Raw genomic sequence first — 49,353 nt, forward strand, 5'->3', positions numbered from 1 at the left:
ATAGTTGATGATATTATAGATACAGCTGGAACTATTACAAATGCTGCAAATGCCCTAATAGCAAAAGGAGCAAAAAAAGTTTATATTACTGCAAGTCATGGTGTATTTTCGGGAAAAGCAATAGAAAATATCTCTAATTCCAAAGTTGAGAAATGTGTTGTAACAGATACTATTCCTCAAGAAAAGAATTTAGGTGGTAAAATTGAAGTTGTTTCAGTAGCCCAATATTTTGCGAAAGCTATTGATAGAATAAATAACAATAGACCTGTGAGTATGCTTTTTGATGGAAGATAATATATATTTAATAGTAGGTCTTGGAAATCCTGGTAAAAATTACGTAGAAACTAGACATAATGTGGGATATGGGGTTATTGATATTTTAGCGGAAAAATATAGTATCAATATGAAAAAAGAAAAGTTTAAATCTTTCTGTGGTCAGATAAATATGTTTGGCAAAAAATGTGTTTTTTTAAAACCACTTACTTATATGAATTTGTCAGGCGAAGCAGTTATAGATGCAGTAAATTATTTTAAAATAAAACCTGAAAATATTATAGTTGTATTAGATGATATAGATATTCCTTTTGGAACTGTTAGAATTAAGAAAAAAGGAAGTGCAGGTACACATAATGGGTTAAGGTCAATTATTTATCATTTAGAAACAGAAAATTTTCCTAGAGTTAGGATAAGTGTTGGAAAATGTCCTGATTATATGGATTTAAAAGATTTTGTTTTAAGTAGATTTTCATCATCTGAAGAGAAAATTTTGAAAAAAGAATTAGAAATTGCTACAGATGCCGTTGAAGAGATAATAAAAAGTGATGTTGACAAAACAATGTGTAAATATAATGGAATGTGTATAGAGGAATAATATTCCTCTATATTTTTTATAAACGAGGAGTTAATTATGAATTTTTTAATTGATTTTTTAAAAAATAATGAATCATATTTGGATATGATTTCAGGTTTAAAATCAAATAATGTTCCAATTTATTGTAATGGACTTATCAAAGAGAGTTTATTTCATTTAATATATTCTATTTTTAATGATTTGCCCGATAAAAATTTAGTTTTACTTGTTGAAAATGAAAATAGAGCTAATGAACTTTGTGATGAATTAAAAAATTTAGTTGGGGATAAGGTAGCTGTTTATCCTAATTTTGAAATAAGATTTCACAATATTAATAGCTTAGAGACTAATTTAGAAAATTTAAGAATAGGAATAATGAACAGACTTCTTTCTAAAGAGAAATTCATAATAATAACTACTGCAAGTGCTTTATCAAAAAAAATCAGCACACCAAAATTTTTTAAATCACATTATATCTACATTGATGAAAATTCTGAAATAAATCTAAACGAATTAACTGAAAATCTAATAAAGATGCATTATGATAGAGTAGATTTTGTTGAAGCAAAAGGACAATTTTCAATAAGAGGATCTATTTTTGATATATTTCCAGTAAATTTTGAAAATCCAATAAGGATAGAATTATTCGGAGATGATGTTGACTCCATCCGTATATTTGACATTAATAGTCAAAGATCTGTTGAAAAGTTGAATAAGGTGGAAATAATACCTGCAAAAGAAATGGTATTATCAAAAGCTGATGTTGAAAATATTTTAAATGGTCTGAATAAAGATATTGAAAAATTACAAAAGTTAAAATTATTTGGAAAAGATATTGAAAAAGCAACAGAAAAGTTTTATCAAATTTATAATGATTTGAAGGTGAATTATCATATTTCAAATATGGATTTAATTTCACCATATATAAGAAAAGGTAGCTATTCAACTCTTTTAGATTATTTAGATAAAGATTCAATAATATGTACAGAAGATATTTTAAAAATTTATGATAAAAATTTGGAAATAGAAAATTTATTTCATGAAAATGTAGTATTTTCTATTGAAAATGCAGAGATTTTAGATTCGCATAAAGATATTTTAATTCCTTTTGAACAAATTTTAAGAAGAATTAAAGAGTTTAGTATAGTTAACTTTACACAGCTTTTAAAAAGGACAAAAATAATTAATGCAAAAAGTATTGTAAATCTAAAAACTATTGAATCTGAAATGTTCAACAGAAAATTTGACATGTTGTTTCAGGGGTTAAAATGTAAATTACAAAGAGGATATAAAATTGTTATCTTTGCAGGTTCATTAGAAAAGGCTAATAATTTAAAAGAAATATTATTTGATGAAAATATAAATTCTAATATAATTGAAGGATTAAAATTTGAATTAAAAAGTTCCATTTTAGGAATTTCTACCCTAAATTTAGAATCAGGTTTTGAGTATCCAATTCAAAAAGTTCTTTTTTTAACTCATAAAGAAATATATGGAACTGTAAAAAAGACTTCTAAAAAAACAAAGAAGAAAAGTAAAGAAAATTTACTTGATTATACAGATTTAAATGTTGGAGATTTCGTAGTTCATGAAAATCATGGAATTGGTGAATATAGAGGCATTGAACAAATAGAAATAGAAGGCGTTGTAAAAGATCATATTTTAATATTATATAAAGGAAATGATAAATTATATATTCCAACTGATCAAATGAATTTAATTCAAAAATATATTGGTAAAGATGGATATAGACCAAAATTAAATAAATTAGGTTCTAGTGATTGGGTAAAAACAAAAAATCGTGCTAAAAAAGCTCTAGAAGAGATAGCTATAGACTTAGTTCAACTCTATGCGAAGAGAGATAAAATAAGAGGCTTTGCATTTTCAGAGGATACAACATGGCAAAAGGAATTTGAGGATAGTTTTATTTACGAAGAAACTTATTCACAGCTTAGAGCAATCAATGAAATAAAGAGAGATATGGAGCAATTTAAACCAATGGATAGATTGCTTTGTGGAGATGTCGGTTATGGTAAAACTGAAGTAGCTTTAAGAGCAGCTTTTAAGGCTATGATGGATGATAAGCAAGTTGCATTTTTAGTTCCGACAACCATACTTGCTCAACAGCATTTTAACACAGCTAATGATAGAATAGGGGAGTTTCCTGTTGAAATTGAAATGCTTAGCAGATTTAGAAGTCCTACAAAACAAAAAGAAATTCTGAAAAATGTAAAAAATGGTAAAGTAAATTTACTTATAGGTACGAATAAACTATTATCAAATAAGTTAGAGTTTAAAGATTTAGGACTTTTAATAATAGATGAAGAACAAAGATTTGGAGTTAAACATAAAGAGGCCTTAAAAAAAATAAAAGAAAATATTGATGTATTATCTTTATCTGCAACACCTATTCCTAGAACAATGCAAATGAGTTTAGTTGGAATTAGAGATATGAGTGTTTTAGATGATCCACCTGAAGAAAGAGTTACTATTGCTACTTTTGTTTTAGAATATAATGATTCTGTAATTCGAGAAGCTATATATAAGGAGTTAGATAGAGGTGGACAAGTTTATTTTGTATATAATAGAATTCAAGATATGGAAAAAATGTATGTTGAATTGTCAAAACTTGTTCCTGATGCTAGAATTGCAATGGCTCATAGTAAATTGTCTAACAAAGAGTTAGAGAATATAATGTATGATTTTCAAGAGGGAGAATATGATATACTATTATGTACTACAATTATTGAAACGGGAATGGATATAAAAAATTGCAATACTATGATTATATACGATGCGGATAAGATGGGATTATCACAGTTATATCAATTAAAGGGACGAATAGGACGATCTACAAGAAGAGCTTATGCATACTTTACTTATGAAAAAGATAAAGTACTTACTGAAATTTCAGAGAAGAGACTTATGGCAATAAGAGATTTTTCGGAGTTTGGATCTGGTTTTAAAATAGCAATGAGAGATTTAGAACTTAGAGGAGCTGGAAATATCTTAGGAGAGTGTCAATCTGGACATATAGAAACTATCGGATATGAAATGTATGTTAGAATGTTAGAAGAAAGCATAAAAACCGTTAAAGGAGAAAATCTTAATATTAAAAGTCAAACTACTATTGAACTTTCAGTTGATGCATATATTCCTTCAAATTATATAGGAGACAGTAATCAGAAGATTGATATGTATAGAAAAATTGCAGGAATAACATCAAGAGAAGATTTTAATGAAATTTATGAAGAATTGACTGATAGATTTGGAGATGTTCCAAAAATGGTATTAAATGTTATGAATGTTTCATATTTGAAAACTATTTCTACAGAGTTGAATTTTTTAAAAATAATAGAGAGAGAAAAATCTGTTGTATTTAAGTTTGAACAGGCAAATAGAGATATTTTAAAGCTAATCGGCGGTTTATCTGATAATTTATTTAGAAAAATTGAATTTAATTTAAATAAAAACGCCGAGTTAATATTCAATTATGATAAGAATAAACTATCAGAAAGTATTGAATTAGTTGATAATTTACTCTCTTTAAAGAAGAAAAATTGAAAAAAGCTTTGACATTCCTAAAAAAATGATGTATAATATCAAAAGATTACAATGTTAGTCGAAAAGGAGAGAAGTATGAAAAGTAAATTTATAAAATTTGTAAGTGGAATTGCATTATCGGCTATGATTTTAACCGCATGTGCAACTGCTCCAAAAAATGCTATGGTGAAAATTGGGGAAAAGTATATAACTGAAGATCAAATACAAAAAGAATATGATAGAGTAATTGCATCTTACTCTGATGATCAAAAAGCAAAATATGATGAATCAACTGAAGAAGGTAAAAAAGCTTCTTTAACTTTGAAACAAAATATATTAGAAATGTTCACTAATATTGAGGTTGTAAAACAAAAATTTGCTAAATTAGAAAAAGAATACAAAGATGAAGGAAAATCAGAAGAAGAAATATCTAAGGTTACTGTAACTAAAGAAGATGTAGAAGAGGGTTTGAAAAAAGTAAAAGATCAAGTGGGTGACAAATATGATGAACAACTTGAAAAGGCCAAACTTACAGAAGAAGAATTAAAATATAAAATAGAGGATAATTTATATTCACAAAAATTTCAAGCTTGGTTTACAGAAAATTATGCTCCAACTGATGAAGACATTATGAAAAAATACAAAGGAAGTGAATATGAGGGACCACAAATTAATGCAAGTCATATTCTAGTTGAAAAAGAAGAAGATGCAAAAAATGTAAAAAGTCGTTTAGATAATGGAGAAAAATTTGAAGACGTAGCAACTGAAGTTTCAAAAGATCCATCAGTTAAAAAAAATAAAGGAGTTTTAGGAACTTTCACTAAAGGGGTTATGGTTAAAGAATTTTATGATGCTGCTTCCAAGTTAAAAGCTGGTGAAATTAGTGAACCAGTAAAGACAAAATTTGGATATCATATTATAAAAGTGAATGAAATTGTTGAAAATTATGAAGAATTTTCAGAGGAAAGCAAAAAAAATATAAATGAAAAATTGAAAAAATCAATACTATCTGAAAACTTTAAAAATGAATTTGAAAAAATTAAAAAAGAAGTTGGATGTTTACCAATTAAAAATTTTAAATAAATTGGTTGAATTGCTTGATATTTTTTAAAAATTGATATATAATAATATTGCACAATGGTTAAGTGACCATTTTATAGGCAATTATTAAATATAATAGTGTATTTAGGAGGAAATTTTAATGAACAAATCTGAATTATTGGCTAGCATGGCCGAAAAAGGAAAAATCACAAAAGTAGATGCTGAAAGAGCATTAAATGCGTTTATTCAAACTGTTGAAGAAACACTTGTTAAAGGGGAAAAAGTTCAATTAGTTGGATTTGGAACTTTCGAAGCTAGAGAAAGAAAAGCAAGAGATGGTAGAAATCCAAGAAACCCTAAAGAAGTTATCAAAATACCAGCATCAAAAGCTCCAGTATTCAAAGCTGGAAAATCATTAAAAGAAATAGTAAATAAATAATTTTGATTACTAATAAAAAGAATCAGACTGCGTGTCTGATTTTTTTTTATAAAAAATATACTTTATGTGTTGAAAAATATAATATATTATGTTATAATATCTTGGTAAATAATCACATATTCTGATTGAACAAGTGTTGCCCAAGTGGTTCTTGTCAAGTTGAGGAATATGGGTGACTTAAAAACAGGAGGTAAGAAAATGTCACAAGTAATTTTAATGAAAAATTTATTAGAAGCAGGAGTACATTTTGGTCATCAAACTAGAAGATGGAATCCAAAAATGTCAAGATTTATTTTTACAGAAAGAAATGGAATCTATATTATTGATTTACAAAAAACTGTAAAACAAATTGAACAAGCGTATGATTTTGTAAGAGAAATTGTTGCTGATGGTGGTAGAGTTCTTTTTGTAGGAACAAAAAAACAAGCTCAAGAAGCTGTTGAAACAGAAGCAAAAAGAAGTGGACAATTCTATGTTAGTCATAGATGGTTAGGTGGAATGTTAACTAACTATAAGACTATAAGAAAAAGAATTGAAAGATTAAAGAAATTAGAACTTATGGAAGAAGATGGAACTTTCCAAAGATTACCTAAGAAAGAAGTAATTAAATTAAGAAGAGAAGCTGAAAAATTAGAAAAATTCTTAGGTGGAATTAAAGAAATGGACAAACTTCCAAATGTTCTTTTCGTAATAGATCCAAAGAATGAAAAAATTGCTGTAAATGAAGCAAAAATATTAGGTATTCCGGTTATTGGTGTCGTTGACACTAACTGTGATCCTGATGAAGTTGATATTGCTATTCCAGGAAACGATGACGCTATTAGAGCTGTAAAATTATTAACAGGTACTATTGCAAATGCTATTGTTGAAGCTAAGCAAGGAGAACAAGTTGAAACAGAAGAAGCTATAGTAGAAGAAGTAGTAGTAGAAGCAGAAGAAGTTTCTGAAGAAGTAGCAGAATAATTAGTAAGTAGAATTTTTTGGGGTAAGGATTCAAATTTTTAATATTTATCCTTACCTTATTTTTTATAGATTATATAAGTTATAGGAGGGTTTTATGGAAATTACTGCAAAATTGGTAAAAGATTTAAGAGAAGCTACTGGTGCCGGAATGATGGAATGTAAAAAGGCATTACAGGAAGTTAGTGGAGATATGGAAAAAGCTATTGAATTTTTGAGAGAAAAAGGATTAGCTAAAGCTGCTAAAAAAGCTAATAAGGTTGCAGCTGAAGGTTTAATTACTTTAGTAATTGATGAAAATAATACAAAAGCAGCTCTTACTGAAGTAAATTCACAAACAGATTTCGTTGCTAAAAATGAAAATTTTGTTGCATTAACTAAAAAAGTAACTGAACATGTATTCAATAATGAATTAAAGAATATTGAAGAATTAAATTCTTCAACTATAGATGGAACAAATTTTGAAGAATATTTAAAATTACAAATTTCTTCAATTGGAGAAAACATTGTTGTTAGAAGATTGTCATTTGCTAAGGCATGTTGCGAAAATAGTATAGTTTGTGGATATGTTCACTTTAATAAAAAAGTTGGTGTTATTCTTAAAGCAAAATGTGATAGTGAAGCTACAAAGAAAGTTGCAAAAGATTTATTACAAAATATTTGTATGCATATTTCAGCAATGAAACCACAATATTTAAGTTATAAAGATTTAGATGCTGATTTTGTTGAAAAAGAATATTTAGCTCTTAAAGGTTCAATTGAAAAAGAAAATGAAGAGTTAGTTAGACTTGGAAAACAATTAAAGAGAATTCCAAAATATGCTTCAATGTCTCAAATAACTGATGAAGTTTTAAAAGCTGAAGAGGAACTATTAAAAGAAGAATTGAAGAAACAAGGTAAACCTGAAAAAATTTGGGATAAAATTTTACCTGGACAAATTGAAAGATTTATTCAAGACAATACATTAATTGATCAACAATATGCTTTATTCAGTCAACAATATGTATTAGATGATAGCAAAACAGTTTTAGAAGCTGTAAATGATAAAGCAAAAGAATTAGGCGGAAATATTGAAATTGTAGAATACACTAGATTTGAAGTAGGTGAAGGTTTAGAAAAAAAAGAAGAAAACTTTGCTGAAGAAGTTGCAAAACAAATGGGATTATAAAAATATTTTTAAGATGGCGGTATATCATTATCGCTGTCTTTTTTGTTGTGTAAAAATAAGATTCCGATGCAAAGCATTATGAAAGGGAGCTTCATTATGAAAGGGAGCTTTTTTATATTTTTTGTTAGTGAAAGAAAATAATAACAATGTTAAAAGTAAACTTGTATAGCAAAAAAAGGTTGAGAAATTGTTATTCTCAACCTTAATGTATAAACATTTTGTTATTATAGATTTTATCTATAAAATGAACCTTGTTGCCATCCACCTTTTAGATATATTGCATGAGCAATCATAGTTACTAATACATTTGAAATCGCCATTGCAAGCCATATACCAGTTGCTCCATATCCTGTAAAATTCTTGAAAAAAAGTATTAATGGAAGTCTTATTATCCAAAGTCTTATCATATCTATTGCCATTGAATATTTACTGTTTCCAGAACCTTGGAAAAGACCTTGATATACAAAAAACATATTCAGCATTACTAGAGTTATTAATGTATAGAACATATAACTATTTGCTTGTAACATAAGTACTGAATCTTTTGGTGCACTTATAAAGAAAGATAAGATTTCATATCTGAATATAAAACTTATAAATGCAATTAAAATTGACATAATAATTATAATAATGGATGCTTTTTTAAATGTTTCTTTAACTCTCTTTATATTATTATTTCCTATATTTTGTCCAATTATTGAAGTTATGGCAGAACCTACTCCACCAGGTGGAATGTTTAAGAGTCCACCTATCCTGTTTACCATACCATAAGCAGCAACAGTTTCAGTTCCATAACTTTGAATAAATGAGTTCATTATTATGAATCCTATTGCAGTTCCAACTTGCCCTATTACTGATGGTAAAGTAATTCTGTAAATTCTTTTTAAGATATGTTTTTCCCATTTAATATATATTAAACTATTTAGGTTTAATTTAATTATATCTTTATTTATTTTTAAATGAATAAATCCAACAATGCACATTATTCCTTGAGTTAATACAGTTGCAAGAGCGGCACCTTTAACTCCAAGACCAAGTCCTGAAATTGATGTAAATGGTATTACATCAAAGATAAAAACTGGATTTAGAATCATATTTAATATAACGCAAATTGTACTTATCATTGTGGGAATTGTGTTCTTGCCCTGAGCAGATAATATTGATGAATATATGTAGTAGAGAAATATAAATGGAATTCCAAGATAGCTATATTTTAAATAAATTATACTATATTTTGCTAAATCTCCAGTTGCACCCATCATTTTTACTATCAAATCAGCACTAAAATATCCTAATAACATAAATATTATTGAAAATAGCAAAGAAATATTTATTAAAGTATCAGCATACTTTTGTGCGTGTAAGAAATCTTTTCGTCCTAATAATTGAGAAATTAAAGATATTGCTGCAATTGATAGACCAATACCAATAGAATTAAATAGAAAAATAACAGGCCAAGTAAAACTTGTTGATGCAAACTCTGCTGTTCCTAATTTTCCAAGCCAAAACGCATCTGCAAGAGAGTATAATTGTTGAATAAAATTATTTAGAATAATTGGAATTGATATTATTGCAATAATTTTGTAAATATTACCATTTAAAATCATTTCACTTCGTTCTTTTTTCATACAATACCTCCCATAAAATTTATACCTTTATTATATTCCACAATTATAGTGGAATAAAACAGGTTTAGATAAAATTTTTTTAAAAATTAATAAGGAGAGTTAACAATTTAAAGATTTATTTTTAAATTATTTAGTTTGTATAAGTATTTTTGAAAATATTTATCATAAATTATAGAAATTTATTATAATTAAATATAAATTGGAGGCTTTATTAAAAATGATTCAGGACAAATTATTCTAAATGGAGAAGATATAAGTTTATTTAATCCAGAAGATAGGAATGTTTCAACAGTTTTTCAGTCTTATGGACTTTTTAGTAATAAAAATGTTTTAGAAAATGTAGCTTATGGGTTAAAATTTAGAAATGTAAAAAAGCAAGATAGAATAAAACAATCTATTGAAATGGTAAAAAATGTTGGGCTTGAAGGGTATGAAAACAAAAAAATTCATGAATTATCTGGTGGGCAAAGGCAAAGAGTAGCTCTTGCAAGAAGCCTAGTTATAAGTCCAAGACTTATTTTGCTTGATGAACCTTTTTCGAATTTAGATAAAAATTTAAGAGTTACAATGAGAAACGAAATTAAAAAGCTTGTAAAATATTTTAAAATGACAACTATACTTGTAGCCCATGATCAAGAGGATGCCTTTACAATGGCTGATAAAGTCATCTTAATGAATGATGGAAAAATCATTCAAAATTCAACAGTTACTGAATTGTATGATGCTCTAAATAGTGAATTTTCTCTTTCTTTTATTGGAAATTCAAATAAATTGGATGATGATAATTTTATTAGGCCTGAAAAAATAAAAATAGTTGATTATGAAACTAAGGAGCATGCTGAAATTGTTTCAAAACAATTTAGAGGTGTGTTTATAGAATATCAACTAAAATTAAAGAAAAATAATCAAAAAACTTTAAAAATGATAGAATTAAATACAGGTAAAGAGAAAAATATTGGCGAGGATGTTTTTATTAAATATCAATTACGAAAACTGTCAAATTAATTGAAAGATTTTTATTGAAAAATATTTTATATAATTAAATTTGAAAAATGAAAAAAAATATAGTATAATTTAGCATATGATAATTTAATACGAATATTATTAAATTGCCTTTTATTTTATTACAAGAGGGAATGTGAAATTTTTGAATAATTCTTTATTAAAAAAGTTAAGAGATTATGATGAAACAAAAACTGCTTTTCATATGCCGGGACATATGAGAAATAAAGAAACTTTTAAAACTTTAAGTGAATTTATCGGATTGGATATTACTGAAATTGATGGTTTTGATGATTTACATCATCCTGAGGAAATTTTAAAGGAGTCAATGGATATTTCAAAGAAACTCTGGAATACCGAAGGTTCTTTTTATCTTGTAAATGGATCAACTTCGGGAATTTTTTCTGCAGTTTACAGTTTGACAAAACCTAAAGATAAAATTTTGATTGCAAGAAATTGTCATAAATCGATTTATCATTCAATAGAAGTCTTTGACTTGAACTTTGAATATGTTTATCCTAAATATGATGAAAGTTTAGGAATTTTTTTGAGTATTGATGCAAATGACATTGAGAAAATTTTACGGAAAAATTCTGATATTAAAGTTGTTTTGATAACAAGTCCGACTTATGAGGGTGTTGTTTCTGATATAGAAAAAATTGCCAATACAGTTCATAAGCATGATGCGAAATTGATTGTTGATGAAGCACATGGGGCCAGTTTTGGACTTAGTAATTATTTTCCAAAGTCCTCTATTCAACTCGGTGCTGATATTACGATTCAGAGTTTACATAAAACGTTAATGTCCCTTACTCAAACAGCTATTTTACATATTTCAGACAAAAATTTGTATTCAAAAATAAGAAAATCACTTGAAATTTTTCAAACTTCAAGTCCATCTTATATTTTAATGTCATCTATGGATTACTGTATTAGAAGCATAGAACAAAATGGGGAAAATTTATTCAATAATTGGAGAGAAAATTTAAAGTATTTCTATGAAAAATGTAAAAATTTGGAAAATCTTAGAGTTTTATCAAATATAATATTAGATGATATTTTTGAATTGGATAATTCTAAGATAACTATTTTAACTAATAAAACTGATATTTCGGGATATGAATTAATGAATATTTTAAGAAGTGAGTATGATATTGAACTGGAGATGGCATCCTTTAAATATGTAATAGCGTATACAGGTATTGGAATTTCAATAAAATCTTTGGATAAATTAATTTATGCACTTTTTGATATAGATAAAAAATTAAATCTCGGAGTTTGTAAAAATTTTATATTTAATAAATTGTTGTTAAAACGAAAGCTAAGTATCAAAGACGCAGTTATGTCTAATCTTACTGAAGTTTTTTTAAAAAATTCAATTTCAAAGATTTCAGGGGAATATGTATGGGCATATCCTCCGGGAATACCTATTTTAACACCTGGAGAGATTATAACTGAAGAAGTCTTAAATTTATTTCAAAAATACAGAGAAGAAAATATAGATTTAAGATTTTCAAAATCAAAATGTAATGATAAAATTAATATCATAAATAAAAAATAAAGGAGAGAAATCATGTCAAGAATAAGAACATTAAAGACAAGAAACTTACATAATTCAATAGTTGAGGGTGGATGTGGAGAATGTCAAACATCTTGTCAAAGTGCATCTAAAACATCATCAGGAGTTGCAAATCAACCTTGTGAATCAGTTAGTAGAATAAGAACATTAAAGACAAGAAACTTACATAATTCAATAATTGAAGGTGGATGTGGAGAATGTCAAACATCTTGTCAAAGTGCATCTAAAACATCATCAGGAGTTGCAAATCAACCTTGCGAAAGATGTAGATAATATGATACATCAGTATAAATTAAACGGATATAACATTGTACTTGATGTTTATAGTGGAGCAATTCATGTAGTTGATGAAGTTGCTTATGATATTATAGAACTTTATGAAAATCATTCTAAAGAAGAGATAATAGAGATTATTTGTGATAGATATAAAAATATTATAGAGAAAGATGTTAGGGAATGTCTTGAAGATGTTGAATATTTAAAAGATAATAAGCAATTATTTACTGAGGATATTTTCAAAGGAATTAAACCTAAATTAAAATCAAATTCTGTCGTAAAAGCACTTTGCTTACATATTGCTCATACTTGTAACTTAGCATGTGAATATTGTTTTGCAAAACAGGGAACATATCACGGGAAAGATGCAATTATGACTTTTGAAGTCGGTAAAAAAGCGATAGATTTTTTAATTGAACACAGTGGAGCGAGAAAGAATTTAGAGGTGGATTTTTTCGGAGGAGAACCACTTGTTAATTGGAGAGTTGTAAAAGAAATTGTAAATTATGCAAGAAGTATAGAAAAAGAACATAATAAAAACTTTAGATTTACTCTTACTACAAATGGAGTTCTTTTAAATGATGAGGTAATTGATTTTGTAAATAAAGAAATGCATAATGTGGTTTTATCTCTTGACGGAAGAAAAGAAACTAATGATAGATTTAGAGTTAATATAAAAAGTGAAGGAAGTTATAATACAATAGTTCCTAAATTTCAAAAACTTGTTGAAAAAAGAGGGGATAAGGACTATTACATAAGAGGAACATTTACGCATCATAATACAGACTTCACTAATGATATTTTTCATATGGCTGATTTAGGTTTTACAGAATTGAGTATGGAGCCAGTTGTTGCGGATTTGAGTTCACCTTCTGCCCTAACAGAAGAAGATTTACCTATTTTATTTGAACAATATGAAATTTTGGCAAAAGAAATGTTAAAAAGAGAAAAAGAGGGGAATCAATTTTCTTTTTATAATTACACTATAAATCTTGAAACAAGCCCTTGTATTCATAAAAGAATTGCAGGTTGTGGTTCTGGTACAGAGTATATGTCTGTAACTCCGACAGGAGATTTATATCCTTGCCATCAATTTGTAAATGATAAAGAAATGTGTTTAGGGAATGTTTTTGATGGAATAAAAAGAGAAGATATAAGGGATACATTTGGGTCTTGTAATATATATTCAAGAGAAGATTGTCAAGATTGTTGGGCAAAACTTTATTGTGCAGGAGGTTGTCCTGCCAATGCATATCATACGCATAAAGACATCACAAAAATATATGAATATGGTTGTAAACTCTTTAGAAAAAGAATGGAATGTGCAATAATGATGGATGCTGCAAGAAGTGAAGAATAAACTTATTTTAAATTTAAGATTGGAAATAAAATTTTTCAATCTTTTTTATGTTGAATTTTAATTTAGATTATATTATAATTAGTATGTGAATTATAAAAATTAGAAAGATGTGATTTTATGGGATTGGATAAATTAGTTTTTTTAATATCAACTATTAGAATAACAGATATTATAGATATATTTCTAGTCAGTTTTATGTTTTATAAGTTATTTGCTTTAATAAGGGGAACAAGAGCAACTCAACTTATAAAGGGAATACTATTTATTTTTATTGCTTCAAAACTTAGTGAATTTTTTAAACTTTATACTATAAGTTGGATTTTAAATAATGCTGTTACAGTAGGGTTTATTGCTATTTTAATTGTATTTCAACCTGAACTTAGAAGAATTTTGGAACATATTGGAAATAATAAATTTTTAAAACCAGTTAATTTTGAAGGATCAAGAAGTAATGTAAATATTATTGAAGAAATTGTTAAGGCAAGTTTTTCTTTAGCAGATAAAAAAATTGGTGCATTGATGGTTTTGGAAAGAAAGACGGGGCTTAGAGATATTATTGAAACAGGTATTTCTTTAAATTCTGAAGTTTCTTATGAATTACTTATGAATATTTTTATTCCTAATACTCCTTTACATGACGGAGCTGTGGTTATAAGTAATAATCATATTATTGCAGCATCTTGTTTTTTACCATTAACGGATGATAAACAAATTTCTATGGAGCTAGGAACAAGACACAGAGCTGGTATTGGTATTTCTGAAAAATCTGACGCCATAGTAATTGTTGTTAGTGAAGAAACGGGATATGTGTCTATTTGTGAAAAATCAAAAATAAATAGAAATGTTTCAAAAGGGTACTTATTAAATTATTTGGTTGAAAATTTTGTTGTCGAAGAAAAAAATACTAATACTTTGAAAGAAATTTTTCAAAATTTATTTGAAAACAAAGAAGCTTCAGATGATGTCGTAAATAAGGAAGAACTTAAAGAAGAAGTAAAGAAGGAAATAATTGAAGATATAAAAGAAGAAGTTAGTGAAATTGTTGAAAATCAAGGTGATAAAATTGTTAAAAAAGATTAATATAAAGAGTATAATTGAATTTATAAAAAAAGATTTTAAATTAAAATTGATTTCAATTTGTGTAGGAATTGTTATGTGGTTTCTAGTTATAGGAGGAGTTAATCCTGTTGTTACTAGACAGTTTCATGATGTTCCCGTAAGTTTTAAAAATCAATCAGTCTTAGAATCTAGAAAATTAATAAGAGTTAGCCCTGAAAATCCAACCGTAACAGTTACTATTACCGGTAAAAGAAGTGATGTTTATTCTGTAAATAAGAGTGATATTGTTGCAGAGGTTAATTTGCAAAATGGAATAACATCTGGAGCTCATAGATTATCTATTAATTATAAAGTTCCATTTAATGTTCAGTTTAAATCAGCTTCAGAAAATGATTTACTTGTAACTTTGGATGAAGAAGTAACTAAGACTTTTAAAGTGGAAGTTGATACTGTTGGACAGATAAAAAATAAAAATCAAGTAGTAGCAAAAAAAGAGCCTGCAGATTCAGAAGTTGTAGTTAAAGGTCCTGTGAGTTATGTAAATAAAGTAAAGAAAGTTCTTTGTGTAGTTGATGTAACTAATAAAGATAGCGATGAAGTGGTACAATCAAAAATAGTTCCAGTTGATGAACTTAATCAAGAAGTAAAAAAGGTTAATCTTAGTAAAACAGACACCAATGTTTCTATCGGATTTAAGAATTTCAAAGAAGTTCAAATAAAATTAGTTGAGATTAACTCGCCACCTAGTGATGTTAGGATTTTAAAGAAAAATATAGTTCCTAATATAGTTTCTATAGTTGGTAATTTAACGAGTTTAGAACAAATTTCTCAAATAAGCACCAAGCCTTTTGACTTATCTCAAATAAAGGAATCTGGTTCGTTTAATTTAAACTTAGAATTACCTTCCGATGTTACTCTTGTAAATAATGATCTTAAAGTCGTTATTAATATTGATGTTGATAAAAAAATTGAAAAAGTATGGGAAATAGATGCTTCAACTATTGAAATAGAGAACGATTCAGGAAGGGATATTATATTAAAAGGGCTTCAAGATCGGATAAAAGTTACTGTAAGAGGTTTCGAGTCTGACTTAGCTAAGCTAAGCGCAGAGGATATAAAACTTTATGTTTCAGTAAAAAAAGAAGATGTTGGCAAAAATGTTCAAATAAAAGCTAAAAATATTGAAAATATTGAAATTGTAAAAATTTCAAATGATATTGTTAAAGCTATTGGAAAATAAATTTTAATTAAGCAATGGTAAACCCATTGCTTTTTTATAGATAAGTAATGAGGTTATGTATGGATCTGTTAAAAGGATTAAATAATAAACAATTAGAGGCTGTAGAGCATTTTGGATCTCCATTGTTGGTTCTTGCGGGAGCAGGAAGTGGAAAGACAAAGGTATTGACTACTAAAATAGCTTATGCAGTTTTAGAAAAAAATGTAAGTGAGTATGAAATTTTAGCTATTACTTTTACAAATAAAGCAGGAAAGGAAATGAAAGAGAGAATAGAAAATATCTTTAAAAGAGATATTTCTAGTATGTGGATAGGGACCTTTCACTCAATTTGCTCTAAAATTTTAAGATTTAATATAGAAAAAATAGGATATTCAAATAATTTTACTATTTATGATAGAGATGATCAAAAGTTAGTTTTAAAAGAGATTTTTAAACAAAATCCTACTTGGGAAAGTGTACTTGGAGAGTTTAAAAATGCAGTTATAGGAATTATAAGTGATGCTAAAGGGAAAAATGTTAAATCTAACGAATTTTCAAAATATTTTTCCTTTGGAAGTAATACTGATGTAGTAGAAAAAATATATAAAAAATATGAGGAAATCTTAATTAAAAATAATGCTTTAGATTTTGACGACCTTATCTTTAAAACTATTGAACTTTTTAAAAAATGCCCTGAAGTTTTAGATTATTATGCTGAAAAATTTAAGTATATTTATGTTGATGAATATCAAGACACTAATGATGCCCAATATGAGATTATAAAACTTTTAGCATCTAAATATAAAAATGTATGTGCCGTTGGAGATATCGACCAATCAATTTATGGGTGGAGAGGTGCAAATATTTCAAATATTTTGAATTTCGAAAATGACTTTCCCAATTCAAAAATAATTTTACTTGAAGAAAATTATCGTTCAACACAAAAGATTTTAGATTGTGCTAATGAACTTATAAAAAATAATGTAAATAGAAAAGAAAAAAATCTCTGGACAAAAAAAGAGGGCGGAGATGAAATAATTTATAAAAGCTATCAAAATGAAAATTATGAGGCTATAGAAGTTGCACAAAATATTTCAAATTTGATTTTTGAAGGTTATAATTTATCAGATATCGCAGTTTTATATCGTGCAAATTTTCAATCATTTGCAATTGAAAATGCACTAAGAAAAAATTCTATTGCGTATAGAATGGTCGGTGGTCTAAAGTTTTACGATAGAAAAGAAATTAAAGACATTTTGGCATATTTAAAATTAATTGCAAATCCGAAGGATGATAATGCTTTTAGAAGGATAATAAATTATCCTAAGCGTTCAATTGGAAATGTAAGTTTGCAAAAACTAGAGGAATATTGCAATTTAGAAAATATTAGTCTTTTTGATGGACTTTTTAGAAATGAATTTTTGGATTCAGTGAGTAAAAAATTAAGAACTGAATTTGAAAATTTTAGAGATATGACTTTTGGTTTTATTACTTGTGTTGAAGATACAGAAATTGAAATTTTAGTTAAAGAGCTTTTAGAATCAATTAAATTTGTAGATTATTTAAGAGAAAATGAAAAGAAGGACTTTGAAAAGAAAGCTGAAAATATAAATTTATTTTTAGAAGAAATTTCTAATAATTATAAAAATGTGAAATTATTAGATTATCTTGAAACTAATAGTCTTTTATCAGATATAGATAAGACTGAAGACTCAGATGATACAGTTACTTTAACTACTATTCATTCAGCTAAGGGGCTTGAATATAAAGTTGTATTTATTATAGGAATGAATGAGGGAATATTCCCAAGTGAAAGGTCAATTAAAGAGAGAGATGATGGGCTTGAAGAGGAAAGACGACTTTTCTATGTAGCTATTACTAGAGCAAAAGAAAAACTTTTTATTTCATCAACAAAGAGTATGACTATGTATGGAAAATTAAATCTTTATAGAGTTTCAAGTTTTGTAGATGAAATAATTAATTATGTTGACGATAAAAGCATTAATCTTGAATTTAATTTTGATGAAGAAAGAGTTACTACTTCGAAAATTAGAAATGATGCTTATACAGATTATTCCAGAACTTATGTTTCAAATGCAGATTTAGGTAGAACAAAATTAGATAAACCACTAAATCATTATCAAAAGCCAACTAAGACTTCTTCTAAAGATGTTTATAAAGTTGGAGAAAAGATTATACATGAAAAATATGGTATAGGAACTGTAATTAAATGTGAAAAAGCAGGAACAAAGGTTATGCTTATGGTTGCATTTGATGGAGAAGGAATTAAATTATTTGATATAAAAAAAGACAAGCGTATAAAGAGGGCTTAATAATGGATAAAATGAAAGAAATTACAGAAAAATTAAATCTTTGGGCTTATCAGTATTATACATTAGACGAACCTATTGTAAGTGATGCTGAGTATGATAAACTCTATGATGAACTGTTAAGATTGGAAAAAGAAACAGGAGTAATTTTACCAAATTCTCCAACTCAAAGAGTAGGTGGAGAAGTTTTAGAAAAATTTGAAAAACATACACATTTAAAAGAGCTTTACAGTTTACAAAAGGCACAAAGTTTTGAAGAACTTGAAGATTTTCATAATAGATGCAAAAAACTTTTGAATGAATACAATTCTATAAATAGAACCAAAAAGACTTTGGAATATTATGTTGAGTATAAATTTGACGGATTAACAATAAATTTAACTTATGATAATGGAATTTTAATTTCTGCATCGACAAGAGGAAACGGAGTATATGGTGAAGAAGTTTTTGAACAAGTAAAGACAATAAAGAGTATTCCACTTAAAATTGATTATAAAGGTTTAATTGAAATACAGGGAGAGGCTATTATGCCACTTTCCGCTCTTGTAAAATATAATGAGACTGCTGAGTTACCTTTAAAAAATGCTAGGAATGCTGCTGCTGGTGCAATTAGAAATCTTGATCCTAAAAAAACTGCCAGTAGAAATTTAGATGCTTTTATTTACAATGTTGGTTTTAAGTCTGATGAACAATTCAAAACTCAAGAACAAATGATTTCATTTTTAAAAGAAAATAAATTCAAAGTAAATGGATATGAAAAAAAATGTCTTAATATAAATGAAATTAAAGATAAAATAAAAGAAATAGAGATTTTAAGAAAAAAAGTTGATTATTTGACAGATGGTGTTGTAATTAAAGTTAACGATTTTGAACTTAGGGAATTTTTTGGATATACTAATAAATTTCCTAGATTTGCAATAGCATACAAATTTGAAGCAGAGGAATATAGTACAATTTTAAAAGAAGTTGTGTGGAATGTGGGAAGAACAGGGAAAGTTACTCCAACTGCAATTTTAGAACCTGTTGAAATAGGAGATGTAACTGTTCAAAGAGCAACATTAAATAATTATGATGATATTTTAAGAAAAAAAGTAAAAATTAATTCAAGAGTTTTGATAAGACGTTCAAACGATGTTATTCCTGAAATTCTTGGAATAATGGACGAAGATAGTGAAAATGAGATAGAAATTAAAATGCCTACACACTGTCCTTATTGTAATAGTGAATTAATTAGAGATGGAGTACATTTCTTTTGTACAAATACGCTAGCCTGTACACCACAATTAACTTCTTCACTTGTTCATTTTTCAAGTAAGAATGCAATGAATATTGAAGGACTTAGTGAAAAAACAATTGAATCATTGTTTGACAAATTAGGAGTTGATAAAGTTTATAAAATATACGACTTAAAATATGATGAACTTATCACTCTAGAAAAATTTAAAGATAAAAAGGTTAATAATTTACTAAACTCAATAAAAGAGAGTAAAAAGGTAAATTTAGAGAACTTTATTTATGCACTTGGAATTAAAAATGTCGGAATTAAAACCGCAAAAGATTTAGCTAAAAAATATAAAAATTTAGATAATTTAAGAAATGCAACTGTTGAAGAACTACTACAAATTAATGATGTTGGAGATATTGTAGCTAATTCCATTTTTGAATTTTTTAATGATGAATACAGTAAAGATGCCTTAGATAAATTACTTGAAAAAGGAATAGAAGTAGTTCCTTATGAAGAAATTTCAAAAAGTGAATTTACAGATAAGAAAATAGTAATAACAGGAACTTTTGAGAAGTATAAAAGAAAAGATTTAGAAGATATTTTTTCACAAAATGGACTTATAGTTCAATCTGCAGTAGCTAAATCTACCTACTTTTTAGTGGTAGGAGAAAAGGCTGGTTCAAAATTAAAAAAAGCACAAGAGCTTGGAATTGAAATTATTACTGAAGAAAATCTTGAAAGTTTTTTACAAAGTATTAGTCTAAAATGATATATATTTTAATTTACCTCTATATTGATTGCAAAAAAATATTTAATATGATCTACCTAAGTACTTGCAAAGGCGAGTATTCTATGATATAATACTAATGTTAAATTTGAGTTTGTAAAAGGAGGTATGAAAATGTCAAAAAGATGTGCAATTTGTGATAAAACAAAATTATTTGGAAATAAAGTAACTTTTTCACATAGAAAGAGCAGTAGATCATGGGGAGCAAATATTAGAAAAGTTAGAGTTGTTGTTGACGGTTCTGTAAAGAGAATTAATGTTTGTACTACATGTTTAAAGAGTGGTTTTGTTGAAAGACCTTCATTTACTTCAGCTGAATAATTATAAATATGATTTTTGGGAAGATTTTTATCTTCCTATTTTTTTGCTATTTTATTTAAAAAATTTTACAATTTTACATAAGAAATTTTATTTAATAATATAAAACATATTTCTACAATTTAATGATATTATTTTAAATGTAAAAATTCAAAAATTAAATCACAAAAAAATTTGACTAAATGCAAAAAATATTTTATACTTATATGAGTTAAATTATTAAGTTCAAGGTAGTGATTTTATAAAAATAGCAGTTATTGGTGCAGGTGCATCAGGTATTATGAGTGCGATATTTTCCAAAAATGAAAACAGTGAGGTTTTTTTGTTTGATGGAAATGAAAAAATTGGAAAGAAAATTTATATCTCCGGCAAAGGAAGATGTAATATTACAAACTCAAAAGAAATTTACGAATTTTTTGATGAAATAAATAGAAATAAAAATTTTTTATATAGTAGTTTATATTCTTTTACTAATGAAGATATTTTAACTTTTTTTAATGATAATGGACTGAAAACTAAAGTTGAACGTGGGGGAAGAGTTTTTCCGTTTTCTGATAAATCAAGTGATGTTATAAAAGTTTTGGAAAAAGTATTAAATAATAAAGGCATAAAAATTATTTTAAATATTGAAATTGAAGATGTAAAACTTATTGGAGAAAAATTTCAACTAATATGCAATAAAGATTATGGACTTTTTGATAAAGTTATATTTGCTACTGGGGGTAAATCATATCCTTTTACAGGTTCTAGGGGAAGGGGACATGAAATTTTAAAGAAGTTGGGTCATACAATAACAGATTTAAAAGCTGGACTTGTTGGAATTGATGTAAAAGAAAATATTAGGAAATATTCAGGAGTAAGTTTAAAATTTGTAGATTTTAATATATATGGTAAAGATAAAAAGCTTTTACATTCTGAGTTTGGAGAAATGATTTTTACTCATACAGGTTTTAGTGGACCAATAGTTTTAAAATCAAGCAAGTATTTTGATAATTCAAAAGATTTTGTTATTTCAATTGATTTAAAACCTAAACTTGATCAGCATATATTGGATCTTAGATTACTAAGAGAATTTGATCAAAATAAGAATAAAAATTTAAAAAATGTTCTTTCGAATGTTTTAATAGGTTCTATGGTTGAACTTGTACTCGAAAAATCTGGAGTTAATGGAGAAATTCCAGTTAATCAGATTAATAAAGAAGATAGAAAAAAGCTTGTAGAAACTATAAAAAATTTAAAATTTAATTTTAAGAGCTTAAGACCATTAAGTGAGGCAATTATTACTATTGGGGGCGTTTCAGTTAAGGAGATTAATTCTTCTACTATGGAAAGTAAGCTTATAAAAAATTTATATATTGTAGGGGAACTATTAGATGTAGATGCAAATACAGGTGGATATAATCTAACTATTGCATTTTCTACTGGACATTTAGCTGGAGTTTCCTGTATAGAAGGAGAGTAATTATGGATTATATTATAGCAATAGATGGACCTTCAGGAGTTGGTAAGAGTACCATTGCAAAAAAACTTTCTAAAATTTTAAATATTAATTATATAGATACAGGAGCAATGTATAGAGCAATTGCATTTAAACTTATTTCTAATGGTATTCCTTTAGATAACCATGATAAAATAAAGGAAATTCTTGAAAATACTGATTTTACTTATAAATCTAATTATCTTTATATGGATGGTATAAAATTAGGAAAGGAAATTAGGACTGATGAGATTTCAAAAGGGGCATCATTAGTTTCAAGTTATGATTATGTTAGAAAAAACTTAGTTTCAATTCAAAGAAAAATTGGAATGGAAGCCAGTTGTGTACTAGATGGTAGAGATGTTGGAACTGTTATTTTTCCAAAGGCAGATTTTAAATTTTATTTAACTGCTTCTTCTAAAGAAAGGGCAAAAAGAAGATTTTTGCAAAGTGAGAGAAAAAAAGGTCTTAATTTGGAACAAGTAAGAGAAAGTATTGAAAAAAGAGATTTCGACGATATGAATAGAGAAGTATCTCCTTTAAAAAAAGCAAAAGATGCAATTGAAATAGATTCTACTGATAAGACTCTTAAAGAAACTATTTTAGAGTTTTTATCCTATATTAGAGGAGATAATAATGTATAAGTTTTTACTTGGGATAGTTTCTATTCTTATTAAAATTATATATAGGGTTAGAGTAAATGGAATTGAAAATTTTAAAGATGATGAGCCTATTATTATAAGTGCTAATCATATTCATATTTTTGATCCAGTAATTCTTGCTACATTAACTAAAAAACAAATATTTTTTCTTGCAAAAAAAGAACTTTTTGATAAAAAGATTTCGGCAAAATTCTTTTCAAAACTAGGTGTTATACCTATAGATAGAGAAAATACTGATTTAAAAGCAATAAAGTCTTGCTTTAGAGTTATTAGATCAGGAAATATACTTGGAATTTTCCCTGAAGGAACTAGAGTTAAAACTATCGACATCAACAATATGAAAAAAGGTGTAGCTTTAATTGCCTTAAAAAATAAAGTCAATATTTTGCCAATTCATATTGAAGGTACTTATAAAATCTTTTCTAAAATAACTGTTGATATATACCCTATGATTGAAATTAGTGATTTTGAAAATATGGAGGATTCGGAGGCTATTGATAAATTGACAGAAGAATTATTTAATAAAATTTATCAAGGAAAGTATGGAGATTTATATAGCAAATAATGCAGGTTTTTGTTTTGGAGTAAAGCGAGCTGTAAAATTAGCCGATAAAACTTTAAATGAAAATCATAATAATGAAAATGTGTATTCTTATGGAGAATTAATTCACAATCCACAAGTTGTTGAAAAATTTGATAAAAAAGGACTTAAAATAATAGATAAGTTTGAAGAAGAGACAAAAGGAACTATTGTTTTACGTTCTCATGGAATACATCCTAGTATAAAGAAAAAAATGGAGGAATATGGACATAAGTATATTGACTGTACTTGTCCAGTTTTATTAAATATATATAGAAAAATTGAAAAAAAAGTTGAAAATGGATATGAGATTATAATTATCGGAGATAAAAATCATCCAGAAATTAAAGCTATGGTTGGTTATTGTGGTGATAAAGTTTGTGTAATAAATACAAAAGAAGAAGCCGAAACGATAAAAAATAAAAAAAATTTATATATTATTTCACAAACAACCAATTTAGTAGAGAAATTTTTTCAATTTTCTGATATAATAAAGGATAGGAATGAAAATGTTATAATTGAAAATACAATTTGTGATGCAACTTCAAAAAGACAAAATTCTTGCGAAGAAATTTCTAAGAAGGTGGATTGTATGATAGTTATTGGGGGATACAGTAGCTCAAATACAAATAAGCTTTATGATGTCGCCAAAAAGCATTGTAAAAATGTATATAGAATTGAAACATTTTTAGATTTGCCATTGAAAGATATGGTAAAATATAAGAAAATAGGATTAACCGCCGGTGCTTCAACTCCGGATTGGTTAATAGAGGAGGTAGTTGAAGGTATGGAAATTTTAAGCAAGGATGAATTTATGGAACAAATAGAAGGGAGTATTAAGAAAATTTATCCAAGAGACATAGTGAAAGGAACTATAATTTATGTCACTGAAACTGAAGTTATGGTAAACATTGGTTATAGAAGTGATGGGATTATAAAACTTGATGAGTTATCTTCTGACGTTACTAAAAAACCTAAAGATTTATTTCATGAAGGACAAGAAATTGACGTTTATGTAATTAAACTTGATGATGGAGAAGGTAATGTTGTTTTATCAACTAGAAGAGTAGAATCATTAAAAGATTGGCAAAATCTTGTTGAAAAATTCAATAATAAAGAGTTGGTAGAAGCAGAAGTAGTAAAAGAAGTTAAAGGGGGCCTATTAGCTACTGTTGATGGAATTAATGCTTTTATTCCCGCAAGTCATATTACAACTAGCTTCGTAAAAGATTTTACACCATATATTGGTCAAAAATTAGAATGTGCAATAATAAATATTGATGAAAGAAAGAAGAAAGTTGTTCTTTCAAGAAGAGAAGTAGAAGAAAAAGAATTAAATGAAAAATTAGATTTAGCTTGGAGCAAATTAGCTGTTGGTGATATTTTAACAGGAACAATTAGAAAGTTAACTGACTTTGGAGCATTTGTAAATTTAGGAGATGTTGATGGTTTAATTCATGTTTCAGATATTTCTTGGAATAGAATTAAAAAACCTTCTGATATTTTAAATGTCGGAGATAAAGTAGAAGTTGTTATTTTAAAACTTAACAGAGAAAGAAATAGAATTTCTTTAGGTTTAAAACAATTGACAAAAAAACCATTTGAATTATTCTTGGAAAATAATTCAGTTGGAGATGTAGTTACAGGTACTGTAATTAATCTTGTTGATTTTGGTGCATTTGTTAAGTTAAAAGAAAATGTTGAAGGCTTAGTTCACATTTCTCAAATTTCTTATGACCACATTGAAAAGGCTTCAGATGTATTAAACATTGGTGATGAAGTAGAAGTAAAAATTATAAATATTGATGAAGAAAATCAAAAAATTTCTTTATCAATAAAAGAACTTCTTGAAAAACCAGTTGAAGAAACAGTTGAAGAAGAAAAAGAAGTAGTTGTAGAAGAAGAAAAAGAAGAAAAATTTGAAAATCAAGAATTGGACAATTCAATCGGTGCGTTACTTGATATAGAATTATAATTTTAAATTTTTTATATAGCTGTCGAAAAAATCGACAGCTATTATTTTGCTCGCATTGAAATAAATTTCATTAAGGTATATAATTTAGTTGGAGTGATTTTTTATGAATATAAAATTTTTTAATAAAAGTTCTGATGAACGACGAAATATGATTCTTAGTGAAAAAGTATTAAAGACTATAGTTATTTTAACTATACCTATTTTTATGATGGGTTTGGTGCAATCTTTAATTCCTATTACAGATGGATTATTTTTAAATAATAAAGCGGGTTATATTATAGCGGGAGCTATTGGATTTTCTCAATCTGTTATAAACATTTTAAATGCATTTTCACAGGGGCTAAGTGTAGCCGCTTCAGCAATGATTGGACAATTATATGGTAAGGGAGATATAGAAAAAACTAAACAGGCTTCAGTACAAATTTTGGTTTTATCTTTTACAATAGGATTGATTTTGTCACCACTTTGTATAGTATTATCCTATGTAATTTCAAGAGGAGTAAATGAAGAATTATCAGTACATGTTTTTCAGTATCTTGGACTATATTCTTTTGTTTTACCTTTCTTATTTATGGCAGCTATTTTTAATTCTATTAAAAATGGAACGGGTCATCCGGAAGCTCCATTTTTTCGGATGATTATTTTGTTAGTTTTTAAAGTTATTTTTAATACAATATTTTTGTCAATACTAAATTTAGGTGTTTTTGGTGCAGTATCTGCTTCCTTTATGTCTTACTTTTTAATTGGAATTTGGATGTATTATGATTTGTTTATAAAAAAATCTGATATGCAACTTTCTTTAAAAAACTTTAAATTTGACTTTGAGTTTATTAAAAAGACGATGAATTTAGCAATTCCTAGCATATTATCATATATTTTAGTATATATCGGATTCTTTTTAATTAATAAAGAAGTAGTGAAATATGGATCTATTGCACTTAATGCTTCTACCATTGCTTCTAATATAAATTCAATTTATTTCATTTTGCCAACAAGTGTTGGAACTACAGTTACAACAATGATTAGTATGAATATAGGAAACGGAAATGTAAAAAATGCAAAAAAAATATTTTATTATGGAATTTTATTTTCTTTGATGATAGTTTTTGCTATTATTATAATTTTTACTCCTTTAAATCCTTATATTGTAGAGTTATTCCAAAAGAATCCTGAAATTACTACTATAACTAATAAAGCTTTAACAATTTATATGTATTCTGTAATTGGATTTGGAATTTTTACAGTTGAACAAGGAGTATTTATTGGTTTGGGAAGAACGAAAATGCCTTTACTTACTGGAATAATGAGAATTTGGCTACTTAGATATATTTTTATAGTATTTACAGAAAAATATTTGGGTGTATATTCAATATTCTGGGGTAATTTATTTTCAAACTGTATGGCTGCATTTATATTTTTCTTTTTTGTTATGAAAGTAAAATGGGAATCGGCAATTAAAGATTTATAAAAATCTTGATTTTTTTCTTAAAATTTGATATAGTAATCTATATACTTATGTATAAATTAGGAGGTTTTTTTATGGAATTTAATAATAAATTAGGTAAAGTTTCTATTAATCCTGTTGTGATTAAAACAATTGTAGCTAATGTGTTAAGAGAAAGTTATGGAGTTAGTGGATTGGCTAATGTTTCTCCTAAAGATGGAATTTATCAACTTTTGGGTTGGGATAATTCTGGTAAAGGTGTTCATGTAGTACTTAAAGAAAATAATATTTTTATAGATTTACATATTGTTACTCAATACGGAATAAAGATATCAACAGTCTGTGAAAATATAATAGAAAATGTAAAATATAATGTTGAAAACTTGACAGGATTAACTGTAAAAAAAGTTAATGTTAATGTGCATGGAATAAAATTAGAAGGTAATTAGGAGGAAGTTATGATAAATAGTGAACAGTTGCAAATGGCATTTGTAAGAGCTCGTAATTATCTTGAAACAAATAAAGAGATAGTTAATAGCTTAAATGTGTTTCCAGTTCCTGATGGAGATACAGGTACTAATATGTCTTTGACTATTAAATCAGCAATAAAGAATTTAGAAAATTCAAAAATTAATACTTGTGCAGATGTTACTAAAGCTATTAGCGATGGTGCATTGATGGGAGCAAGAGGAAACTCAGGAGTAATCTTATCTCAAATTTTAAGGGGATTCTATTTAGGAAGTAAAGAAAGTGTAACTCTTGATGTTGAAACTATTAAAGAATGTTTTGTAAATGCTTATAAGGTTGCTTATAAATCAGTTATAAAACCCACTGAAGGAACAATTTTAACAGTTATAAGAGAAATGGGTGAGTTTGCAGAAGCCAACTACACTCATTATAATGATGAAATAGAATTTTGCAAAGAAATTTTAAAGGAAGGTTTTAGAAGTTTGGAAAAAACTCCTGAAATTTTACCTATTTTAAAAGAAGCAGAAGTAGTGGACGCAGGCGGTCGTGGATTGATGTATCTTCTTGAAGGTGCATTAGGAGATGAAATAGTAGAAATTAAAAATAATTACGAATTTAACAGACCTGCAAGAATTGAACACTTAGCTGCACAACAAGATGAAGATATTAAATTTGGATATTGTACTGAATTTATGGTTACAAGTGATTCAGAAGAATATGGAATATTAAGAGATAAGCTTTCAAGTATTGGAGATTCTTTAATTGTAGTTAAGGGCGATAATATTATAAAAGTTCATGTTCATACCAATCATCCAGGACAAGCAATTGAATGGGCATTAGAATTTGGACCTTTACATGACTTAAAAATTGATAATATGAGAAGACAACATAATCATTTACATCATACAGACAAAGAAGTTGCAGATGCTAAGCATTCTGAAGAAGTTAAAGAACATAAAAAATATGGTTTTATTTCTATTTCGACAGGAGATGGTATTGATGAAATCTTTAAGAGTATGGGGGTAGACGAAATTATTACTGGGGGACAAACAATGAATCCTTCAACTGAAGATATATTAAAAGCAGTTGAAAAGATTAATGCTGATGATATTTTTGTTTTCCCTAATAATAGTAATATTATACTTGTTTCAGAACAAGCAGCAAAAATTTCAAAGAAAAGACTTCATGTTATAAAAACAAAACAAATCCCACAAGCATTTAGTTCATTATTTAATTTTGATGAATCTCTATCAGTTGATGAAAATATTGAACTTATGACTGAAGCTATTTCCAACATTAAAGTTGGTCAAATAACTTATGCTCTGAGAGATACCGAAATTGAAGGAGTAAAAATCAAAAAAGATGACTTTATGGGCTTAAATGAAGGTAAGATAACTGTTTCTAAAAAGAAAATAGAAGATACATTTAAAGAACTTATTGATCAGCTTGTTGATGAAGATTCATCTATAGTAAGTCTTTACTATGGAGAAGATGTAAAAGAAAAAGATGCTGAAAAATTAGTAAAATTAATTGAGAAAAAATATAAAGATATTGAAGTTGAATTGGTATATGGTGGTCAACCATTATATTACTATTTGATTTCAGTTGAGTAGAAAAAGTCCGAAAGGACTTTTTTTGTAAGGATAATTATGGAATTAAAAGATATTAAGGGAATTGGAGAAAAGAAAATTGCTCTTTTAAATAAACTTGGAATTTTTACAGTTAATAATTTATTAGAGTATTTTCCATATTCTTATATTGATACAACAAAATTTAAAAAAATTTCTGAAATAACTGAAGAAGGAAGTTATTCATATAGATTAAAAATTATTTCTTTAATGGAAAATAGAAAAAAAAGAAATATTAGAGTTACAAAATTTTTAGCAATGGATGAGGAAATGAATTATTGCACAATTGTATATTTTAATAATATCTTTATTTCAAAAAATTTAAAGATTAATAATGTATATGAAATGTATGGAAGGGCAAAATTACTTGGAAAAAATGTTGAAATTCAGTCTCCTACAATGCAAAATAAAGCTAATATTATTGGAAGTATAATTCCACAATATCATTTGTGTAAAGGAATTTCTAATCTAGACTTAGTTAAGATTATTCAAAATTTATTAAAAAAGAATTCATATTTTGAAGAAAAACTACCTAGTAATATTCTAAATGAATTAAACTTAGAAAGCTATGACAATGCAATTAGAAACATACATTTTCCAAAAGATAACGAAAGTTTTATTAGAGCTAAAAGAAGACTTGCATTTGACGAGATTTTTTATTTTCAACTCTCTATGAAAAAATTAAAGAGAAATAATGATGATGCTATTAGATTTGAGATAAAAGATGAAACGTATGATTTTATAAAATCTTTGAGTTTCAAATTGACAAATTCACAAAATAAAGTATTGGAAGATATTTTTAGAGATATGTCTAATGATAAACAAATGAATAGACTAATTCAAGGAGATGTGGGTTGTGGTAAAACAATAATCTCTTTTATTGCTATGTTTAATGTTATAAAAAATGGATTTCAATCAGTTTTAATGGCTCCTACTGAAATTTTAGCTAGACAGCATTATGAAAATGCTAAAAATCTTTTTTCAGATTATAATATAAAAGTTGAGTTATTAGTTGGAAGTTTAAAAGAATCCGAAAAGAAAGCTATTAGAGAAAAGCTAGAAAACGGAGAAATTGATATTGTAATTGGAACACATGCGGTTTTTCAGGAAAAAGTTGTTTACAAAAATTTGGGCTTTGTTATTACAGATGAACAGCATAGATTTGGAGTTAAACAAAGACTTTTACTTTCTAAAAAATCTAAAAATCCAGATATATTAGTAATGAGTGCAACTCCAATACCTAGGACTGTCGGTCTTGTTATGTTCTGTGATTTGGATATTTCTACTATTGACGAATTGCCTAGCGGTAGAGGAAAGGTGAATACTTATTTTGTAGATGAAAATTATGAAGAAAGATATATGAATTTTATAAAAAAATATATATCAGAAGGACGTCAAGCCTATATTGTTTGTCCACTTGTTGATGAAAGCGATACATTGGAATTACAGTCAGTTATAAATTTATATGAACGTCTAAAAGAAAGATATTTTCAAGACGTTGAAATTGAGTTTATACATGGAAAGATAAAACCTGTTGACAAAGACAAGATAATGAAAAATTTTGAAAACGGAAAAATAAAAGTTTTAGTTGCAACTACTGTAATAGAAGTTGGTATTAATGTTCCTAATTCAAATATAATGGTAATTTATAATGCAGAAAGATTTGGTCTTAGTCAATTACATCAACTAAGAGGAAGAATAGGAAGAGGAAATTATGAAAGTTTTTGTATTTTAGTTAGTAATAACAAAAGTACAAATGTAAAAAAGAGAATGAATATAATGTGTTCATCAAATGATGGTTTTTATATTTCTGAACAAGATTTTTTACTTAGAGGATATGGTGATATTCTAGGATATCGACAATCAGGAGAAGCCAGATTTAAAATTTTAAATATCCAAAAAGATTATGAGCTTTTAAAATCTGCAATAAAATATGTTGATGAGCTTTTGAGTGAGGATTTTAATTTTGAAAAAGAAGAAAATCAAGTTTTAAAAAGAAATGTTGATGAGTTTATCCAAAATTTAAGTAATAACATTATTATGAATTAGATTTTAAAGTTACTTAATAGTGTAATCAAAATTGCAATTAGTGTTAAATGATGTTATTGATGATAGAGAGGGATTTTTTTGATTAGAAAAATATATAAAATTATTAATTTTAATTATTTTACTCATATAGTAATTTTTACTGTTTGTCTATTAACTTCTATTTGTCAACTTCTTGTTTATGTTTATACTAAAAAAATAGTTGATAAATTTATAGAATTAAATGGTATTTATTACTTTGGCGTTAAAATATTTATGTGCTTATTGTTTGCTTTTTTGGTTATGAATACCTTAAAAAAATTTTTGTTTTCAGTTATTGCTATAAAGCTGGAATATAAAATTTTGAGTAAATATATTTTAAATATAAAAAATTTAAAAGAAGAAGAATTAAATAATTCCATTGTTATTATGGATAGAATTTCAAAATTTACGGATTTTCTAGATAATAATTTAAATAGTCTTATTTATACACCTTTTTCATTTATATTTACTTTTTTAGGAATTTTTTTGATTGATAGAATGACTGCTATAATAATTATACCAGTTGTTATAACTACAGTATTTATCGACTTTTTGCTAACAGATAAACTGATATATTCTTCACAAAAGTATTATAGAGAATATAGTGAATGTATAAATTTTCAAAAAGAGATGTTAGAAAAAATAGAAAATATAAAAATTAATAGTCTTGAAGATTATGTTGATAGTTTACATAGAAAAAAACAAGAAATATTATTGAAATCTAAAAATTATCTCACATTTAGAGAACAAATTTCCTATATTCCTGCACTATTAAACGAATATTTACCAACTATTATATTAATTTTTATAGCAATTTTAAGAGTAAATTATTCTCCTATGAGCTATGGACAGTTTTTTGCACTACTTAGTATGGTTGTTGGTATATCATTACCTTTTACGAAATTTTTAAGAACAATCACTAATTTGAAATCAATAAGTGTTTTGTTGGATGATATTGTAAAAATAATAGATTCAAAAGATTGTCATATCGTTAAGAATAATTTTAAAAGTTTAAGCTTTACTGATAGTACAGTAATTAATGTTAAAAATTTGGATTTTAATTATGGAGATAAAATTATTTTTAGGAATGTAAATTTTAGTGTAAAGAATGGAGAAAAAATTTCTATAATTGGAGAAACTGGCTCAGGAAAGTCTACTTTGATAAAAATTATTTTAGGATTATATGACTTAAATGAAAAAACAAAAATAAATGTTTTTGGATTTGATGTTAATAATGAAAAAAGAGAAATTTGGGAAAATATTGGATATGTTGATAATAATACATATTTGTTTGATGATAGTATAAATTATAATATTACTTTAAAAAATGATTTAACCAATTCTGAATTAAAAAATTTAGAAAATATAGCTTTAATGCTTGATATAAATTATTTACTAGATAAAGAAATAGATGTAAAACAATTTGGAACTAATTTATCTGGAGGAGAAAAACTGAAAATTTGTATAGCCAGAGCATTATTTAGAAATCCAAGTATTTTGATTTTAGATGAACCTACATCTGCACTTGATGATTACAGTGAGGATTTATTTTGTGATTTGATAAAAAACATTAATGTTACAACTATATTGGTTACACATAGAAAAAAACTTATGGATATGAGTGATAGAATACTTAAAATTTCAGATAATAAAGTTTTTGAAATAAATAAGGAGAGTGAAATTGATGTTTAAAAAAATTAATTTAGTAAAAAATAGTTTTAATTTACTTTCTGGAATTTCATTTCTATTCAATGCATTTCAAAGTGTTTTTGCAGATTTTCTTTTTGGAATATTATATTTTTTAATTTTTGAAAAATTGTATTATAGTAAAATACATTATCCTTTATTAATGTTATTAACATTTTTAGTTTTTTTATATTTTGTGTTTTTAATCCCTTTTTGGGGATATCATATGGAAAAAGGTGTTAATATATATACTAAAAATTTAACTAATTTAGTTTTTAAAACAATTCTTAATAGAGATAATGCTGTACATTCATCTGAAAACATTACTTTAATTCAACATGATGTAATAAATGATTCAAAGATATTAGGTTGGGATTTTGTAGTGCTTTTTCAATCGATTCTATCAGGTATTATATCAACTATTGTTATTTTTAATGCTTCATACAAAATGTTACTATTCCTTTACATTTTAGGTTTAATTGCAATAATATTAAATTTATTTTTTATAAAAATGATAAAAAAATTATATTTGTGTATAAGAAAAAATATTGAGCTTAAAATAAAATATGTATCTGATTATGTTAATAATTTAATAATAATAAATATTTTTGGATTAAGTGAATCAGTAGAAAGTGATATTTTAAAAGTATTGGAGGAAGTTTATAAACAAAAAATAAAAATAAAATTTTACGAGACTATAACTTTTTTTATAGACAATATAGTATATAAAATTGGATTTAAATTAATAATAATTATATATGGAATGTATCTTGTTTCAATAGGAGATATAAATTTTGGATATTTATTGCTATGTTTTTCTATGGTTGAAGGGATAATTTTCTTTTTGAGTTATACAGGTGAATATATATCTATTATTCAAAAAATATTTATAAGTATTTCTAAAGTTAACACTTTTTTATATTCTAAAAAAAATTCTGAAATGTCGAAATTTGTTTTAAAGCCCGTATCTAGGATAGAATTTAAGGATGTATTTTTTAAATTTTTAGACAGTAAAGAGTATTTAATAAATGGATTAAATTTAGAATTTGACTTTTCAAATAACTATATAATTTGTGGTAAAAACGGTATTGGTAAAAGTACAATCTTTAAATTGATATTTGGTATTTTAAAACCTGATAAAGGGAGCATTAATTTTAATTATTGTAAATTAGAAAATAGTGGAAATCCTGTTTATGTATCTCAAGAACCTTTGATTTTTTCAGGTACTGTAAGAGAAAATATATTACTTGATAAAAGAAATGTTAGTGATGACAAAATATATAAAGCTTTAGAAACAGTTTGTTTAGATAATTGGGTAGATTCTTTGTATGATGGACTTGACTTTTATATTGATGAAAAAGTAAGTGTTTTATCTAAAGGAGAAAAGATGAGATTAACAATAGCTAGGGCGTTAATAACTAACCCCCAAATACTTTTTTTAGATGAACCTGATGCAAATTTAGATGTTGAAACAATAAAATTAATTATAAACAATATAAAAAAATTATATAAATGTAAATTTATGATTATTTCACATCTAACAAAGTATAATATTTATGATGAAGAATTTAAAATAATTGAGTTGTAAAAAGAAATGTTGACAAGTTTATTAATAATATTATTATGAATTAAAGAAAAGAGATAGAGTTGATTTTTATCTCTTTTTTTAGTTTAATTTAAAAATAATAGTATAAACTTTTATTATCTGATATTATTTATAAAAATCAAATTAAAATAATATCATTATATTAAATTTAGTTACAAAAAGATTGAAAAAATAATAAAAAAATGATACACTTATTGTATAAAATTAAAGGAGAAAGACTATCTTATGGATTTAGATTTTAAAAGAGTAGTTATTAAGCTTAGTGGAGAAGCTTTGTCTGGTGGAATTGGACATGGACTCCATGATGAAACAATTGAAAAAATTTGTAAATCAGTAAAAGATGTATATGATTTAGGTATTCAAGTTTGTATTGTAGTTGGTGGTGGAAATTTTTGGAGAGGTCGTTCAAGTGAAAAAATAGAACGTTCAACTTCTGATCATATGGGTATGCTTGCAACTATAATAAATTCTTTAAGATTACAAGCTACACTTGAAAATATGGGAGTACCTACAAGAGTTCAGACAGCAATTAATGTTCATGAAGTTGCTGAACCTTTCATAAAAAGAAAAGCTGAACGTCATCTTGAAAAAGGGAGGATTGTTATTTTCGGTGCAGGAACAGGTATGCCATATTTTTCAACTGATACTACTGCAGCTTTAAGGGCAGCGGAAATGCAAGCAGATGTAATTTTACTTGGTAAAACAGGAACTGATGGCATATATGATAAAGATCCAAATAAATTTAAAGATGCAAAGAAATTTGAAGAGTTAACATATATAGAAATTTTAAATAGAGGATTAGGTATAATGGATGCTACTGCTACTTCTCTTTGTATGGATAATGATATTCCACTTGTTGTATTCGGAATTGACAATCCAGAAAATTTAGTTTCAGTAGTAAAGGGCGAAAAGGTAGGAACAATAGTAAGGGGGAAATAAAATGCATAAAGAAATAATTAATGAATTAGAAAGAAAAATGTCAAAATCAATAGAGTCTTATGAAACAGAATTAACAACAATAAGAGCTGGTAGAGCAAATCCTACAATATTGGATCAATTTACTGTTGATTATTATGGTACAGAAACACCAATTAAACAAGTTGCATCTATTTCTGTTCCAGAAGCAAGATTATTGGTAATTCAACCTTGGGATGCTTCTTTGATAACTCCTATAGAAAAAGTTATTTTAGCATCAAATTTAGGTATAACTCCATCTAATGATGGAAAAGTTATAAGATTACCTTTCCCAGCTTTAACTGAAGATAGAAGAAAAGAATTAGTTAAGGTTGTAAAAGGATATGGAGAAAACGCCAAAATTGCTATTAGAAATTTGAGACGTGATGGACTTGATAAATTGAAAAAACTAGAAAAAGATAAGGAAATCAGCGAAGATGAATTAAGACAAGCTGAAGAAGAAGTTCAAAAAGTTACAGATAAATTTATTAAAAAAGTTGAAGATATTACAAAATTAAAAGAAAAAGAGTTAATGGAAATTTAATGAAAGATATAGATTTTACAAATATACCAAAACACATCGGTATTATTATGGATGGCAATGGAAGATGGGCAAATAATAGATTTTTGCCCAGAATTGCTGGACATAAAGAGGGAATGAATAGAGTAGTTGATATTGTTGAAGAGTGTTGTAAAATAGGGGTTAAAACTCTAACTTTGTATGCTTTTTCGACTGAAAATTGGAAAAGACCTAAAGATGAAGTTAAAGGTCTTATGAATATTTTGGTTATTTATATAAATTCTCAATTAAAAAGAATTTTAGAAAATAATATTATTTTTAGAGTTATTGGAGATTATAGTAGATTACCAAGTTCAATAGTTAAGTTACTAGACAATAGTATAGATAAGTCAAAAAACAATACAGGAATGGTTTTGAATATCGCATTAAATTATGGCGGTAGGGCAGAAATTATTTCTTCTATAAAAGACTTATTTGATGATGTTTCAAAAGGTAAATTTTCAATAGACAATTTGAATGAAGAAAGTTTTAAGAATTATTTATATACAAAAGAAAATTCTGACGTTGATTTAATGATAAGAACTGGAAATGAAAAGAGAATAAGTAATTTTTTAATTTATCAGTTAGCTTATTCTGAGTTTTATTTTACAGATACTTTGTGGCCTGAATTTTATGCTAATGATTTGTATGAGGCTATATATGATTTTCAAAATAGAAATAGAAGATTTGGGGGAATTTAATGACTAGCTTTATCAATAGAACTATAAGTGGAGTATTGATGTTAATAATATCTTTTATATGTATATGGCTTAAAGGATATGCACTTATGGGTTACACTATGACTATTACAGTTTTATGCTTAATTGAATTATTTAGGACATTTAAGTTAAATGATTTATTTATAATTTCTTTTAGTATATTGTTTTCTATAGCAATGGTGTACTCTATAGGTATTTCAAATAAAAGTTTAGTATTAACTTGTTTTTCATTGTATTTTCTTGTTGTTTCTATTTATTATTTATTTTTTAATAAAATTAATATTGAAAACTTAGGAAAATTGTTGTTCTCTTTTATATATATTTCAGTTCCTATGGGAGTTTTCTTAAGACTTGGAGAAAATAATCTTCTTTGGGCTGTATTTTTAACTTCTTGGGGAACTGATACATCTGCTTATCTGTTTGGAATAATTTTTGGAAGGCGAAAGTTATATCCTAGTATAAGTCCAAAAAAGACGGTAGAAGGTTCTTTAGGTGGGATTTTTGGGTCTCTTATACTGTTAAATGTATTTAATTTTTTTGTTTTAAAATTTGATATTGTTTTTATAATTGTTTCAGGAATAATTCTTTCTATTGTTGCTCAATTAGGAGACTTATTTGCATCGAAAATAAAAAGAGAAATAGGAATAAAAGATTTTAGTAATATTATCAAAGGACATGGTGGATTTTTAGATAGATTTGACAGTATAGTGTTTGTGACGCCTTTGGTTTATATTATTTTTTGTATATTTGGAGGTAGTATTTAATGATTATAAAAATAATAGTAGCACTTTTAGTATTTATGGTTGTAGTTGTAGTTCATGAATTTGGACATTTTATTTTTGCGAAAAGAGCAAAGATAAAAGTTAATGAGTTTTCTGTTGGAATGGGGCCAAAAATTATTGGCAAACAAAAAGGTGATACATTATATTCAATCAGAGCCTTACCATTAGGTGGTTTTTGTGCTATGGAGGGTGAAGATGAAAACGAAGAAGAACAGGATTTAGATTTTTCAGAAAGAGGACACTTTAATGGTGCAACAATAGGCGGAAGAATTTTAACTATATTTGCTGGACCTTTGTTCAACTTTATATTGGCATTTGTTATTCTTTTCTCGCTGTTTGCAATTAGAGGACATCAAACAACAACTGTAGAGAGTGTCAAAAAAAATTCTGTTGCTCTTAAATGTGGGATACAACCGGGAGATAAAATTATAGGTATTGGAGATTATGAAATAAAATCTTGGAAGGATATTCATACAAGCCTCTCAAAATTAGATAAGCAAGAAACTGGTGTTAAAGTAATAAGAGGAAATAAAGAAATAGATATTTTAGTAAAATTTGAAAATTCTGGTGAAAAAGTTTTAGGTGTTACATCAAAATTAGAAAGAAGTTTGCTAATGTCAGTGAAAGAAAGTTTAAATACATTTTTTTATTTTATAAGTTCTATGTTTGATATTTTAAGACAATTATTTACTGGAAAAGTTGGAGTAGGACAGCTATCTGGACCTATAGGAGTAGTTGGAGCAATAAGTAGTGCTGCTAGTAATGGTATATACTCATTATTATACATTACTGCTTTTCTAAGTGTGAATTTAGGATTTATAAACTTGTTACCAATACCTGCTTTGGATGGTGGAAGATTAGTTTTCTTGTTTATAGAATTAATTTTAGGTAGACCAGTTTCAAGGTCTAAAGAAGGTTTAATTCATACAATAGGATTTATATTTTTAATGGGTCTTATTTTATTTGTATCATTTAAAGATGTAATAAGACTAGGAATTTTTGGAGCAAATTAATGGAAAGAAAAATAACTAAGAAAATTTATGTGGGGAACATGCCTATTGGAGGTGGTTCTCCTATTTCTATACAATCAATGACAAATACAATAACAAAGGATGTTGATTCAACTGTAAAGCAAATTAATCAATTTGCAACAGAAGGTTGCGACATTAGTCGTTCAGCGGTTAATGATTTAGACGACGCTTTAGCTATTAAGAAGATAAAATCCTTAACGTCAATACCTTTTATTGCAGATATTCAATATGATTATAAACTTGCAATAATGGCAGCTGAAAATGGAGCTGATTGTTTAAGAATTAATCCTGGAAATATTGGTGGAAAAAAGAAAGTTAAAGAAGTTGTAGAATGTTGCAAATATCATAATATTCCAATAAGAGTTGGAGTTAATTCTGGATCTGTAAATCAAAAATTTATTGATAAGTTTCATGGAGTTAATAAAGAGTCTATAGTTTATAGTGCCTTAGATCAGGTTGAGTTTTTAGAATCACTAAATTTTGGCCAAATTAAAATATCAATAAAATCAAGTAATGTTCCTATTTGTGTTGAATCTTATGAACTTTTAAGTAGTTTATGTAATTATCCACTACATTTAGGAATTACAGAAGCTGGTCCAAATTTTAGAGGAACTATAAAATCTTCAGTAGGACTTGGTATTATTTTGGCAAAAGGAATCGGTGATACTATTAGAGTGTCTTTGACTGGAGATCCAGTTGAAGAAGTTAGAGTCGGAAAAGAAATTTTACGTTCATTAGGACTTTTAAAAGATGGAATTGACTTAATCTCATGTCCTACTTGTTCAAGGACAAAAATTGATTTAATTAATATTGTAGAACAGGCAGAAAAGGAATTAAAACATATTAAGAAAAACTTTAAAATTGCAATAATGGGTTGTCCTGTAAATGGTCCTGGAGAAGCAAAAGAAGCAGATTTAGGAATTGCAGGTGGAAATGGAAAAGGGTTAATTTTCAAAAAAGGACAAATTATTAAAAAAGTAGATGAAAAAGACTTACTTAAAGAATTGATTAATGAAATTAATAAATTGGAGGAATAGTATGTATAGGAGTTTAAAAAGTTTTTATTTTTCACAACGAAAAAATTACAGCTTATCAGAAGATTTTATTATTGATGAGTTTGTTTTTGGTGATGAAAAAATAGATTTTAGATTACTTACAAACTCCGATGAAGTTGGAATAGAAGAACTTGTAGTTTTAGATAAAGAACTACATGAGTTATTTAATGGTAGAGAAGTGGCTATCTCAGTTCAGAGTTTTTCAAAATCAGAATGTCCATATGATTATTACTATTATATAAACTATGATGAATTTGTAAATGAAGTACAAAAATTATTGGAAAATCATGGTTTTACTCTTACAAATAATGATAGAATAAATTTTTTAGAGGATTATATAGAAATATATATATCCGACTCTATTTGTAGATTTAAACTAATTTCGAATTCATTTTTAAATGATTTAAAATCATTTATTTCAGAAAAATACAATAAAGATATTGAAATATTAATGCTAAATAGTTTATTTACAAGAGAAGAAAAAAGTTCTGAAAAATTGGAAAACAAATTAGAAAATAAAAGAAAAGAAATTCAAAAAGAAAAAGATAATAAAACTGAAAAAGTTAAAGTAATTAAAGAAAATGATGAATCAAAAGAAAAATTTAAAATTGGTAAAAAAATTTCAGATAAAGAACCAATTTTAGAAATTTCTGATTTGGATCAAAATAGTGGTTTTTGTAAAATTCAGGGAAGAGTTTATTCTTTAGATATTAGAGAGTTAAAAAGTGGCAAAAAATTAGCTTTATTTGATATTGAAGATGAAACTTCTGCAATGAGTTGTAAATTGTTTTTAGATGATAAAAAACTACAAATTTTTTCTGATAAAATAAATTCTAAATCAATCTCAAACGGAATTTATGTAACAGCAGTAGGTAGAGTTGAATATGATCAATATGCAAAGGGAATTTCTATGATGATTGATGGAATGGAAGAAGCACCACGACATATATTTGTGGATAATGCTCCTGAAAAAAGAGTTGAATTACATTTGAATTCACAGATGAGTGCTCTTGATGGATGTGTAAATTTGGAAGTATTAAAGTCAAGATTACAAGAAATTGGACATACTGCTGTCGGAGTTACTGATATCGGAGTTGTTCAAGCGTATCCACAAATGATGGATTTGTTCAGTAATGGAGATATAAAGGCCTTATATGGTTTAGAATTAAATTTGTTAGAAGATAATCCAAGAATTTTATATAATTATAAAGATGGAGTAAATTTTGATACTTTTGTAGTTTTTGATATTGAAACAACTGGTCTTTCGCATTTAAAAAACAATATTACAGAAATAGGAGCAGTTCGTGTTGAAAATGGGAAAGTTGTTGAGTATTTTAATGAGTTAGTAAATCCAGAGCAAGAAATAACTCAAGAAATAACTGAAATAACTGGTATTACCAATGAAATGGTAGTAGATAAGCCTTTGATAGCCGAAATTATGCCAAAATTTTTAGAATTTTCTAAAAATGCAGTTTTTGTTGCACACAATGCAGAATTTGATATTTCATTTATAAAAACTAATTGTAAAAGATTAAATCTTGAATTTGATCCCACTTTTATAGATACAATGGGGTTTGCTAGAGCTGTATTACCAAATTTAAAAAATCATAAACTTAATACATTATGTAAGGAATTAGGGGTAAAATTATTAAATCATCATAGGGCAAGTTTTGATGCTGAAGCCTGCTCAGGAATTCTTTTAGAACTTATAAAAATGATAGAAAAAGATGGAAAAGTATTTGATGAAAATATAAATAATATTGAAACAAAATGGCCTATCGCAAAAAATATTTCATATAATTCAATAATATATGTAAAAAAAATGGAAGCCTTAAGCGGATTTTATAAGATGGTTTCAGAAGGACTGATGAAGTATTTTAGAAGAGTCGCAGGTTTTCCAAAATCAAGATTGAAGGAATATAGAGATGGTCTTTTAATAGGTTCAGGAAATTGGGATGGAGAACTTTTCAGAGCATTCATAGAAGAAAAAAGTGAAGAAGAAATATTAGAAATTGCCAAATTCTATGATTTCTTTGAAATTCAACCAATTTCTAATTTAAAACATCTGTTTTTTAGAGGAAAAGTTTTAAGCATAGATGATTTAAAAGAAATAAATAATAAGATTTATGAGCTCGGAAAGAAATTAGATAAATTAGTAGTTGCAACTGGAAATGTTAAATATCTTGATAAAAATGACTATATTTTTAGAAATGTAATCTTATATGGTCAAGGAAAGAAAAATCTTGAAAAAGAAGGTTCTTTTTATTATAGAACTACGAATGAAATGCTAGGTGAATTCTCATATTTAGGGGAAGATGAAGCATATGAGGTTGTAGTAAAAAATACTAATATTTTTAAAGATACGCTTGATGACATTTTGCCAATTCCTAATGGGACATTTCCACCTTTTATTGAAGGCGCTGATGAAGAATTAAGAAAAATATGTTATGATAAAGCCAAATCTATTTATGGCGAAAATTTACCTAAAATAGTTGAAGATAGACTTGAAAGAGAATTAGGATCAATCATTAAAAATGGTTATGCGGTTTTATATATAATTGCTCAAAAATTGGTTTGGCGTTCTAATGATGATGGATATTTAGTAGGTTCAAGGGGGTCGGTAGGGTCTTCTTTTGCAGCTACTATGGCTGGGATAACAGAAGTTAATCCACTAATTCCACATTATATTTGTCCTAAATGTAAACATTCAGAATTCCATGATCAATATAGTGGACAATCTGGAGTGGATATGCCAGATAAAGAATGTCCAGAATGTAAAATAAATATGATGAAGGAAGGTCATGATATTCCATTTGAAGTATTCTTAGGTTTTGATGGAGATAAAGAACCTGATATTGACTTAAATTTTGCAGGAGAATATCAATCAACTTGTCATAAGTATACAGAAGAATTATTTGGATCAGATAAAGTATATAGAGCTGGGACTATTGGGACTGTTTCTGACAAGACAGCATTTGGTTATGTAAAAAAATATGTTGAAGAAAATGAACTCTCACTTACAGCAGGCAACATTAGAAGATATGTTAGAAAGATAGTTGGAGTAAAAAGAACTAGCGGTCAACATCCGGGTGGAGTAATGATAGTACCACATAATAAAGAAATTTATGATTTTACACCTATACAATATCCTGCAGATGATTCAACTTCTGAAACAAAAACAACACATTTTAGTTATAAATCAATAAGTGGGAGAATTTTAAAACTAGATTTACTTGGCCATGATGTTCCTACTATTATTAAACATTTAGGAGATTTAACAGGGGTAGATCCTTTAAATATTCCTATGGACGACAAAGACACTTTGAATATATTTTATTCAACAGATAGTTTGAAATTTATTGATGATAAATACAAAGATGGAGTTGGAACTTTAGGAATACCTGAATACGGTACGAATTTTGTAAGACAGATGTTACTTGATACGAGACCAAAAACTCTAACTGAACTCATTAGAATATCAGGACTATCACATGGAACTGATGTATGGTTAGGTAATGCACAAGAACTTATTAAAAAAGGAATACCTTTAAATGAAACAATTTGTACTAGAGATGATATAATGACATTTCTAATTTTTAAAGGCCTTGAAAATAAACGTTCATTTAAAATAATGGAAACAGTAAGAAAAGGGAAAAGTCTTGATGAAGAAACTGAAACATATATGAGAAATAATGGGATACCAGAATGGTATATTGACTCTTGTAAAAAGATTAAATATCTATTCCCTAAAGCTCATGCGGTGGCTTATGTAATGATGAGTTATAGAATTGCATATTTTAAGGTTCATTATCCTGAAGCTTTTTATGCCACATATTTTACAACAAAAATAGACAACTATCCTGGTAATTTAATATTTAAAGGGCTATCTGCAATACAGTCTAAAATGAAAGAAATAAACGAATTAGGAAAATCTGCATCTCAAAAAGAGCAAGATGTATATGACATCCTTGAAGTTGCAGAAGAAATGTACCTTAGGGGAATTGTTGCAAGTAAAGTAGATTTGGAAAAATCAGATTCTTCAAGGTTTTTAATTGATGGTAAAGGTAAAATTTTACCACCATTTAGAGCTTTAGATTTTGTAAGTGATGTCAATTCAACTTCTATATATGAAGAGGTTAGAAAATTACCATTTATATCTATTGAAGATTTTCAAGAAAGAACAAAAATAAATAAAAATGCATTAGAATCCTTAAAAGAGCATGGAGTTTTAAGTAAATTACAACAAACAAATCAAGTAAGTTTATTTGACTTTATGTAAAGAATAACTGAGATTTTATTATCTCAGTTATTCTTAGATATACAATACAAAGTTAACCCAATTATTTAAACATAGGGCTTGTAAAAATTATATGTTTGTAGTATAATATTACTGTTATTTTTGAGGAGGTGAATGAGATGGCAAATATTAAATCAGCACTTAAGAGAATTGATGTTACTAAAAAACAAACTCTTAAAAATAAAAGTAGAAAATCTGAAATAAAGACTTATATTAAAAAATTTGAATTAGCAATAGAAGAAAACAATTTGGAATTAGCTAATGAGTTGTTAAGAAAGATTGATAAAAGACTTAAACAAGCTACTGCACACAGTGTTTTTCATAAAAATGCTGCTTCTAGAAAAGTAAGTAAATTAAGTAAAAAATTACATGATGCTTCAACACAAGCGTAAATATAGCGTGTATGGATCCAACACACTATATTTGCTCCGTGTGGAGCTTTTTTTTTACATTTATTTATTGATATGATATAATATCAAAAAGACCTTAAAATCTATTTTTTGGATTATAAAGTTGTATTATAAGGAGAGTTATAAATTTGAAAATTTTACATTTAATTAGTCAATATCCTTCAAAAACAGGTAGTGGAGTCTATTTGTCAGAAGTATATAAAAACTTCAAAGCTATGAATTTTACTCAAAAGGTTTTATGTGCTATGAATAAAGATGATATTGTGGAAGTTAATTTTGATGATTATGAAATTATCAAATTTAAAAGTGAAGAATTGCCATTTCCAGTAGTCGGGATGAGTGATGTAATGCCTTATGAATCCTTTTTATTTTCAAACTTAGTTGGTGAAAACTTAGAAAGATATATAAATGTTTTTATAAATAAAATAACAAATATCATTGAAAACTTTAAACCAGATATTATTTTTACAAATCATCTCTATATAATGACATCTATTGTTGCAAGTCTTGATTTAAAATGTAAAGTTTTTGCGTTTTGTCATGGAACGGATTTAAGACAACTTTATAAAAATGACATACATAAAAAGTTTATTTGTGACAATATTCCCACACTTAATGGAATTTTTTGCTTGTCAGAAAAGCAAAAAGAAGAAATTATTAATGTATTTAATTATAATAAAGATAAAGTTTATGTTATTGGTGGGGGATATGATTTAGATTTTTATTATACAGATTATAATAAAACTTATTCTAAAGATGCTAAAATAAGACTAATATATGCAGGAAAATTTAGTAGAGCTAAAGGAATTATATATTTACTTAAAGCTTTTGAAAAAATAAAGGATAAATATAATGTAGAATTGATTTTAGCTGGAAGTGGAACAGGAATAGAATATGAGGAGATTATTTCTTATTCTGGAAAGCTTTCTGATAAAGTTAAATTATATGGATATATGAATATGAGGGAAATAGGGGATTTGTTTAGATCCTGTGATATTTTTGTGATGCCTTCGTTTTATGAAGGTCTTTCACTAGTAACAATTGAAGCTATGGCTTGTGGATTAAAGGTTGTTATGAACGAACTAGAAAATTTTATCAATTTTGTTGGCGAAGATATTACAAAATCTAAAAATATTGAATTTGTAAAAATGCCAGTTTTATATGATACTGATAAAGTAATGGAAACGGAGGTAAATTATTATATTTTAAGACTTAGTATGGCTTTGGAGAATCAAATAAATAATTTGTATAATAATAATTATGAACAAGATTTTCCGTCTAAAATGATTCAATTCAGTTGGAAAAATATCTGTGATAACATAAAAAATACAGTTATATAGAAAATATTTATTGATATTATATATTAATAAGAAAAAATTATTTTACTTTATTTAAAATATATGGTATCATTTTGTTGATTATATTTTTGGAGGTAAATTAATGAAAAAATTATCAAAACTATTGCTTTTATCATTAGTTACAGCAACAACTTTAGTAGGTTGTGGTTCTAAATCTGACAATAAGGCAAATGATAAACAAACTGAAAAGAAAGATGAAAAGAAATCATCAGATTTAATGAAAGGTGAAACTCTATTAGAAGAACAAAAGAAAGGTGCTACAGTTATAGATGTTAGAGTTGCAGAACAATATAATGAAGGACATATTAAAGATGCGATAAATATTCCATTGGAAACTATTGAAAAAGATATTGAGTCTAAAGTAACAAAAAAAGATGCAAAAATTATTTTATATTGCAATACTGGAAATAGAAGTGGACAAGCATTAGAAAAATTAAAAAAATTAGGTTATACTAATGTTAGCAATGCACAAGGTGTTAAACAATATAAATATGAACTTGTAAAATAATTTTTAAGGCGATGAAAATTCATCGCTTTTATTGTGAAATAACAGTGTTTTAGGATTCTTATTAAAATCCAATTATTATTTGTTAGGGGTTTCATTTCTTTTTACTTCATAAATTTTACCATTAAAAATATAGAAAATAAATTTCAAATGTGATACAATATAACTTGAGGTGAAGTTATGGCAAAACAAATTTCTGTTATAATTGTTGCTGCTGGTTCTTCAAGTAGAATGGGATTAAGTACTAATAAAATTTTTTTAGACTTATGTGGAATTTCTGTAATTGAAAGAACTATTAGTGCTTTTACTGATATATCTGAAATATTTGAGATTATTTTGGTTACTAAGAAAGAGTTTTTTGAGGACTTTAATAATATAATTAAAAAATATACATTAAAGATAAAATTAGTTGAAGGAGGCTCTTCAAGAGAGGAGTCTACTTTTAATGGACTTTTAAAAGTATCTGATGAGGCAAATTTTGTAATTTGTCATGATGGCGCTAGGCCACTTGTTAGTAAACAAAATATTTTAAATGTAATAAATGAATTAGATAGTTATAAAGCTGTTATTACAGGAGTTAAAACTAAAGATACAATGAAGTTTATATCTTCTGATTTTGAAGTTGTCTCAACTCCCGATAGACGTTCACTGTACAATATTCAAACGCCTCAGGCTTTTGAAAAAGAAGTTATTATAGATGGATACAAAAGATATTTTGAAGAATGTGGTTTTGTTACTGATGATTCTTCTGTTGTAGAAAAGTTGAATGTTAGAGTAAAACTTGTTGAGGGAGAATACTCAAATATAAAAATTACAACTATAGAAGATATATATTATGCAAGATTATTATTAGAAAGAGGCATTTAATATGAGAATAGGAATTGGTTTTGATGTTCATGAATTAGTAGTTGGTAGAGATTTAATAATTGGTGGAGTTAAAATAGATCATGAAAAAGGTCTTTTAGGGCATAGTGATGCAGATGTTTTAGTTCATGCTATAAATGATGCAATTATTGGAGCTTTATGTTTAGGAGATATTGGAAAGTTATTCCCTGATAATGATCCAAAATATAAAGATATTAGTTCTTTGATTATGACTAAAGAAGTTGTCAGGCTTATGAAAGAAAAAGGATATAAAATTGGAAATGTAGATAGTGTAATATCTGCACAAAGGCCTAAATTATCGGGTTATATTATTGAAATGAGAAAAAATATTGCAAATGTTTTAGAAACTGATATAGAAAATATAAGTATAAAAGCCACTACAACAGAACATTTAGGTTTTGAAGGAAGAGAAGAAGGTATTTCTTCTCAAGCGGTAGTATTACTTGAGAAAATATAAGGAGGGAAAGATGAAGAAAGTTTTATTTACATCTGAATCTGTAACTGAAGGTCATCCAGACAAAATATGCGATCAGGTTTCTGATGCAATTTTAGATGAAATTTTAAAAGTTGATCCTGTTGCGAGAGTAGCTTGTGAAACTTTAACAACAACAGGAATTGTAATGGTTGTTGGTGAAATTACAACTTTTCAATATGTTGATATACAGAGTATAGTTAGAAATGTTTTAAAAGAAATTGGATATACTAGAGCTAAGTTTGGTTTTGACGCTTCAACTTGTTCAGTTATAACAAGTATAAATGAGCAGTCAAGAGATATAGCATTGGGTGTTGATAGTGCATTAGAATATAAAAATGGTAATGAAGATAAGTATAATTCTGTTGGAGCAGGAGATCAAGGTATGATGTTTGGTTATGCTTGTACAGAAACAGATGAATTTATGCCGTTGCCAATTACTCTAGCTCATAAATTATCAAAAAGACTATCTTATGTAAGAAAAAATGATATATTAGGATATTTACGACCTGATGGTAAAAGTCAGGTTACTGTTGAGTATATAGATGGAGTTCCGTCAAGAATAGAGGCAATAGTTGTTTCTACTCAACACAGTCCTTCAGTTAAATTAGAACAAATTCAAAAAGATATAAAAGAATTTGTTATTGACGAGGTTATTCCTAGTTATTTAATTGATGAAAACACTAAAATTTATGTGAATCCTACAGGTAGATTTGAAATTGGGGGACCTATGGGAGATTCAGGGTTGACTGGAAGAAAACTAATAGTTGACACTTATGGTGGTTTTGGAAGACATGGTGGGGGAGCTTTCTCTGGTAAAGACCCAACTAAAGTAGATAGATCTGGAGCATATATGGCAAGATACATTGCAAAAAATATTGTTGCTAGTGGAATTTGTGAAAAACTAGAAATAGGAATTTCTTATGCTATTGGTGTAGCAAAGCCCCTTTCTATTTATGTAGATACTTTTGGTACAGGAAAAATTTCAGATGATAAAATTATTGAAATAATTAATAAAGTATTTGATTTAAGACCTGCTGCGATTATTGATATTCTAGATTTAAGAAGACCAATTTATCGTCAAATTGCCGCTTATGGTCATTTTGGAAGAGATGATTTAGATTTGCCTTGGGAAAAATTGAACAGAGTTGAAGATATTAAAAAATTAATATAAATTAAGTAAATATATAGGAGATGTTATTATGGGAAGATGTTATGATTTTAATGAATATGTAGACAGAAAAAATTCACATGCTGAAAAATGGAATAATATGATTTCTGCAGGTGCACCAAAGAATGATCATTCAATTTTATCTATGTCTATAGCCGATATGGAATTTAAATGTTGTGATGAAATTTTAGAAGCTTTAAAAGAACCAATATCAAACGGAGTAATAGGATATGACTGTCCTTGTGAAAAGTTTTTTTCATCATTTATCAAATGGCAAAAAGAAAAAAATAATTGGGATATAAAGAAGGAATGGATTGTTCCAGTTCCAGGAGTAGTACCTGGAATAGCAAATACTATCTTGCACAATACAAAAGTGGGAGATGCTGTTATTATAAATACACCGGTTTATCCACCTTTCTTTAATGCCATAACTCTAAATGATAGAGTCGTTGTTGAAAATCCATTGATTGAATTAGAAGATAAGTATGTTATTGATTTTGACGATTTTGAAAAGAAAATTATTGATAATAATGTAAAATTAAGTGTATTATGTAATCCACATAATCCAGTCGGAAGAGTTTGGACAAAAGAAGAATTAGAAAAATATGGAAAAATTTGTAGAAAACACAATGTACTAATGATTTCAGATGAGATTCATGGAGATTTAATTCTTAAGGATTACAAACATTTACCAATTGCATCTCTTAATGACGACTTTTTATATAATACAGTTACTTTAACTGCACCTAGTAAAACTTTTAATATTGCAGGTCTTGCT

Annotated in this window: 41 protein-coding genes and 1 pseudogene (1 of these 42 cut by a window edge); 41 read left to right on the plus strand and 1 reads right to left on the minus strand. The window is 26.7% G+C overall.

Annotation, left to right across the window (positions count from 1 at the left end; all coding sequences use genetic code 11):
• The 7 genes from VJI95_RS06815 to tsf form a co-directional block, all read left to right on the plus strand.
• Positions 1 to 294 carry the 3' portion of a ribose-phosphate diphosphokinase gene (locus VJI95_RS06815; RefSeq protein ID WP_323998535.1) on the plus strand. Its footprint begins 669 nt before the window's first position, so 294 of the gene's 963 nt are visible here — the last part of the coding sequence; the start codon falls outside the window, past its left edge; it ends in the stop codon at positions 292 to 294.
• Complete coding sequence (gene pth / locus VJI95_RS06820) at positions 284 to 871, plus strand: aminoacyl-tRNA hydrolase (RefSeq protein WP_324010797.1); 588 nt, start codon at positions 284 to 286, stop codon at positions 869 to 871. Before VJI95_RS06815 ends, pth begins: the two co-directional genes overlap by 11 nt.
• 36 nt (positions 872 to 907) lie before the next feature.
• Positions 908 to 4,414 carry a transcription-repair coupling factor gene (mfd, locus tag VJI95_RS06825; protein WP_324010799.1) on the plus strand — a complete coding sequence of 1,169 codons (3,507 nt, stop codon included), beginning with the start codon at positions 908 to 910 and terminating at the stop codon, positions 4,412 to 4,414.
• Between the two features lie 75 nt (positions 4,415 to 4,489).
• Positions 4,490 to 5,476 carry a peptidylprolyl isomerase gene (locus VJI95_RS06830; protein WP_324010800.1) on the plus strand — a complete coding sequence of 329 codons (987 nt, stop codon included), beginning with the start codon at positions 4,490 to 4,492 and terminating at the stop codon, positions 5,474 to 5,476.
• A 118-nt stretch (positions 5,477 to 5,594) separates the two neighbouring features.
• Positions 5,595 to 5,873 (plus strand): HU family DNA-binding protein, encoded by a 279-nt coding sequence (locus tag VJI95_RS06835; RefSeq protein ID WP_323998539.1) that lies wholly within the window; start codon positions 5,595 to 5,597, stop codon positions 5,871 to 5,873.
• Positions 5,874 to 6,071: 198 nt separating this feature from the next.
• Positions 6,072 to 6,836, plus strand: a complete 765-nt coding sequence (gene rpsB, locus VJI95_RS06840) for a 30S ribosomal protein S2 (RefSeq protein WP_324010801.1) — start codon at positions 6,072 to 6,074, stop codon at positions 6,834 to 6,836.
• A gap of 94 nt (positions 6,837 to 6,930) precedes the next feature.
• The gene (gene tsf / locus VJI95_RS06845; RefSeq protein WP_323998541.1) at positions 6,931 to 8,001 is read left to right on the plus strand and encodes a translation elongation factor Ts; all 1,071 of its coding nucleotides are present in this window, start codon (positions 6,931 to 6,933) and stop codon (positions 7,999 to 8,001) included.
• 233 nt (positions 8,002 to 8,234) lie between these two features.
• On the opposite strand, the gene VJI95_RS06850 is transcribed toward tsf, so the two are convergent.
• Positions 8,235 to 9,629 carry an MATE family efflux transporter gene (locus VJI95_RS06850; protein WP_324010803.1) on the minus strand — a complete coding sequence of 465 codons (1,395 nt, stop codon included), beginning with the start codon at positions 9,627 to 9,629 and terminating at the stop codon, positions 8,235 to 8,237.
• A gap of 252 nt (positions 9,630 to 9,881) precedes the next feature.
• On the opposite strand from VJI95_RS06850, the gene VJI95_RS06855 reads away from it, so the two are divergent.
• From VJI95_RS06855 to VJI95_RS07020, 34 genes and pseudogenes are all read left to right on the plus strand, one after another.
• Positions 9,882 to 10,634: an ABC transporter ATP-binding protein gene (locus tag VJI95_RS06855; protein WP_324010836.1), complete on the plus strand. Its 753-nt coding sequence runs from the start codon at positions 9,882 to 9,884 to the stop codon at positions 10,632 to 10,634.
• Positions 10,635 to 10,767: 133 nt separating this feature from the next.
• The gene (locus tag VJI95_RS06860; RefSeq protein WP_324010805.1) at positions 10,768 to 12,192 is read left to right on the plus strand and encodes an aminotransferase class I/II-fold pyridoxal phosphate-dependent enzyme; all 1,425 of its coding nucleotides are present in this window, start codon (positions 10,768 to 10,770) and stop codon (positions 12,190 to 12,192) included.
• Positions 12,193 to 12,204: 12 nt separating this feature from the next.
• Positions 12,205 to 12,339, plus strand: a pseudogene (gene scfA, locus VJI95_RS06865) (six-cysteine ranthipeptide SCIFF); the annotation flags it as partial.
• A 9-nt stretch (positions 12,340 to 12,348) separates the two neighbouring features.
• Complete coding sequence (scfA, locus tag VJI95_RS06870) at positions 12,349 to 12,483, plus strand: six-cysteine ranthipeptide SCIFF (RefSeq protein ID WP_324010837.1); 135 nt, start codon at positions 12,349 to 12,351, stop codon at positions 12,481 to 12,483.
• A 1-nt stretch (position 12,484) separates the two neighbouring features.
• On the plus strand, positions 12,485 to 13,846 hold the full coding sequence (gene scfB, locus VJI95_RS06875) for a thioether cross-link-forming SCIFF peptide maturase (protein ID WP_324010807.1): 1,362 nt from the start codon (positions 12,485 to 12,487) through the stop codon (positions 13,844 to 13,846).
• A gap of 117 nt (positions 13,847 to 13,963) precedes the next feature.
• Positions 13,964 to 14,926 (plus strand): diadenylate cyclase CdaA, encoded by a 963-nt coding sequence (cdaA, locus tag VJI95_RS06880; protein WP_324010808.1) that lies wholly within the window; start codon positions 13,964 to 13,966, stop codon positions 14,924 to 14,926.
• Positions 14,901 to 16,145 (plus strand): CdaR family protein, encoded by a 1,245-nt coding sequence (locus tag VJI95_RS06885; RefSeq protein WP_323998653.1) that lies wholly within the window; start codon positions 14,901 to 14,903, stop codon positions 16,143 to 16,145. The genes cdaA and VJI95_RS06885 overlap by 26 nt, the downstream gene beginning before the upstream one ends.
• Before the next feature lie 59 nt (positions 16,146 to 16,204).
• Entirely contained in the window at positions 16,205 to 18,457 is a 2,253-nt protein-coding gene (locus VJI95_RS06890; RefSeq protein ID WP_324010810.1) for an ATP-dependent helicase, read from the plus strand.
• 2 nt (positions 18,458 to 18,459) lie between these two features.
• Positions 18,460 to 20,448, plus strand: a complete 1,989-nt coding sequence (gene ligA / locus VJI95_RS06895; protein WP_324010811.1) for an NAD-dependent DNA ligase LigA — start codon at positions 18,460 to 18,462, stop codon at positions 20,446 to 20,448.
• Positions 20,449 to 20,580: 132 nt separating this feature from the next.
• Positions 20,581 to 20,787, plus strand: coding sequence for a 50S ribosomal protein L28 (gene rpmB / locus VJI95_RS06900; protein ID WP_009372827.1), 207 nt, complete (start codon positions 20,581 to 20,583; stop codon positions 20,785 to 20,787).
• Between the two features lie 253 nt (positions 20,788 to 21,040).
• The gene (locus tag VJI95_RS06905; protein ID WP_442953988.1) at positions 21,041 to 22,246 is read left to right on the plus strand and encodes an NAD(P)/FAD-dependent oxidoreductase; all 1,206 of its coding nucleotides are present in this window, start codon (positions 21,041 to 21,043) and stop codon (positions 22,244 to 22,246) included.
• Between the two features lie 2 nt (positions 22,247 to 22,248).
• Positions 22,249 to 22,905: a (d)CMP kinase gene (cmk, locus tag VJI95_RS06910; protein ID WP_324010813.1), complete on the plus strand. Its 657-nt coding sequence runs from the start codon at positions 22,249 to 22,251 to the stop codon at positions 22,903 to 22,905.
• A complete protein-coding gene (locus VJI95_RS06915; protein ID WP_324010815.1) occupies positions 22,898 to 23,488 on the plus strand; it encodes a lysophospholipid acyltransferase family protein in 591 nt (196 codons plus the stop codon). Before cmk ends, VJI95_RS06915 begins: the two co-directional genes overlap by 8 nt.
• Complete coding sequence (locus tag VJI95_RS06920; RefSeq protein ID WP_324010817.1) at positions 23,466 to 25,478, plus strand: bifunctional 4-hydroxy-3-methylbut-2-enyl diphosphate reductase/30S ribosomal protein S1; 2,013 nt, start codon at positions 23,466 to 23,468, stop codon at positions 25,476 to 25,478. Before VJI95_RS06915 ends, VJI95_RS06920 begins: the two co-directional genes overlap by 23 nt.
• A 103-nt stretch (positions 25,479 to 25,581) precedes the next feature.
• Positions 25,582 to 26,946, plus strand: coding sequence for an MATE family efflux transporter (locus tag VJI95_RS06925; RefSeq protein WP_323998552.1), 1,365 nt, complete (start codon positions 25,582 to 25,584; stop codon positions 26,944 to 26,946).
• Positions 26,947 to 27,017: 71 nt separating this feature from the next.
• Entirely contained in the window at positions 27,018 to 27,371 is a 354-nt protein-coding gene (locus VJI95_RS06930) for an Asp23/Gls24 family envelope stress response protein (protein WP_323998553.1), read from the plus strand.
• Positions 27,372 to 27,380: 9 nt separating this feature from the next.
• Positions 27,381 to 29,003: a DAK2 domain-containing protein gene (locus VJI95_RS06935; RefSeq protein ID WP_323998554.1), complete on the plus strand. Its 1,623-nt coding sequence runs from the start codon at positions 27,381 to 27,383 to the stop codon at positions 29,001 to 29,003.
• A gap of 36 nt (positions 29,004 to 29,039) precedes the next feature.
• Entirely contained in the window at positions 29,040 to 31,067 is a 2,028-nt protein-coding gene (gene recG / locus VJI95_RS06940) for an ATP-dependent DNA helicase RecG (RefSeq protein ID WP_323998556.1), read from the plus strand.
• Positions 31,068 to 31,145: 78 nt separating this feature from the next.
• The gene (locus VJI95_RS06945) at positions 31,146 to 32,777 is read left to right on the plus strand and encodes an ABC transporter ATP-binding protein (RefSeq protein WP_324010819.1); all 1,632 of its coding nucleotides are present in this window, start codon (positions 31,146 to 31,148) and stop codon (positions 32,775 to 32,777) included.
• Entirely contained in the window at positions 32,770 to 34,359 is a 1,590-nt protein-coding gene (locus VJI95_RS06950; protein ID WP_324010821.1) for an ABC transporter ATP-binding protein, read from the plus strand. Before VJI95_RS06945 ends, VJI95_RS06950 begins: the two co-directional genes overlap by 8 nt.
• A gap of 243 nt (positions 34,360 to 34,602) precedes the next feature.
• On the plus strand, positions 34,603 to 35,316 hold the full coding sequence (gene pyrH, locus VJI95_RS06955; RefSeq protein ID WP_323998562.1) for a UMP kinase: 714 nt from the start codon (positions 34,603 to 34,605) through the stop codon (positions 35,314 to 35,316).
• A 1-nt stretch (position 35,317) separates the two neighbouring features.
• Entirely contained in the window at positions 35,318 to 35,875 is a 558-nt protein-coding gene (gene frr, locus VJI95_RS06960) for a ribosome recycling factor (protein WP_323998563.1), read from the plus strand.
• Entirely contained in the window at positions 35,875 to 36,591 is a 717-nt protein-coding gene (locus VJI95_RS06965) for an isoprenyl transferase (RefSeq protein WP_324010823.1), read from the plus strand. Before frr ends, VJI95_RS06965 begins: the two co-directional genes overlap by 1 nt.
• A complete protein-coding gene (locus VJI95_RS06970; RefSeq protein ID WP_323998565.1) occupies positions 36,591 to 37,373 on the plus strand; it encodes a phosphatidate cytidylyltransferase in 783 nt (260 codons plus the stop codon). The genes VJI95_RS06965 and VJI95_RS06970 overlap by 1 nt, the downstream gene beginning before the upstream one ends.
• Positions 37,373 to 38,404 carry an RIP metalloprotease RseP gene (gene rseP / locus VJI95_RS06975; protein ID WP_324010825.1) on the plus strand — a complete coding sequence of 344 codons (1,032 nt, stop codon included), beginning with the start codon at positions 37,373 to 37,375 and terminating at the stop codon, positions 38,402 to 38,404. Before VJI95_RS06970 ends, rseP begins: the two co-directional genes overlap by 1 nt.
• Positions 38,404 to 39,459 (plus strand): flavodoxin-dependent (E)-4-hydroxy-3-methylbut-2-enyl-diphosphate synthase, encoded by a 1,056-nt coding sequence (gene ispG / locus VJI95_RS06980; RefSeq protein ID WP_324010827.1) that lies wholly within the window; start codon positions 38,404 to 38,406, stop codon positions 39,457 to 39,459. The genes rseP and ispG overlap by 1 nt, the downstream gene beginning before the upstream one ends.
• Before the next feature lies 1 nt (position 39,460).
• Complete coding sequence (locus VJI95_RS06985) at positions 39,461 to 43,756, plus strand: PolC-type DNA polymerase III (protein ID WP_324010828.1); 4,296 nt, start codon at positions 39,461 to 39,463, stop codon at positions 43,754 to 43,756.
• Between the two features lie 137 nt (positions 43,757 to 43,893).
• Positions 43,894 to 44,166: a 30S ribosomal protein S20 gene (gene rpsT, locus VJI95_RS06990; protein WP_323998569.1), complete on the plus strand. Its 273-nt coding sequence runs from the start codon at positions 43,894 to 43,896 to the stop codon at positions 44,164 to 44,166.
• 146 nt (positions 44,167 to 44,312) lie between these two features.
• Positions 44,313 to 45,524 carry a glycosyltransferase family 4 protein gene (locus VJI95_RS06995; RefSeq protein ID WP_324010829.1) on the plus strand — a complete coding sequence of 404 codons (1,212 nt, stop codon included), beginning with the start codon at positions 44,313 to 44,315 and terminating at the stop codon, positions 45,522 to 45,524.
• A 100-nt stretch (positions 45,525 to 45,624) separates the two neighbouring features.
• A complete protein-coding gene (locus tag VJI95_RS07000) occupies positions 45,625 to 46,050 on the plus strand; it encodes a rhodanese-like domain-containing protein (RefSeq protein ID WP_323998571.1) in 426 nt (141 codons plus the stop codon).
• A 177-nt stretch (positions 46,051 to 46,227) separates the two neighbouring features.
• Positions 46,228 to 46,914, plus strand: coding sequence for a 2-C-methyl-D-erythritol 4-phosphate cytidylyltransferase (ispD, locus tag VJI95_RS07005; RefSeq protein WP_323998572.1), 687 nt, complete (start codon positions 46,228 to 46,230; stop codon positions 46,912 to 46,914).
• A 1-nt stretch (position 46,915) separates the two neighbouring features.
• A complete protein-coding gene (gene ispF / locus VJI95_RS07010; RefSeq protein WP_323998574.1) occupies positions 46,916 to 47,389 on the plus strand; it encodes a 2-C-methyl-D-erythritol 2,4-cyclodiphosphate synthase in 474 nt (157 codons plus the stop codon).
• Between the two features lie 10 nt (positions 47,390 to 47,399).
• Positions 47,400 to 48,578, plus strand: coding sequence for a methionine adenosyltransferase (gene metK, locus VJI95_RS07015; RefSeq protein WP_324010831.1), 1,179 nt, complete (start codon positions 47,400 to 47,402; stop codon positions 48,576 to 48,578).
• A gap of 28 nt (positions 48,579 to 48,606) precedes the next feature.
• On the plus strand, positions 48,607 to 49,353 hold a 747-nt coding region (locus VJI95_RS07020; RefSeq protein ID WP_324010833.1), incomplete at its 3' end, for a MalY/PatB family protein.

It is taken from the genome of Parvimonas sp. C2 (assembly GCF_035282405.1).
GTDB lineage: Bacteria > Bacillota > Clostridia > Tissierellales > Peptoniphilaceae > Parvimonas.

Bases quoted from the DNA above. Each gene is read 5' to 3' on its own strand.
- pth (WP_324010797.1), top strand. From the start codon at position 284: ATGGAAGATAATATATATTTAATAGTAGGTCTTGGAAATCCTGGTAAA.
- mfd (WP_324010799.1), top strand. From the start codon at position 908: ATGAATTTTTTAATTGATTTTTTAAAAAATAATGAATCATATTTGGAT.
- VJI95_RS06830 (WP_324010800.1), top strand. From the start codon at position 4,490: ATGAAAAGTAAATTTATAAAATTTGTAAGTGGAATTGCATTATCGGCT.
- VJI95_RS06835 (WP_323998539.1), top strand. From the start codon at position 5,595: ATGAACAAATCTGAATTATTGGCTAGCATGGCCGAAAAAGGAAAAATC.
- rpsB (WP_324010801.1), top strand. From the start codon at position 6,072: ATGTCACAAGTAATTTTAATGAAAAATTTATTAGAAGCAGGAGTACAT.
- tsf (WP_323998541.1), top strand. From the start codon at position 6,931: ATGGAAATTACTGCAAAATTGGTAAAAGATTTAAGAGAAGCTACTGGT.
- VJI95_RS06850 (WP_324010803.1), bottom strand. From the start codon at position 9,629: ATGAAAAAAGAACGAAGTGAAATGATTTTAAATGGTAATATTTACAAA.
- scfB (WP_324010807.1), top strand. From the start codon at position 12,485: ATGATACATCAGTATAAATTAAACGGATATAACATTGTACTTGATGTT.
- cdaA (WP_324010808.1), top strand. From the start codon at position 13,964: ATGGGATTGGATAAATTAGTTTTTTTAATATCAACTATTAGAATAACA.
- VJI95_RS06890 (WP_324010810.1), top strand. From the start codon at position 16,205: ATGGATCTGTTAAAAGGATTAAATAATAAACAATTAGAGGCTGTAGAG.
- ligA (WP_324010811.1), top strand. From the start codon at position 18,460: ATGGATAAAATGAAAGAAATTACAGAAAAATTAAATCTTTGGGCTTAT.
- rpmB (WP_009372827.1), top strand. From the start codon at position 20,581: ATGTCAAAAAGATGTGCAATTTGTGATAAAACAAAATTATTTGGAAAT.
- cmk (WP_324010813.1), top strand. From the start codon at position 22,249: ATGGATTATATTATAGCAATAGATGGACCTTCAGGAGTTGGTAAGAGT.
- VJI95_RS06915 (WP_324010815.1), top strand. From the start codon at position 22,898: ATGTATAAGTTTTTACTTGGGATAGTTTCTATTCTTATTAAAATTATA.
- VJI95_RS06920 (WP_324010817.1), top strand. From the start codon at position 23,466: ATGGAGATTTATATAGCAAATAATGCAGGTTTTTGTTTTGGAGTAAAG.
- VJI95_RS06925 (WP_323998552.1), top strand. From the start codon at position 25,582: ATGAATATAAAATTTTTTAATAAAAGTTCTGATGAACGACGAAATATG.
- VJI95_RS06930 (WP_323998553.1), top strand. From the start codon at position 27,018: ATGGAATTTAATAATAAATTAGGTAAAGTTTCTATTAATCCTGTTGTG.
- VJI95_RS06935 (WP_323998554.1), top strand. From the start codon at position 27,381: ATGATAAATAGTGAACAGTTGCAAATGGCATTTGTAAGAGCTCGTAAT.
- recG (WP_323998556.1), top strand. From the start codon at position 29,040: ATGGAATTAAAAGATATTAAGGGAATTGGAGAAAAGAAAATTGCTCTT.
- VJI95_RS06950 (WP_324010821.1), top strand. From the start codon at position 32,770: ATGTTTAAAAAAATTAATTTAGTAAAAAATAGTTTTAATTTACTTTCT.
- pyrH (WP_323998562.1), top strand. From the start codon at position 34,603: ATGGATTTAGATTTTAAAAGAGTAGTTATTAAGCTTAGTGGAGAAGCT.
- frr (WP_323998563.1), top strand. From the start codon at position 35,318: ATGCATAAAGAAATAATTAATGAATTAGAAAGAAAAATGTCAAAATCA.
- VJI95_RS06965 (WP_324010823.1), top strand. From the start codon at position 35,875: ATGAAAGATATAGATTTTACAAATATACCAAAACACATCGGTATTATT.
- VJI95_RS06970 (WP_323998565.1), top strand. From the start codon at position 36,591: ATGACTAGCTTTATCAATAGAACTATAAGTGGAGTATTGATGTTAATA.
- rseP (WP_324010825.1), top strand. From the start codon at position 37,373: ATGATTATAAAAATAATAGTAGCACTTTTAGTATTTATGGTTGTAGTT.
- ispG (WP_324010827.1), top strand. From the start codon at position 38,404: ATGGAAAGAAAAATAACTAAGAAAATTTATGTGGGGAACATGCCTATT.
- VJI95_RS06985 (WP_324010828.1), top strand. From the start codon at position 39,461: ATGTATAGGAGTTTAAAAAGTTTTTATTTTTCACAACGAAAAAATTAC.
- rpsT (WP_323998569.1), top strand. From the start codon at position 43,894: ATGGCAAATATTAAATCAGCACTTAAGAGAATTGATGTTACTAAAAAA.
- VJI95_RS07000 (WP_323998571.1), top strand. From the start codon at position 45,625: ATGAAAAAATTATCAAAACTATTGCTTTTATCATTAGTTACAGCAACA.
- ispD (WP_323998572.1), top strand. From the start codon at position 46,228: ATGGCAAAACAAATTTCTGTTATAATTGTTGCTGCTGGTTCTTCAAGT.
- ispF (WP_323998574.1), top strand. From the start codon at position 46,916: ATGAGAATAGGAATTGGTTTTGATGTTCATGAATTAGTAGTTGGTAGA.
- metK (WP_324010831.1), top strand. From the start codon at position 47,400: ATGAAGAAAGTTTTATTTACATCTGAATCTGTAACTGAAGGTCATCCA.